Below are 57,671 nucleotides of genomic sequence, written 5' to 3'. Positions count from 1 at the left end.
CAAAAGGAATATCAGACAGGAACTGAATTATGTCATCATGGAACCCGTAGAGAAAACAGATCATACCTACGCTGCTTTTTGGGTAACACACTGTACGCTTGCCAATCATATGCGTCCGGGAACCGAACTCTCCAATCAGTTAAAGTCGCAAACCATCGTACTGCTTACAGAAACACTGGGCGGAGCGGAAGAGCAGAAAGGAACAGACAGCATTCAGGCTTATAAATATGCACTAACGACCAGAGATAAAATCATTTCCCTCGAAGATGTTAAAAACTACTGCCGAATGATTCTGAAAGATGAGGTGAGAGAAGTAAGAGTAAGAAGAGGAACAATGATCAGCAATAAACCCAAAGAAGGTTTTGTAAGAACAGTTGAAGTTGAAATTATCCCTCAAAATTATGCTTTCTATGGAAGGGCTTACTGGGAAAACATGTCCAACATTATCAGAAACCAGATCATCGCCAAAGCTATTGACGGTATAGAATACGTGGTAAGGATCAGTAATGAAGATGTAGATTTCCAGGATATGTAATTTTTTTTGAAAAAAATCAATATCAGTTTAAAATATGAATGCTGTCATTATTACGGCATTCATGAATAATATCAATAGGAACGGGCTTTAGCCCGTTTTTTTTATAAATAGCTCTCTTATTGGCTTTAGCCAAAATATAATTATCCGAAATCAAAATTCAACAATTTTCAATTAAAACCCTTAACAAAACCTAAGAATTTTTTATGAAACTTTTATCGCCTTTATATTCAGGAAAATTCTATAAAATTTCGTATTTTTGCACGTTGTGATTTTCAGGCAAAGTCACTCCGGATTATGAGTAAATCAACAGAATATATAGAAGTTTACGGAGCACGTGAACACAACCTTAAAAATATTAATGTTAAAATTCCGCGCAATGAATTGGTCGTTATTACCGGCCTTTCCGGAAGTGGAAAATCGTCCTTGGCTTTCGATACTATTTTTGCGGAGGGTCAGCGTCGTTATATCGAAACATTCTCTGCTTACGCCCGTCAGTTTCTGGGTGGGCTGGAGCGTCCTGATGTCGATAAAATTGAAGGACTTTCTCCGGTAATTGCCATCGAGCAGAAGACGACTAATAAAAACCCTCGTTCTACCGTAGGAACTGTTACAGAATTGTACGACTTCCTGCGTCTTTTGTATGCAAGAGTTTCAGATGCTTACTCTTTGTCTACAGGGCAGAAGCTGGTAAGCTATACCGAAGATCAGATTCTTGAAACCATCAAAGAAAACTACAAAAAAGAAAAGATCATGCTTTTGGCACCGGTGGTGCGCTCCAGAAAAGGACATTATCATGAGCTCTTTGTTCAGATGGCTAAAAAAGGTTACGGACAGGCAAGAATTGATGGCGAGCTTCAGGATATTGAATATGATTTAAAACTTGACCGTTATAAAACCCACGATATTGATATCGTTATCGACCGTTGGATCATCGGAGAAAATGCTTCTGAAGGCAGAATGGAAAAGTCCCTGCGTACCGCAATGGAAATGGGGGAAGGTATTATCGGAATTCAGAAACTGGGAAGCACCGATATCGAATACTTTTCCAAAAACCTGATGGATGCAGAAACAGGGCACTCTCTGGCACTGCCGGAACCTAATACGTTCTCATTCAACTCTCCTAAAGGAAGCTGCCCGAATTGCAAAGGGCTGGGAACCATTAAAAAGATCAACACCGATTACTTTATAGATAATCCAAAATTATCCATCAATCAGGGAGGATTATTACCGCTGGAAGATATCAAGTCCAACAAATGGATTCTCTCCCAGGTAAAAAATATTCTTGAGATTTTTGGATTGGGGTTAGCAACTCCTTTGCAGGATATTCCGGAAGAAGCGCTGGATTATATCTACAACGGATGTCACAAAGAATTCAATAAAGATCTGAAATACGCAGGAATTACCAAGAAAATAAAAATTGGTTTTGATGGCTTGATCGCTTTCATGGAAGAGATCATTGAAGAAAGAGAATCTTATGAAGCGATTTTGTTGGAAAGACATTTCACCACAGAAGAAACCTGTCCGGAATGTCACGGAACCCGTCTTCAGCCTTCAAGTTTGAGTTTTAAAATTGACGGAAAAAATATCGCGGAAGTTAATGGTTTAAGCTTAGCAGATTTAAAAGACTGGTTAGCTGACGTTAAAGATAAATTTTCAGAAAAAAATAAAATCATTGCTCATGAAATCTTAAAAGAAATTGAGACCAGACTCCAGTTTCTGCTGGATGTAGGACTTGATTATTTAAGCCTGAGCAGAAGTTCAAAAACCCTTTCAGGAGGAGAGTCACAGAGGATTCGTCTGGCAACGCAGATCGGGTCTCAGCTGGTGAACGTATTGTATATTCTGGATGAACCCAGCATAGGACTTCACCAGAGGGATAATGAAAGACTGATCCATTCCCTGAAAAATCTGAGGGACATCGGAAACTCTGTATTGGTGGTAGAACATGATAAAGACATGATTCTGGAAGCCGATGAGGTTTTGGATATTGGTCCAAGAGCCGGAAAATTTGGTGGAGAGATCCTTTGGCAGGGAAAACCGAAAGATTTATTGAAAGCTGATACCATCACGGCTCAGTATATCAATGGAAAAAGAAAAATAGAAATTCCTTCAGAAAGAAGAGTAGGAAGCGGTAAAAGCATAGTTTTAAAAGGAGCTACTGGAAACAATCTGAAAAATGTAACGCTGGATATTCCTCTAGGGAAGCTGGTAGTTGTAACCGGAATTTCAGGAAGCGGAAAATCTTCTCTGATTAACGGAACATTATACCCAATCCTTAACAAACATTTCTACAGAGCGGTTCAGGAGCCGTTACCATACAAAAAGATTGAAGGGTTAGATAATGTTGATAAAATTGTAGACGTAGATCAGACACCAATAGGAAGAACGCCACGTTCCAATCCTGCCACTTATACCGGAATGTTTACTGACATCCGAAACCTTTTTGCCGAACTGCCTGAAAGTAAAATCCGTGGATATAAGCCGGGAAGATTCTCTTTCAACGTAAAAGGCGGAAGATGCGAAACCTGTCAAGGCGGAGGACTGAAAGTCATTGAAATGAATTTCCTTCCTGATGTATATGTGCACTGCGAAACCTGCAATGGAAAACGTTTCAACAGAGAAACACTGGAAGTTCGTTACAAAGGAAAATCAATTTCTGATGTTCTCGATATGACGATTGATGAAGCAGTAGATTTCTTCCAGCCGATTCCTAAGATTTTTGCAAAAGTAAAAACTTTACAGGATGTAGGGTTAGGATATATTACCCTTGGACAGCAGTCGACAACCCTTTCAGGAGGTGAAGCGCAACGTATCAAGTTAGCAACCGAATTGGCAAAAAGACAAACAGGAAACACCCTTTATATCCTTGACGAACCCACCACAGGACTTCATTTTGAAGACGTAAAAATTCTGATGGATGCCATTAACCAATTGGTAGAACTCGGAAACTCATTCATCATCATCGAACATAATATGGACGTTATCAAATTAGCAGACCATATTATTGACGTAGGACCGGAAGGAGGAAAACATGGCGGGCAGATCGTAGCACAGGGAACTCCTGAAGAAATTGTGAAGTCTAAGAAGAGTTTGACAGGAAAATTCCTGAAGAGAGAGTTGCAGTAAAACAGCTTAAAAAATAAAATAATATGGGCTAAACCTTTACGGTTTAGCCCTTTTTTATACATGAAAATCGCCTCCAATATTAAATTTTCAATTATTTTTAAAATTTATTTCGCTGATTATCAATTAATTAAATTCTAATGTTAACTCAATGTTAACTGAATGTAAAATTAATATGAATTATTTTTAATAACTTTGGTTAAGAGATACAAAAATAAGTTAGTATAATATTTAAAACCAGTTAGTTATGAAAAATAGAATTCAAATATTGTTCGCGTCACTTTTCGTTTGCGGATTTGCTGCTGTGTTGAACACTGCTAAAGCTCAAACTACAGATCACAATACCATTCAGGAAATCCAGCTGAACAGAAGCGAAACATTTAATGATATCAGAAATAAATTAGAAGCCAACTTTGACCTTACCAACCCCGATTATAAACAGGGAACCGTAAACTCAGTGGTCAAGTTTGATATTGCGAAAAACGGGAAGATCGTCAATGTTCATTCCAGTGGAGACTGCAAAACCGTAAGCAAAGAAATAGAATCCGTTTTAAGTGATCTTGATTACAGAGTAGACCGCAAAAAGCTTACTGATAACATGGTGGCTTACACTTACGTAATGCCCGTGACAGTAGAAATCCACAGCAGATAGAATTCATGTCATATTATTCAATAATGTGTGAATAATGAAAACTTATCAGATGAAGTTGTAATAAAAAATAAACTTCAGAGTTTTAATTTTGGACTACCATAAAATTAAAACGATATGAAAAATCTAAAGAAACTGACCAAGTCAGATTTGAAATCAGTGTACGGAGGAGAACCAAAAAAATACTGTACGTTCTGCGAATGGGCAAATAAAGTAATTTGCAGTGATATTCCAATTGTTCAGTGTCCTTAAAAAATAAAGCCGCTTTTATGAGCGGCTTTCCTTATTTTATTTTGTATTTTGAACAAACTCTGTTAATCTTGATTTAAGGTCTTTAGAGTTTCCTATTGTATCAAAAGTAACATTATCTACGCTCCATCCTTTCTCCGTATTGGTAAGATGTACCGTATCCATCCATGTTACTTTAGGTTCAGCCATATTGTATTCAAAAGCCACCGATGCTTCAGCCGTATTATCCTGTACCTTAACAGACTTAATTGTATAACTTGTAAAACCTTCGTACAGACTGGAAAATAGAGCCCCTTCAAAAATTAAAGGCTTCTCATCAGGATGATCACTTTTTTTCACCTTCTCAATATCTGCTTTTGAAGCGTTTATTGCTTCCTCCAAAACCTTTTTTAAATCCTGTGAAAACAAACTGTCAGGGATCGGTTGGTTGTAAACCGCTTCATTAGATTTACCGTACTGCGTGTAAAGTTCATTTACTTTTTCCCTGATGGCTGCTTCTGAAGATAAAGAAGGTTTAGGCTCATTTTTTTTACAGGACGCAAAGAGTAGGACAATCCCTAAAAAAAGAAATAATTTTTTCATTTGATATTTTTTGTGATGTTTTTTACAAAATCCTAAGCTCAAAATGTATACCAAAAGCCTCAATAAAATATTTTTGACGAATCACAAAAATCAATACATTTGAGAAGATAAAAAAAACTGTGGATCCTATAATTAATGTCGCCGTCCGTTCCCTTTGTGTTTACCTTTTTATGGTAATTGCAATCCGTTTATTTGGTAAAAATCAGCTTTCCCAGCTTAATGCAGGAGATGTTGTGCTATTGCTTTTAATTTCAAATGCCGTGCAGAATGCGATGGTAGGACCTGACACTTCTCTTCAGGGCGGAATTATTGCGGCACTGGTTTTGTTTGTTGCTAATTTTATTTTGAAAAGGCTCATGTTTTCCAGCCGTTCCTTTCAGACTTTTATGGAAGACGAGCCGGTCATTCTCATCAGAGATGGAATTGCCGATCAGGCAGCACTGAACCGCGTAAAAATAACCGAAAGTGAATTGGAAGAAGCCATAAGAGAGCATGGGATTGAAAACATAAACAATGTAAAACTTTCCGTTCTGGAAGTAGATGGAAACATCAGTGTTGTTTCTCAGGATGAAAAAAGCAGGCAGACCCACTACTCAAGAATTAAAAGAAAGATGAAAAAAAAATACCATTAAAAAAACCTATCAATAAGATGAATTACGAATTAAGAGAAATGCTTCCCAGTGATGAAGCCAGAGTGCTGGAAATTTTCCGGCAGGGAATAGACAGTGGAATTGCCACGCTGGAAACAGAAGTTCCCACCGCTGAAGCTTGGAGTATGGAATATTTTAACGACTGCCGCTGGGTGCTCGAAAATGAAAACAATGAAGTCGTAGGCTGGTGCGCCCTTAAACCGATCAGTAAAAGAGAAAGTTTTAAAGGTGTGGCAGAAGTAAGCATTTATTTTGATAAAGAATACCAGGGCAAAGGATTGGGTTCCATATTGCTTAAAAAGATCATTCTGGACAGCGAAGACCACGGATTCTGGACATTACAGACCAATCTCTTCTCCGAAAATGAACAAGCCATAAAATCACATCAGAAAAATGGTTTCAGAATGGTAGGTGTCCGCAAAAAAATCGGAAAACTTAACGGAGAATGGAAAGACCTTGTACTGATGGAGAAAAGAAGCGAAACTGTTTAGAGAATCAGTTAAACGATCTGTAAACCTTAAACTTTTACCTTCACAATTTGGCACTGCCATTGTAATAATAAATGAAGAAAAAGTAGAAATAATGAAAAATTTAATTAAAATTACCAGTGCTCTGATGGTAGCCCTGATGCTTTCATCATGTGTGGTTCATGATAACGGAAACAGGGTTAAAAGACTTCCGCCGGGTCAGGCCAAAAAAATATATGGCGGTAGTGCGAAAGACTATGCACCCGGACAGGTGAAAAAAAGGAGTGGCTATTAGCTGTAATCGTAAACAGAGAATTAATAGTTAACTTTAACATACATTAGCGTAATTTCCATTCTTTTTGGCATTAACATTGTAATATTTCGCTATCGAAATTGAAAAAGTGAAAGTAATGAAAAGTATGTTGAAAATGGCAGGGGCAGGAATTGTCCTGTTCATGCTGTCCTCATGTGTAGTGCATGAACCTCATGGAAGAAGAATGCCTCCGGGACACGCAAAAAGGTATTATGGCGGTAGTGCAAGATATTATGCACCTGGCCATGTGAAGAAAGTGTATATTTATGAAGAACGTGGTCATCATCACAAAGGCCGCGGTCATGGACATCACAGATAAAAAAGAAAGCACTGATAATTTCAGTGCTTTTTTTTAGGGTCAGTTATAATCTTGATTTTTTAGGATTCAGAAAGGTATTAAAAATCATTACTTCCTGCCCGAACTTTTTCTCAATTCTTTCAGAAATATTCAGAAGCTCACTTTGTATGAAATCTTCCCGCGTTTCTTCATTATCGAAAACCAACAGCAGGTTGTAATTTTTACCTTCTTCTATATAATCACTGTGCACCTCAGAAAGTATATATTGGTTGACATCCATCAGGTTTTCAGTCATTAAAACCAATGTTTCATCAATATAATTTTCCCATTCTTCGAGGTTATCTTTTGTACAGTGGAAAGTTATACTCAGTATGCCCATATTTTTATGAATTTTTAAGATTTTTTTGGATAAATTCTACAGCAAAAATCGGCATTTTTTTCGTAAATTAGCCCGTTAATAAAAATTGGAAATAAATAATTTTCAGCCTTACAGCTAAAGGTTTGAATATCATTACAATAAAATTTGTTTATGCAAAAAGAAGGAGAAAGACTGATTCCTATCAACATTGTTGATGAAATGAAGTCGTCTTACATCGATTATTCGATGTCCGTTATCGTTTCAAGAGCGTTACCGGATGTAAGAGACGGCTTGAAACCCGTTCATAGAAGAGTACTGTATGGTATGTATGGACTAGGGGTGTTTTCTAATAGAAAATATTTAAAATCTGCGAGAATTGTTGGGGACGTTTTGGGTAAATATCACCCGCACGGAGATTCCTCTGTTTACGATGCTATGGTAAGAATGGCCCAGGACTGGAGCTTACGTTATCCTCAGGTAGACGGACAGGGTAACTTCGGATCAATGGATGGTGACCCGCCTGCAGCAATGCGTTATACCGAGGCAAGATTGAAAAAGATCTCTGATGAGGTTCTTTCAGACCTGGACAAAGAGACCGTAGATTTCCAGAATAACTTTGACGACAGCTTACAGGAACCAACGGTAATGCCTACAAAAGTTCCTAACCTTTTGGTGAATGGTACTTCAGGTATTGCAGTGGGGATGGCAACCAATATGGCGCCGCATAACCTGTCAGAATCTGTAGATGCTATCTGTGCCTATATTGATAATAAGGAAATCACTATTGATGAGCTGATGCAGCACATCATTGCTCCGGATTTCCCTACAGGAGGTATCATCTATGGTTACGATGGTGTAAGAGATGCTTTCCATACCGGAAGAGGTAGAGTAGTTTTAAGAGCTAAAGTAAACTTCGACGAAATCGGAAACAGAAACGCTATTATTGTTACTGAAATCCCTTATCAGGTGAACAAAGCTGAAATGATCGCCAGAACAGCAGAGCTCATTAAAGACGAAAAAATCCCTGGTATCCACGAGATCAGAGACGAATCGGATAGAAAGGGACTTCGTATTGTATATGAACTGAAAAATGATGCCATTCCGAATGTAGTACTTAACTTATTATATAAATATACAGCACTTCAGACTTCTTTCAGTGTCAATAATATTGCATTGGTACACGGAAGACCGGAACAGCTGAATCTTAAGGACATCATTCATCATTTTGTAGAGCACAGGCATGAAGTAATTGTAAGAAGAACCCAGTTTGAGCTTAAAAAAGCAAAAGAAAGAGCACATATTCTTGAAGGGTTCATGAAAGTGATAGGAACTCAGGATTCCCTGGACAGAGCCATCTCTATCATCCGCCACAGCGCAAACCCTCAGGCTGCAAAAGAAGGCTTAATTGAGGCTTTTGAACTGTCAGATATTCAGGCACAGGCGATTCTTGATCTAAGACTGGCCCGTCTTACAGGAATGGAGCTTGATAAGATCCGCGATGAGTACGATGCAATCATGAAAGAAATTGCAAATTTGGAAGATATCCTTGCCAACGAGCCAAGAAGATTCCAGATCATCAAAGATGAATTAATTGAAATTAAAGAAAAATACGGAGACGAAAGAAGAACAGAAATTGATTATTCAGGAGGAGAAATGTCTATTGAAGATATCATCCCGAATGAATCCGTAGTTCTTACCATCTCGCATGCAGGATATATCAAGAGAACTTCACTGTCCGAATATAAAATTCAAAGCAGAGGAGGTGTAGGAAATAAAGCTGCTACCACAAGAGATTCCGATTTCCTTGAATATATAGTTTCTGCGACCAACCACCAGTATATGTTATTCTTTACAGAAAAAGGAAGATGTTACTGGCTCAGAGTATTTGAAATTCCTGAAGGCTCCAAAACAGCAAAAGGAAGAGCAGTACAAAACCTGATCAACATTGAACCGGATGATAAGATCAAGGCCTATATAAGAACCAATAACCTGAAAGATTCCGAATATGTGAATCAAATGAGCGTTGTGATGGTTACCAAAAACGGTACGATCAAGAAAACATCATTAGAAGCCTATTCAAGACCAAGAGTAAACGGTGTAAATGCTATCGAAATCAGGGATAATGACCAGTTGTTAGGAGCTTATCTTACAAACGGAACATCTCAGATCATGATTGCAACCAAAAACGGTAAATGTATCCGTTTCCCTGAAGAAAAAGTAAGAGAAGTAGGAAGAGGGTCCATCGGGGTGAGAGGTATTGCCATGGAAGACGATGATGAGGCTATTGGTATGATTGTTGTGAATGATGTAGAGAACGAAACAGTACTTGTAGTATCGGAAAAAGGATACGGAAAGAGAACTGCAGTAGAAGACTACAGAATTACCAACAGAGGTGGAAAAGGTGTTATCACCCTGAACATTACTGAAAAAACAGGAAATCTTATCGCTATTCAGAACGTAACCGATGAGGATGGATTGATGATCATCAATAAATCCGGTGTTGCCATCAGAATGGGAATGGATGAAATGAGAGTAATGGGTAGAAATACGCAGGGAGTGAAGCTGATCAACCTTAAGAAAAATGACGAAATTGCAGCCATCGCAAAAGTAGAAATGGATAAAGATGTAGAAGAAGATTCTGAAGAACTTCTTGAAGAAACAGAAGAAGGAGTAGTAGGAACACTATTTGATAACCAGGAAAATGATGCACCTCAGGCTGAAAATGAAAACGAAGCAGAGGAAAACGGGAGTTCTGATTCTGAAGAATAAATTGTACAATATAAATATAAAATAGTTATTATGAAGAAACTAATTTTAGGAATGGCTATCGTAGCATCTGCTTTTGCTTTTGGGCAGAAAAAAGATGCCAATGCTTTGAATGCTCAGCTTCAGGAAGCGAACAAAGTTGCTATGGATGCATACAATGCAAAAAACTATGCAGCAGCAGCACCGAAGTTCATTGAAGTTTATGACTTATTAAAGTCTAGCGGTCAGGACAACAAAATATATATGTATTATGCCGGACTTAGCCACGCTTTAGCAAATAACAATGACCAGTCTATCAAAATATTTACAGATCTTGTTAATTCCGGATTTACAGGAGTAGAAACTACCTACACTGCTAAAGAAAAGAAAACAGGACAGGTGGTAAACCTTGATAAATCTACCTGGGAGCTTATGAAAAAGAATTCAGACTATTCTGACTTCAAAACTGAGCAGACAAAAAGCATAGAACCGGACTTATATGAAACGCTTGCTTCATTACTTCTTAACGCAAAAAGCCCGGAGGCTCTTCCGGTTATTGAAAAAGGATTAGCAAAATTCCCGAATAATGCTAAACTTAAAGAAGCTCAGACAACAGCATATCTTCAGTCTGGAAACACAGATAAATTTGTTTCAGGATTGAAAGAGCAGCTTGCTAAAAACCCAAGCGATCCTACAAACTGGTATAACCTTGGAGTAATGCAGGCGAAAAATCCAGCAACGGCTAACGATGCTATTGAATCATTCAAAAAAGCAGTTGAGCTTAAGCCGGATTTCTCAGATGCTTACCAAAACTTAGTATATACTACTATTGGTGATGATGCTAAAACTGTAGGCCAAATCAACGCTTTGAGAAAAGACAAGCCGGATGAAGCTTCTAAATTGATCGACGAAAGAAGAGAGAGATTTACAAAAGCTTTGCCATACGCTGAAGGATGGTATAAAGCAAATCCAAAAAGCATTGATGCCGTTTCTGCATTAAAAGAAATTTACATGGTAACTAAAAACATGGATAAAGTTAAAGAAATGAAAGCGAAAGAAGCCGAGCTAAGCGGAGCTGCCAAGTAATCATTGAATAACTCAGTAATAAAAAGCCGGAACAGAAATGTTCCGGCTTTTGTTTTTCATAAAATTAGTTACTCAAATTACTTCAAAAACAGCTCTTTTATTGCGTATCGACAGCCGGAAATCCGTCATTCAGAATTTATCGTATTTATAGCAATGATCTGCAAATTTCTCCTACAGAAATTCTCTGTAATTCCGTATCTTTGAGAAAAATTTTTATAAGATGATCGAGTGGAAAACCGCCAAGGAATACGAAGATATTACCTATAAAAAATCTAACGGAGTAGCAAGGATTGCTTTCAACAGACCAGAGGTACGTAACGCTTTCAGACCTAAAACAACCTCAGAATTATATGATGCTTTTTATGATGCCTATGAAGATCCTTCCATAGGGGTTGTATTGCTTTCAGGTGAAGGACCAAGTCCCAAAGACGGAGGATGGGCCTTTTGCAGTGGAGGTGATCAGAGAGCCAGAGGACATCAGGGATATGTAGGAGAAGACGGAAGACACCGTTTGAATATCCTGGAAGTTCAGCGTCTGATCCGTTTTATGCCTAAAGTGGTGATTGCAGTGGTTCCGGGATGGGCCGTTGGTGGTGGACACTCACTTCATGTAGTATGTGACCTTACTTTAGCAAGTGAAGAGCATGCTATTTTCAAACAGACAGATGCAGACGTTACAAGTTTTGACGGAGGATACGGTTCCGCTTACCTGGCCAAAATGGTAGGACAGAAAAAAGCCCGTGAAATTTTCTTTTTGGGAAGAAACTATTCCGCTCAGGAAGCTTTCGAAATGGGAATGGTAAACAAAGTAGTTCCACATGCAGAATTGGAAGATACCGCATACGAGTGGGCTCAGGAAATATTAGCCAAATCTCCAACTTCTATCAGAATGCTGAAATTTGCCATGAACCTTACAGATGACGGTATGGTAGGACAGCAGGTTTTCGCAGGAGAAGCAACCCGCCTGGCTTACATGACAGAAGAAGCTCAGGAAGGAAGAAACGCATTCCTTGAAAAAAGAAAGCCCAACTTCGGAGAAGACCAGTGGATATCATAACATTAGTGATGAATAATAAGTAATGAGCAATATTCTTCATTACTTATTACCCATTGCTTATTACTTATAAATAGTATGACAGATTGGATAAAAGCCGCAAGGCTAAGAACTTTACCGCTTTCCCTAAGCGGAATTATTATGGGGGCCTTCATTGCAAAATGGAGACTTTACGGAGAAGGCGGAACATGGGACTGGAAGATCCTTGCACTCGCTCTTTTGGTAACGCTTTTATACCAGATTTTATCAAATTATGCGAATGATTATGGTGACGGTATAAAAGGAACCGATGCCAAAAGAATCAATGAAGCAGAAGCAAGAGCGGTGGCATCAGGAAAAATTACTGCAAAACAGATGAAAAATGCAGTCATTCTTTTCGCAGCATTATCTTTTATTGCTACCATTGCTTTGCTGTATGTAGCTTTCATTCCAGATTATATGAATGAATTCTATATCTTCATAGGATTGGGCGTAGCAAGTATTCTGGCCGCAATTGGATATACAGTCGGTAAAAAACCTTACGGATACATGGGATTGGGAGACATCTTCGTGTTTATCTTTTTTGGATTGGTTTCTGTATGTGGAAGTTATTTCCTCTTTACAAAAACGTTCAGCTGGGATATATTGTTACCAGGGACAGCTGTGGGAATGATGAGCATGGCAGTTCTTAACCTGAATAACATGAGAGACATCGAAAGTGATAAATTATCCGGAAAAAACAGCTTTGCGTTGAGAATCGGATTCAAAAATGCCATGATCTATGAAATGGTGCTGTTACAGCTTCCATTATTGCTGATCCTTATGTTTTTAGGAATAAATGGTTTCATGCAGGGACAAAACTACTACGTTTTCATCGTCATGATTCTGTTATTCCCATTATCAAAACTGAGGAGAAAGATTCTTTCTGTAAAAGAACCGAAAGAATTAGATCAATATCTAAAGCAGGTAGGAATCATGACATTTGTAATGGCTATTCTTACAGCAGTCGGACTTAATTTATTTAAATAATTTAAAATAAACCACCTATGAATTCCAGTGTCTATGTTGAAGCTCAAATGCTGATCAGAAAACCCATTGAGGATGTTTTTGAAGCATTCATCAATCCGGAAGTAACCACTCATTTCTGGTTTACAAAATCTACCGGAAAGCTGGAAGAAGGTAAAACCATTACCTGGGAATGGGAAATGTACGGCGTGAAATCTGTTGTGAATGTTCACCAGATCATCCCGAACCAACTCATCAGAACGGAATGGGGAGATCCTTCAACAAAAGTAGACTATGAATTCAAAGCCATGGAAAAAGGAACTCTGGTTATCATTAAAAGCTACGGATTCAGCCAGACAGGCGAAGAGCTGTTAAAAGTAATTAATGATAATACAGGAGGTTTTACCACCGTTTTAGACGGCTGTAAAGCTTATCTGGAACATGGAATTAATCTAAGACTGATTGAAGATAAATTCCCACAGAAATAATAAATTAAAGAAAACACGAATGACGCGGATGCTTTCACAAATATCACTACTCTCATGGTGCTGTTTATGAAATTATTTGAGTCATTTGTGTTTAATAATAATTGAAATTAAATTTAAAATGAAAATACAATTCTTAGGGCAAAACTGTTTCCTGTTCACGTACAAGGACAAAACAATTTTGAGTGACCCTTTTTACAACTACAAAAAAGCAGAGTCAGGCTTTGATATTGCTGCTCAAAAAATCGACTACATTCTGCTGACTCATGCGCACGGTGACCATATTGCTGATGTAGCAGAAGTATTGCAGCATTATCCGGAAGCTACCATTATTGGAGTTCCGGAAGTATGCGGTTATTTCCAGCAGGCCAAAAACAAAGACGATGTAAACTTAGGAGGATCGGCTAAAATCGACGATCTTAAAATTTCCATGGTTCCGGCCCATCATACAAGTTCTTTTCCGGATGGCAGCTATGGAGGCTTTGCTGTAGGGTATATCTTCAGACTTCCTGAAGGTAAAAACATCTATCTGGCAGGTGATACAGGAGTAATGGCTGATATGGAGCTGTTCCCGAGACTATACGGAAATATTGATCTGTCTATTCTTCCCATTGGAAGCCACTACACCATGTGTCCAAGAAAAGCTTCTTTTGCAGCGGCAGAGCTGTTAAAAACACCGAAAGTAATCGGATGTCACTTTGATACTTTCCCTGCTATAGAAATCAACCATGAAAGTGCATTAAAGCATTTTGCCGATAAAAATGTAGAACTTGTTTTACCAAAATTAGGAGAAACTTTCGAATTTTAATCAATAACTGAACCGGAGGTAATCTGAAAATTAGAAAAATGAAAATGATGCGTAAAGTATTAAAAACAAAAAAAGATAATTATCAAATTACCTCTCTTCTTACTTTAAGACAAAAAAAAATGGCAAGCTACCTAAATCACACCGCTACGACCGATTACCTTTGCTGCGTTCCCACCCTGGAGGATTCTCAGGAGCTGGTTGTTTAGGACTTGCCGTTGCAAAGGTAGGAATATTTTATAAACTTCAAAACTTTATTACAGAAAATTAGTTGAAAAAATGCAGTGGTAAAGCTAAACGCCTGACATTTAGAGGGAAAATTTTTCAACTTTTTTCTAAAAAATTAAATATGACGAAAAGTCCATCAACACTAGGAATTATACTTTTTATCGCTACAATGATCGTTTTCTTTGTAGTATACACTTTTTTCTCAGGAATCAATTATTTTGATATCTCTTTGAAAGCCAATGCTTTTGTTTTGCCTCTTCTGTATGCCGGGGCAGCATTCTGGTCTGTAAAATCCTATTGGAACACCCATAGAGTAGTAAAATTCAAAGAGGCCTTCAAAAGAGCATTCGTCCCGATGTTTGTGGGAGGCATCCTTTCAATTTTCAGTATTTATGCCTTTTTAAATTTTGTAGACCCGGCTGCTAAAAAGCTGCTGAACTACCAGTATGTTCAGAGACAAAAATCTGAACTGGATACAGAATATACCTCTGCAAGAAAAATTCTGAAGCATCAGAAAGATATTGACGAGCTGGATCAGAAATACAAAGAAAGATTGCAAAGCTTCACTCCTGAGGCAGTTAAAGGAAAAGATATGCTTACAGCAAGTCATTTTTCAGGATATTTTGCAGCAATTCTTATATTTTACGTAGTTTTGTCGGTGTTTTTTGGAGCGTTTTTCAGAACAAGAACATTACATCAGCCCGAAGAAACCAATCAAGCCTAATTTTTATTAAAATTAAATGAATTTATCTATAGTTATTCCGTTACTGAACGAAGAAGACTCTCTGGAAGAGCTTTTCTCAAGAATTGATAAAGTATGCACAACCAGCAATTTATCTTATGAGATCTGGTTTGTAGACGATGGAAGTACGGATTTGTCGTGGAGTATTATTGAGAATATGAAAGTTCAGCATCCTCAGATCCACGCGATTAAATTTTCCAGAAATTATGGAAAATCCCAGGCGCTGCATGCCGCTTTTGCAAGAACAAACGGAGATGTGGTAATTACAATGGATGCCGATTTACAGGATTTCCCTGAAGAAATTCCGGAACTGTATAATATGGTGATCAATGATAATTATGATATTGTTTCAGGCTGGAAAAAGAAGCGTTTTGATAATGTAATGACGAAAAATATTCCGTCAAAACTATTCAATGCAGCGGCAAGAAAAGTTTCAGGGGTTTATCTTCACGATTTCAATTGCGGTCTGAAGGCCTATAAAAGACAGGTCGTAAAATCAGTGGATGTCTACGGAGATATGCACCGTTATATTCCTGTATTGGCTGCCAATGCAGGTTTCAGAAGAATTACCGAAAAAGAAGTACAGCACCAGGCAAGGCCGTACGGAACTTCAAAATTCGGAACCGAAAGATTTATCAGAGGGTTTCTGGATCTGATAACCCTTTGGTTTGTAAGCCGTTTCGGAGGAAGGCCTATGCATTTCTTCGGAGCTGTGGGTACTTTAATGTTTATTGTCGGTTTTCTTTCAGCACTCTGGTTAGGAATTTCCAAACTGATTGATGTGGCTAGAGGAATCTACGGACATTTGATTACCAATAATCCATGGTTCTATATTGCATTAACGATGATGATTATGGGAAGCCTTCTCTTCGTAGCAGGATTTTTAGGAGAAATGATCATCAGAACGAACCGCGAACATAAGAATTATAATATTGACGAAGTGATATAATGGAAGAAAATCTGCCAAAAATTTATTCTAAAAAAGCCATTTTAGGATTTTCTATTTGTTTTTCAACGCTTTTCGGAGGGGTTTTGCTATACCAAAATTTAATTGAGGTTAACAAAAAGAAAGAAGCATATACCGTATTGGCAATTTCTATTCTACTGACGATTATCACAGGAGTTATTGTAAACATTCCGGAAGAGCCTAAAAGTTCATTGGCTTATTTATGTGGTCTTGGTGGGGGATGCTTACTCTCTTATTACTTTATGCCAAAATATTTTCCGGATGAAGAAAAGTATTCAAAAAAAGCGATATGGAAACCTTTGATTATTGGGGTTGTTATTGTTGCAATGCTTTTAGCTTTAATCATTTATGGTGCTTCTTTGGAAAATAGCTAGAACAAAAAACTATACCTTTTATCAGTTATTATAGGCTAATAATGAAAGTATAATAAAAAGCACTCTGCAAAGACAGAGTGCTTTTTTGTATTTTGAACTTATCAGATAAAAAGCAAAAGAAAAGCATACAAAGAAATAGTCTTTTCCTGAAAAGCAGAAAATTAAAATTATAAGGCATTTTATTGTCAAAAGACAAAGATTTTTAGAAATTTTAATCCTATTTTTGTTCAAAAGTAATATTGAAAGTCCTTTGATAGACATGAAAAATGCTTTCAGAGATTTTCAGTAAAATCGTTACGATGATAATAGAGAATATTTAAAATTAAATATGAAAAAAGTTGTATACACACTAATGCTGATGGCAGTTGTTTCCTGCGGAAAAGTTTCTCCAAAAGGAAATATTGAAAAGAAAGATGTGGATGTTTCAGAGTTCGTGAATCTTGATCTGGAAGGAAAATTCCGTGTATTTTATGCCAGAGGGCCAAAGAATTTTGTAGAAATAGAGACCTATCCTAATGTAGCCAATAATCTGGACGTAGATGTAAAAGACAAGACGCTTTTCATCAAAGAAAAAAGGGGTACAAAAGGGGTTGATTTTTATAATGTGACGATTTATTCAAAATATAATCTGGAAAAAGTTGACGTTTCCGATTCTGTTGAAGTCAATATTTCAAGTGAAATCAAAACAGATAATTTCAGGCTTACTATGAAAAATAATGCCAGCTTCATGGGATCTGTGAACACGAGAAGAGCAGAATTGGAAATGCACAACAGAAGCCGTGCTAATTTCCTGGGATTGTCAAAAAACGCTGTCATCAAGATTTCAGATACAGCAAGTTTAATTGCACCTTACTGGAAAATTACCAACCTGAATATTGATTCTAAAAACGGAAATTATGCAGAAGTAAATGTAAAAGATTCTTTAAAAGGACACATTCAGAACACGGCAAAATTTGTTTATTACAATGACCCTATCAGAGCGTTCAAAATTGATAAAACAACGAAAGTGGAAAATAAAAAACTGGACTAAAACAGTATTATATAAACTAGCAACTAGCAACTAGAAATTTTACATACTATAAAAGAACAACATACAAATATGAATACATTAGAAAAAGCGAAACTTTGGTTAAGTGATACCTTCGATAAAGAAACAAGGGATGCTGTACAATTATTAATCGACAGCAATTCCCCGGATCTGGAAGACTCTTTTTACAGAGAACTTGAATTCGGAACAGGAGGGATGCGTGGGATAATGGGCGTAGGAACCAACCGCTTGAATAAATATACGTTGGGGCAGGCTACTCAGGGATTGGCCAATTATATGCTGCAGCAGTTCAAAGGAGAAGAAATTAAAGTAGCCATTGCTTATGATGTTCGTCATAACTCAAAAGAATTCGGAAAGCTGGTAGCAGATGTTTTGACAGCCAACGGAATTAAAGTATTACTTTTTAAAGATCACAGACCTACTCCGGAACTGTCTTTTACCGTACGTGACAAGAAATGCAACGGAGGTATTGTATTAACGGCTTCTCATAACCCGCCGGAATATAACGGATATAAAGTATACTGGAATGACGGTGCACAGATTGTTCCTCCTAATGACGAAGCGATTATCAATGAAGTATATTCTGTACAATTTGAAGAAATTAAATTCAACGGAAATGATGATCTGATCGAGTGGATCGGAGAGGAGCAGGATGATGTTTACATTGATGCCTGTATTGAAAATTCTACCTATCAGAACGTTGGAAAAGAAAATTTAAATATCGTTTTCACATCTATCCACGGGACAACCTATACAACGGTTCCCAAAGCTCTTGAAAAAGCCGGATTTAAAAAGGTAGATCTTGTAAGAGAACAGATGATTCCAAGCGGAAATTTCCCTACGGTAGACTCTCCCAATCCGGAAGAGCCTGCAGCATTGGAAATGGCATTGGATCTTGCAAGAATTACCAATGCAGATATTGTAATCGGAACAGATCCGGACGGGGACAGATTAGGAATCGCTGTAAGAAATCTTGACGGCGAAATGCAATTGCTGAACGGTAACCAAACCAATACCATCCTTACTTACTATATCCTGAATGAATGGAGAAAACAGGAAAGAATTACAGGAAAAGAATTTATTGGTTCTACGATTGTAACTTCAGATATCTTCTTTGATATTGCTCAAAAATTCGGAGTAGAATGCAAAGTGGGTCTTACGGGATTTAAGTGGATCGGAAAAATGATCCGTGAAGCAGAAGGTACACAGAAATTTGTGTGTGGCGGTGAAGAGAGCTTCGGATTCATGACGGGAGACTTTGTACGTGATAAAGACTCCTGTGGAAGTATCATTTTAGCTTGTGAAATTGCTGCATGGTGCAAAGCCAACGGTAGAACTATGTATCAGTACATGATCGAGATCTATCAAGACCTTGGAATGTATTACGAAGGATTAATTAATATCGTCAGAAAAGGAAAAGAAGGTGCTGAAGAAATTCAGAATATGATGAAAAACTTCCGCGAAAATCCACCAAAAGAACTGGCAGGGTCACCGGTAGAAGAAGTGAAGGACTTCAAAGAGCAGACAAGCCTTACCATATCCACAAACGAAAAGAAAGTAATGAACGATATTCCGAAGTCTAACGTTTTGATCTATTACACACAGGATGGAACAAAAGTGTGCGTTAGACCTTCAGGAACAGAACCGAAAATCAAGTTCTATGTTTCAGTGAAAGATTCCATTACCTCAGAGGCCGATTTCAAAGACAAATTAAAATCATTGGAAGCTAAAATAGGAGCCGTTAAAACAGATTTAAAACTGGATTAATTCTCCGAAAAAAGCAGATGATTAAAAAAATAACAGCAGTTTGCCTATTGTCTGCAGCTGTAGTTTCCTGTAAAAAGGAAGCTGCAGTTTCAGATACAAAACCGGTAAACGATTCGGCAGCTACAACGGAAAGCAAAGGAGATCATTACAAGCCGCTGGACACAGCCTGTTCATGCACCAACAAAACGGAGGATTATATTGCATCACTTCAATGGTACCGTACCAGAATCGAAAAAGAGATGGCTGGAAACAGTCCGGAACAGAACGATAAAGCGTACGAAGATTATGTAAAAATAAGAGGAAAGTATACAGAATGTCTGATGAACCTGCATACAGATGTCTTAGATAAATATGTGAATTATTATAATGGTGATAAAGATCAGTACATTTTTCCGGATAACGTTAAGAAAATAGCTTCAGAACTGAAAAAAGCTGGTCTTGAATTCAGGGAAGTAGGAGAAGGGATGACCGAAATATGGACTACTCCGGGATATTATTCTTCTCTTTTTAAGAGTAAAGTAACGCCGGATTATAAAGCTTATATTTCGCAGACTGATAAAGAAAGTGAAACCAATTATGCAGCAGATGCAGGATTGATGATCAGCTGGGAGCAATTGGGAGACAGACTGATGTTCTGGGAAAATTTTATGAATACATATCCTCAGAGCAAGCTGATAAAGACCGTACAACAAGACTATAACTACTACCTGTCCGATTATCTTCTGGGAATGGATAATACACCTACCTACGAAAGAGAGCCAGACAAGGGAACCGGAAAACTAAACGATGAAAACAGAATGGAATTCAACAGGATTATCAAAAAATATCCGAATTCCAATACGGCAAAAAAAGCAAAAGAAATAATGATTCTTTTTGATGCGCAAACGCCTGTAGATCAAATATACGAGAGGATCAATGGAGAACGATAATATTAGTAAATTTTAAATAAGAAAAAAAGTGAAAGTTTCAAAATTAGCAGCGAACCTGATCGGTTCAGAAATTGTAAAAATTGGTAACGAAGTAAATGAACTAAAAGCGAAGGGAGCGGAAATTGCCAATCTTACTATTGGTGATCTGAATTCTAATATCTATCCTATTCCGGCATTGCTGAAGGAAGAGATTCAGAAAGCATATCAGAATAATCTGACCAACTATCCTCCTGCCAACGGACTTTTATCTTTAAGAAAAGAAGTTTCCAAAGACCTTAAAAAAAGATGGAACCTGGATTACTCTCCGGAAGATATCCTGATCACAGCAGGATCAAGACCTTTGATCTATGCCGTGTACAAAACCATCGTAGATGAAGGCGATAAAGTAGTTTATCCTACACCATCCTGGAACAACAATCATTATGCTTACCTTACTTCAGCCAACGCGGTAGAAGTAAAAACAAAACCGGAAACCAACTTCCTTCCAACAGCAGATGATTTAAGACCTCATTTGGATGGAGCCGTATTACTGGCATTATGTTCACCGCTGAATCCTACCGGAACCATGTTTACAAAAGAGCAGCTTTCAGAAATCTGCGAACTGGTCATTGCTGAAAACAAAAAAAGAGGAGCAGATGAAAAACCGTTGTACTTAATGTATGACCAGATCTATTCTTGCCTTACTTTCGGTGCTGAGCACGTAGATCCGGTTTCTCTTTTCCCTGAAATGAAAGATTACACCATCTATATCGACGGTATTTCAAAATGCCTTGCAGCAACAGGAGTACGTGTGGGATGGGGATTCGGGCCTGCGCACATCCTTGATAAAATGAAAGCGCTTCTTACCCACGTTGGAGCATGGGCACCGAAACCGGAACAGGAAGCAACCGCTAAATTCTATGAAAATCACGAAAATGTAGATACTTTCGTTAATGATTTTAAAACTAAACTGGAAGAAAGCCTGAAAGTTCTTCATAACGGAGTTCAGGATTTAAAAGGAAAAGGACTTGCTGTAGACAGTATTGAACCAATGGGAGCTCTTTATCTTACAATTAAATTAAATTACATCGGAAAAACAAAACCGGACGGATCCCTAATTGGAAACTCTTCAGATCTTGTATTTTACCTAATTAATGAGGCAGGAGTGGCGTTAGTACCATTCTCAGCTTTCGGAGAAGAAAAATCAGAACCTTGGTTCCGTGCTTCTGTAGGAGGTTTGGCTGTAGATGAAATCAAAGTGATGCTTCCAAAACTGGAAAGTGCTTTGAACAAATTAAAGTAATTTTAAAATACAATATAAGCTTCGACTCTGCCCGGCATGACATTGTTTGATCTCAAAAGAGCATTCGCTATGTCACGCTGAGCGGAGTCGAAGCGTTTTTATATTCTATAAAACCATGAAAGCTCCACGGAAATCCTTTCTTGAAACAAAATATGTGTTTTTTTCAACGCTGGCGATCATCACGATAGTAATACTAAGTGTATGGCTTTCAGGGAAAGCAGATCATCGTTCCCTGTTTCAGAATTCAATCCTGTCAACATCCGTTTTGGCCGGGGCATTTTTCCTGTTCATCAGTGTAGGGCTTTATTCCGGCTTAAAATTAAAAGACAATGTAGGAAATATTTTAAACAAAGAAAGAATACAAAGGTATGCAGATAAAACACCAAAATTTAATGGTTTCGAGATTGATATTCCTGATGCCGGTGATGGTATAGGAGGCGCTATTCTTTCCATTCTTGCATGGATTATAATTTCTATTCTGCTCATTTTTCTTTCTTATTTTTTCGGACTTTTCTTTTGGTCAGCCGTATTCTTGCTGTTTGCAGCTTTGTACTGGGTCTTTTTTAGAGCGCTTAGACTGGTTTTTAAAAACTCCGGAAAGTGTAAAGGAGATTTGCTAAAAAGCTTTGCATTCGGACTTTTTTACTCTTTTCTCTATATTTCCTGGATGTACGGAATTATTTTTTTGATTAAATATTTAAACTGAAGCTGCGTTTATTTATAAAAAATTAAATAAATATTAAAAATCAAACAAGTTCTTTGTACTAAGCTCAACTAGGGATTACCTTTGGGCTTTTACACACTTAAATATAATAAAGTCGAAAATTACACGATGAAAAAACTGAGATTTCTACTCTTACCAGTTTCCATATTGGTATGCTCACAAGAGGTTGATACATTGAAGGTAAAAGAGCTTCCAAAAGAACTGGAAATGCCAAAAGTACAAACCTACACCCTAAAAGACGGATCTGTCCGGACCTATCCAAAGCCGAAATTACTGGATTTTGTAACCAAATTACCCAGAAACTTTATCAACACCAATAAAGATTTCGTAGCCCAGGATCATGCCTATTATCTGGGAGGAGCTGTTGCTGCCACACTAATCCTTTTGCCATTTGATCAGAAACTGATCGACAACTCCAGAGAACTGGCAGAACGATGGGGAATGGATAAAGATAATAATTACTCCAAAGTAGGCGGTGTCTTTAAGATTCCGAAAGATATCGGATCTACATTGTACCTGATAGGAAATGGTTCCACATTGGTACTATTAGGAATTGGTTTCGGGACGTACGGATTGATCAAAAATGATTACAGAGCTCAGGCTACAGCCAGTGGACTGATGGAAAGTTTAATCCTTTCCGGTGTTTTTACCCAAACTCTTAAAAGAATTACCGGAAGAGAAAGTCCGTTTATTGCGGAAGAATACGGACATAAAGGAGGTGCGTGGAATCCGTTTCCAAGTTTTTCAGCATTTGGAAAAAACACCTCGAACTATGATGCAATGCCATCCGGGCATTTAACTACTTTTATGGCAGGTCTCACGGTGATTGCAGACAATTATCCTGATGCAAAATGGATCAAGCCTGTAGGATATACACTGGCAGGTGCATTATGCTTTCAGATGATGCAGAGTAAGGTGCACTGGGCTTCAGACTACCCTTTAGCTTTATTAATGGGATATTTTATAGGGAAAACCATCTCAAAAAGCAGATATACATCTTCAGAAGGAACAATCGGTAAAACAAAATATAATCTCAACTTTACCGCATCCCGCCAATGGGAATACAATATGGTAGGAGTAAAACTCTCTTTTTAAACTTTTGAAATCTATGTTTTGTTAAGCAGATAAGATACTTTTCACTACATTTGGTCTCAGGATAAAGGTATTATTCCGGCTTTTATAAGTCCAGGAATAAAACGTATTGATTTAAAAGGAATTACTTAATATTGTATTGAATGAAAATTATCGCTGTCATCCCTGCCCGTTACGAAGCAAGCCGCTTTCCGGGGAAACTTATGCAGATTTTAGGAGAAAAAACCGTAATCACGACTACCTATCAGAACGTAGTGGAAACCGGTCTTTTTGATGAAGTATTTGTCGCCACAGATTCCGAAATTATTCTTGATGAAATCGTTAAAAACGGTGGAAAAGCTGTCATGACAGGACAGCACGAGACCGGAAGCGACCGTATTGCTGAAGCTGTACAGAACATAGACTGTGATATCGTGATCAATGTTCAGGGAGATGAACCTTTCCTGAAACTGGAGCCATTACGTCAGCTGATCGAAGTTTTTAAAAATGATGACCAGCAGGAAATCTCTTTAGCATCTTTGAAAATTCAACTGCACGAAAAAGAAGAAATTGAAAATCCAAACAATGTAAAAGTAATTACTGATAATAATGGCTTCGCGCTGTATTTCAGCCGTTCCGTTATTCCTTTTCACAGGGAAATTTCTTATGAGGTAAGCTATTTTAAACACATTGGAGTTTATGCCTTCAGAAAAGAAGCCTTGCTGCAGTTTTCAACACTGGCTATGAAGCCATTGGAAATATCCGAAAAGATTGAATGCATCCGTTACCTGGAATACGGAATGAAAATCAAAATGATAGAAACCAATTTTGTGGGCGTAGGAATAGATACGCCGGAAGATCTTGAAAAAGCCAGAAAGTTACTCTAAAATTGATGTCGAAGTAAATAGGCAGAATCCTTTCGCTTTTCCTGTCTTTTTGCAATTTCACATAAATCCCCCTATATTTGAATTTATAAAAAAAATTAATGAAGAAGTTATTATTAGTATTTGGACTGGTATTTTCGCATGTAATATTCGGACAGACCGCTAAGGAGATTATTGACAAAAACATTGAATTATCCGGAGGGTTAACCAATTGGAAACTGTTAAATTCCGTATTGCTTCAGGGAAAAGTAGTATTGGGAATCAAAGATGAATACCCGATACGAATTTTTCAGCAGCGTCCAAATCTTACTAAAACATTAATTACAACCGGAGGAAAAGAAACCGCCATTGAAGGTTTTGACGGATCCAAAGGATACGCAATGAACTATGCGGCAAACAAACTTCAGGAATATCCCGAGTATGTGCCGGAAAGTTTTGATAATGATTTCATTGATTGGGAAAACAAAGGTTTTGATGCCAAATACCTGGGAAAAGAAAAAGTGGGAGAGATCTACTGTCATAAAGTGGAGCTTACCAAGAATGTTAATAAGAACATGTATTATTTTGATACAAAAACTTATATGCTGATTAAAGAAGTGAAAAAAGATGAAACGCTTGTCTATTCTGACTTTAGAAAAGTAGGAAACCTTACAATGCCTTTCAGAATAGAGTCTTCCAGCACCAAAAAAGACGGAGATTATGTGATGTTATTAAACAGAATAGACATCAACAAAGTGTTTCCGGCTAATATTTTCAAGTTTTAATTCAACTGCAGTTCACTGTATAACATGATAAAAAATGAAAAAAATATTTTTAATGCTGCTTTCCTTCGTTGCATTCCTGCAAAGCTGCACCCATCAAAAAAGTGAAATTTCAAAAGCAAAAACCAACGAACTTATGGGAAAAACAATATATGACTTCAAAGTAGAAGGTCTTGACGGTAAAGAAATCAATTTTGCCGATTTCAAAGGAAAGAAAATTCTCATCGTCAATACCGCTTCAGAATGTGGATTTACCCCTCAGTATGCAGATCTTGAGAAGATCTATGAACAGTATAAAGACAAATTGGTAGTGGTAGGTTTTCCTGCCAATAATTTTGGAGCACAGGAGCCGGGAAGCAACACAGAAATCGGAGCCTTCTGCCAGAAAAACTATGGGGTAACATTCCCAATGGCCGCTAAAGTTTCTGTAAAAGGGGATGATACGGCACCCATTTTTAAATTTTTAACGGAGAAGGATTTGAATGGAGTAAAAAATACGAGCATCCTGTGGAACTTTACCAAATTTCTGGTAGACGAAAACGGAAAACTGATAGACACTTTTGTAAGTACTACAAATCCTAACGGTGAGGCGATTACAAAATATCTGAAATAATAAATTACTATATGGATTTTCCGGATCGGTTTGAAGCTTGCATTGTTAGTGGAGCAATTGGAGATGCGTGGGGAAGCAGCTATGAAAATGAAGTTGAAACCGATGATTCACAGATTTATTATTTAGGAAAAAAGAATATAAAGCAAAGAGTTTGGAGTATTACTGATGATACACAAATGACTTTGGCAACTTGTGAAATTTTGTCTGAAGGTAATTTTACTCCTGAAAATCTTATCAATAAATTTGTAGAATATTACGGAAGCCGTAAATTAACAGGAATTGGCGCTTCTACACTTAAGGCAATTTTAGATACAGAAGCCGGTATTCATTGGAGTCAGGCTGGCAGAATTGGAGAGTTTGCCGCAGGAAACGGAGGAGCGATGAGAATTGCTCCTTTTGCTTTTTTCTCAGATATTACAAGGCAAGACATTCACGATGCTTGTAAGGTAACACACAGAAATGATGAAGCCTTTTCTGGAGCTTTGGCTGTTTTCCTTTCTATAAAAGCAATCCTCAATTCTGATTGGAATGGAAAAAATAATCTTTTTGATATTATTATTCCAGAAATTCCTGATACCAATGTAAGAGATAGATTAATTGAAATTAATTCAACAGGAAATAATTTTTCAATTTCAGAAATATCAAAATTGGGCAATAATGGCTATGTTGTTAATTCAGTTCCTTTCGCTATTTACTGTTCAACCAAAATTATTGATTTAGGTCTGGAAGAAATGTTTAAACAAATTATAAGTTCAGGTGGAGATACAGATACCAATGCTTCAATTGCCGGGCAAATTGCGGGAACATTGATCGGAACTGAAAATATTCCCCATGAATTAATTTTGAAACTTAAAAAACTACCGGATTATAAATGGATCAAGCCAATTATTGATGCAACAAAACAGAAAATTAGTTGAAGCATTATTCATTACTTTTTCTCGGCAAAACAAAAGATATTTCCAAGTTTGATGCTGGAGTAGCCGTTGCTTTTTATTTTTGAAGAATTAATCATTGCCTTTGCCAGAATATCGGTTGGCAGAGGCTTTTGACTTTCCAGCAATCCCAATTTATTCGCGAATTTGATAATCCTGCTGCCTAAAACTTCGCCGGTCCTTTCAGAATCTTTTCTTTCCAGCATTCCAGGCTTGAAAATTGTGATCTTATTAAAATGTAACTGTTTTACAGCTTCTTCCAGCTCTCCCTTCATTTTAGAATAGAAAATTTTAGATTGTGGATTTGCACCATAAGCTGAAACCAGAATATAATCTTCTACTTCATTTTCTTTTGCTGCCTTTGCAAATTCATACTGATAATCAAAGTCTACTTTCTTTTGGGCCTCTTTGCTTCCTGCATCTTTTAAAGTAGTTCCAAGACATGAAAATGCCACATCTCCTTTCACCTTATCTTTCCATTCGTCTGGCTTTTCAAAATTCACAACATGAACTTTAAGCTTTTCATTTTGAATATCAACAGGCTTTCTGACAAAAATATCCACTTCGTCAAACTCTTTGTCATTCAGTAACTGATTGACGAGATCTTTTCCTGTGGCACCCGTAGCACCTATTACCAGAGCTTTCATAATAATTGTGATTTTGTAAGATTATTTCTTTCTTAAATTTACTAAATTTGATCCAAAGATTAAAGAATTATATTATTTAATCAGGATTAATATTGATCACTTATTACTGATAATTGCATGGATGCCAATGATATTTTAGACTACTGTCTGGCCAAAAAAGGAGTTACAGAAAGTTTTCCTTTTGATAATGAAACGCTTGTACTTAAGGTAGATGCCAAAATGTTTTTACTGATGGGGCTTGAAAGGCAGCCGTTAGCCATCAATATAAAAACAGACCCCGAATGGAGTGCAGAGCTTCGTGAGCAATATCCCCAGATCACAGGTGCTTATCACATGAATAAAACCCACTGGAACTCTGTTTTGCTGGACGGTTTAAAAAGAGATTTGATCTTTAAACTTATAGACCACTCTTATGATCTTGTCTTTAAATCCCTGACAAAGAAGGTACAGAATGATATAAATGCTCTGTAAAGGAGGAAATTATTGAGGTATGAAATTTGTTATCTATTAATGGTGAAATATATTTAACGTTAATAAAATAAAGAACAAATGAGAAACTACCTTTTACTAATCGCGGCAGCAGGTGTATTAATGCTGTCCAGCTGTACCAGTCCGGTAAAGAAAAATACTGCAGAAACCCAAACTCCTGAATCCTCCACATCTGGAGCACCGTCTGAAAATCTGAAGCTTGAATTTTCAGGAGCAGAAAATTTTACCATTAAAAATGCTAAACTGAAAGTAAGCCTGTACGGAGTAGATGAAAAACTTGCAGATGTTCCTGCATCATTGATCACAGAGCAGGAATATGAAAGAAAATCTATTCCCTTTACTATTGATCTTCCAATACCAAAAGATGCTGAAAGCAAGATTAATCCTAAACCTGCCGGCCCTGCAAAATATTATGTAACCATCAGCTGGGATTCCGATGGAAACGGAAAAGCAGACGAAAAAGGGGATATATTTATTGATTATGACAAACAGTTTCCTAATGTGAAGCTTACAGGAGAACCCCAGAAAATCTATTTAAAAGTATTGAAATAAATAAAAAGGCTATTCAGTGATGAATAGCCTTTTATCTGTTAAAAATCAAAGTGTTCTGTTATATTTTTATCCTCATCAAGTCTTTCAATCAGTTTCTCAAGGCCCTCAAATTTGATTTCATCATGAAGGAAATCTCTGAACCTGACGGTTATTTTTTCATCATATATATCATCATCAAAATCCAGAATATAAACTTCAACAGTTAATTGATCTCCGTTTACGGTAGGGTTGGTTCCTACGCTCAGCATTCCTTTATACAGACTGCCTTTTACGGATACTTCTACAATATAAGCTCCTTTTTTGGGTAAAAGCTTAATAGATTCTGTATCAATATTAGCCGTAGGATAACCAATTGTTCTTCCGATCTTTTTGCCGTGAACCACTGTGCCGGATACTGAGTAGGGATACCCCAGCATCGCATTAGCCTCTTCGATGTTTCCGGTTAAAAGAGCATTACGAACCTTTGTTGAACTGATATTATTTTCGTGGATGTTGATCGCTTCCATTTGTTCTACTTCAAAATCGAGCTCTTTAGATAATTTTTGAAGAAGCTCGAAGTTTCCGCTTTTATTTTTTCCGAAAGAATGGTCATATCCTATAATAAGGTATTTTACATTGAGCTTATCCACTAAAATCTGACGCACAAACTCTTCTCCTGTTAAATTTCTGAATTCTTCGTCAAATTCTTTCAGAAACAGGTTATCTATGCCATATTTTTCAATCAGCTGCTTTTTTTCTTCAAGTGTATTCAGAAGTTTCAAATCTTCATTGGGATTAAAAACAAACCTTGGATGCGGCCAGAACGTAAGGATAGCAGTTTCCAGATTGTTCTCTGTACCTACTTTAGTAAGCTCATCTATGATACTCTTGTGCCCGAGATGTACTCCGTCAAACATGCCTAAAGACAGTGCTAAAGGCTTCTGGGAGGAATAATCTGTAAAATTCTTGAAAACTTTCAAAACGGAAAAATTTGATTGCAAATATAGAAATAATGTACCAATGTATCAATATAACATGGAGTAATACCTGTAACCCTGGCATTGCTATCCGGATACAGGCCTATATCGGGTTCCTGATAAAATAATCCATTCTCAAAAAGCATGATAAAAATCTTTTTTTTACCAATTGCGGGTTTATGAAGAATCACTATATTTGCACCAAGAAAAAATTTAGCAATGGCAAACCAAATTAAAGGTAAAATTTCTCAAATTATTGGTCCGGTAATCGACGTTGTCTTCACAGATGTGGAAGCTGTTCCAGCAATCTATGACGCGTTAGAAATTACAAAAGAAAACGGTGAAAAAGTAATCTTAGAAGTAGAACAACATATTGGCGAAGATACAGTAAGATGTATTGCAATGGACGCTACTGACGGTCTTAAAAGAGGGCAGGAAGTAATTGGATACGGAAATCCTATTATGATGCCAATCGGTGAGGCTGTAAACGGAAGACTATTCAACGTTGTTGGTGATGCTATCGACGGACTTCAAAATATTTCTAATGAAGGTGGTCTTCCAATTCACAGACCAGCTCCAAACTTTGATCAGCTTTCAACTTCGGCAGAAGTTTTATTTACAGGTATTAAAGTAATCGACTTAGTGGAACCTTACGCAAAAGGAGGTAAAATTGGTTTGTTCGGAGGTGCCGGTGTAGGTAAAACAGTATTGATTCAGGAGTTGATTAACAATATTGCAAAAGGGCACGGAGGTCTTTCTGTATTCGCCGGAGTAGGTGAAAGAACGAGAGAAGGAAATGACCTTTTGAGAGAGATGTTGGAATCAGGTATTATCAAGTATGGTGATGATTTCATGCACTCTATGGAAAACGGAGGCTGGGATCTTTCTAAAGTAGACTTAGAGGCTATGAAAGATTCTAAAGCAGCATTCGTTTTCGGACAGATGAACGAGCCGCCAGGTGCAAGAGCAAGAGTAGCACTTTCTGGTCTTACATTGGCTGAGTACTATAGAGATGGTGGTGAAAGCGGACAAGGTAGAGATGTACTTTTCTTCGTAGACAACATCTTCCGTTTTACACAGGCTGGTTCTGAGGTATCTGCACTACTTGGTCGTATGCCATCAGCGGTAGGTTACCAACCAACACTTGCTTCTGAAATGGGTGCGATGCAGGAAAGAATTACTTCCACTAAAAACGGTTCAATTACTTCAGTACAGGCAGTATATGTACCTGCGGATGACTTAACTGACCCGGCTCCTGCAACTACGTTTGCTCACTTGGATGCAACTACTGTACTTGACAGAAAGATTGCTTCATTAGGTATCTATCCGGCGGTAGATCCACTGGCTTCTACTTCAAGAATCCTTGCTCCGGAAGTTATCGGTCACGATCACTACAACTGTGCTCAAAGAGTAAAAGAAATTCTTCAAAGATATAAAGCACTTCAGGATATCATTGCAATCCTTGGTATGGAAGAACTTTCTGAAGAAGATAAATCTGTTGTTTACCGTGCAAGAAAAGTTCAGAGATTCTTATCTCAGCCTTTCCACGTAGCAGAACAGTTTACAGGTATCCCAGGATCATTGGTAGACATCAAAGATACAATCAAAGGGTTCAACATGATTATGGATGGTGAATTAGATCACTTACCGGAAGCTGCTTTCAACTTGAAAGGAACCATTGAAGAAGCTATCGAAGCTGGACAAAAAATGTTAGCTGATAACGCATAAATTATTAACAATTTGAGATTTGAAATTTGAAGTTCTATGAGTAATTTCAAATTTCAAACATCAAATTTCAAATTTGTTTCTATGAATATAAAAATTTTAACACCAGAATACGTAGTTTTTGAAGGAGAAGTAGACTCAGTATTACTGCCTGGAAAAAATGGTGAATTTCACATCATGAAAAACCACGCAGGAATTGTTTCTTCTTTAATCGGAGGTGAGGTAAAACTTTTTGCTAATTCTATTGATGAAGCTTTTGCTAAAAACTTTACCAAAGAATCCGGAAAAGACTCTGTTTTTGCGTATGCTATCAAAAGCGGTATTGTAGAATTTAATCATAATAAAGGAATTATCCTTTGTGAATAATTAAATGAAAAGCTAAATATATTTTCAAGAAAGTGTAACTTTGTGTTACACTTTTTTTATTGATGTAAAAGTCTGATGGTATGAAGAAAGGCATAATCATATTCTTTACAATTTTGGGTGTTTTCCTCCATGCCCAGAATATCAAAACCAAGAGAGGAATTATTAATCTTGACGGCATTCCGGTAGCTAAGCTCTCCAGTAAATCCAGCGAATATACGTTTATGGATCTAAAAGAGACCCCGATTTATACCATAAAATTTATAGATAAAAGTATCGTTGATTCAGTTCGTGACAGCTATATCATTGTGAACAGGGTATACAACAGGGATAAAACCATAGAAATTGATTACTCTTCACCTTCCGCTTTCTCCGGCGAGGAAAAATCTGCAGTCTTTACTTCGGTAAAAGATCTTAAAATTATTGATAATAAAGGGATCAACGTGAAAAATCTTGATGAGCTTTTTTCCAATGTTCCTAAAAGAAAACTTGATACTAAAACCAAAGACGCTTATACGATCAGAAAGAAAATAGATAAGATGAACATCGAGGTTAATAAAGTAGGAGAGATTCTTAGTAATGGTGTTCCGGTGGGATATTTTACCAATTTACCCGTAAGTTTTGGCTCAGATGATACAATAATGGACAAAACACCAATAGATATAGAGATTTATGATGCTAAGAGTAAACTTATCGGACGGTATATTACTACTACAAAACAATTAAAAACCGCAGGCGGAAAGTCCTTTACCATCTACAGGGAAATGTCTGGGAGAGCTTCGATCTTAAAATTTCCAACTTACAAAGCACTTGCAGAACGTATGGCTATTATGGATCCGAATTTTATTAAAGTCCAGGAAAAGGTTTCCGTAGGAACGGTATCAAAGGAAACTCCTAACTGATTTATTGATCAATAGAAATGGTTTATAGTCCTGAGCTTAGACGAAGGAAGCCCGTTTATTAAAATATAAAATTTCGATTGGCTTCAGCCAAACTTATATGTCTTACTTTTTAAACCACCCTATCAAAAATTCTTTGAATTTTCGCCACCCCTCCAAAGGATGGGAATATTTAGCCTTTTCATTATGTAGTAGTCAGAAATTTGAATTTGATCCTTCGATATGAAATAGAGAAAATTTTATTCTCTTAAGTAAAATAAAAATCTGTGTAAATCCGCGTAATATGTGGGAGATTATAATTCTATAGAAACAGATGCTATCCGTTCAGAAAAAGAAAAATTTCACAATCCCAGAAATCCCTGAGAAAAAAACGATAAGTTTTATAAACTTAAAATAACCCCATTTTCCTTCAATTGCTGCATCGGTTTTGAGAACCAGAACAACTCAAAATCTTCAAAATTTTCTTCAAATTGATTCTTAAGTTGTTGAACTGTAGCTTTTTTAGCGTTTTCAATGGTATTTTCTCTTAATACATTCATTAGCCATTCCGCCTTTTCCTGTTCCAGCTCAACTTTCACAATATTGGTTTTTAAATGGAATGTAAGAAGCGTATACGTGCCCGAGTATTTCTTTTTATTTTTTATGCGATTCTCAGCGATTACGTTTTTGGTTAAAAAGACAACTTTTGAATTTCCTTTCAGGCTAAACTGTCCGTCATCCAAAAGACAGTCATGAATGTAATCCGGATGAATTGTTGTTCTTGGAATTTTAAAATCGAACCATTCCTGAAGTGGCATTTCAAAATTCACTCCATGCATATAGTTGAATAACGATTTTTTGAGTCCGAAACTAAATTTGTTATGATCAATTCCGGTTGTATCTTTAAAATCGATGTCGTTATTGGCAAACAGAATTTCCTGCTTTACCGGAATTACTCCGTACTCTTCGGGGCTTATTCCCACGGGCGAATGGGCAGTCATCGCAAACTGATGCCAGAAACCACTTTGAAGAATTCCCATTTCAAACATCTGTCTTACCATTTCCAGAGAATCCACCGTTTCCTGAATGGTTTGGGTAGGATAGCCATACATCAGATAAGCATGAACCATAATTCCGGCTTCTGTAAAATTTCTTGTTACGTTGGCAACCTGTTCTACAGAAACCCCTTTATCAATTAATTTCAACAGCCGGTCACTGGCTACTTCAAGCCCTCCGGAAACCGCAACGCATCCCGACAGCTTCAGAAGGTAGCATAAATCCCGGGTGAAACTTTTTTCAAAACGGATATTGGTCCACCATGTCACTACAAGATTCCTGCGGAGAATTTCGAGAGCTACTTCTCTCATTAAAGCAGGAGGTGCCGCCTCATCTACAAAATGAAATCCGGTTTCGCCTGTTGTACGGATCAGTTCCTCAATGCGGTCTACCAGAATCTTAGCAGAAATAGGCTCGTAGATTTTGATATAATCTAAAGAGATATCGCAGAACGTACATTTTCCCCAGTAGCAGCCGTGGGCCATCGTAAGTTTATTCCATCGTCCGTCGCTCCATAAGCTGTGCATAGGGTTGGCGATTTCGATGACGGAAATATATTGATCCAGTTTTAAATCTGTATAATCAGGAGTTCCGATTTCAGACTGTTTATAATCATGCCTTTTAGAATTATTCCTGTACACAACTTCATTATTTTCGAGCAGGAAAGTTCTTTTAAATTCACCTTGTTCTGTGGAGACTTCTAAATTCTGGTAAAGAAGTTCCAGCGGAAGCTCGCCATCATCAAGGGTAATAAAATCAAAAAATTCAAATACTCTCTGATCTTTTACTTCTCTTAATTCTGTATTGGGAAATCCTCCTCCCATTGCTGTTTTAATGTGCGGAAAATACTTTTTGATCCATTGTGCACATTTGAATCCGGAATAAAGATTACCCGGGAACGGAATTGAAAAGCATACCAGCCTGGGTTGGACAGCTTCTATTTTTTCCTGTAAAATCTGTAAAGTAAAATCATCTATAAATGTCTGTTCACCAGAAAGTTTTGTGTACAATTCATCAAAAGAATTAGCACTTTTTCCAAGCCTTTCTGCATATCTGCTGAAGCCAAAATCAGAATCAATATTTTCTACAATATAATCTGAAATATCTTCCAGGTAAAGTGTTGCCAGATGCTTGGCTTTATCCTGAAGACCCATATTTCCAAAAGCAAATTCCATATCATCCAATTGGTTGAAACGGGAAGCTTCCGGAAGAAAATTCATACTGCAGATCTGTCTCGCCAGGGTAGGTGTTTTACCCTGCAGAAAAGGGATTACCTGATCAATCGTTTTTACATATTCTTCTTTTAGGGCATAAATTCTCTGAGAATTCTCTGAGGCATTTTGCAGATCAATTTCTTTACTGAAAACCTTCTGGATTCCGTTTCTGGAAAATAATTCCAGAATCACATCAATTCCCAGATCTACCTGGTACGCCGAAATATTTTTGGTATTTAGAAATCCTTTAATATAAGCCGTTGCAGGATAAGGAGTATTAAGCTGGGTAAAAGGCGGAGTAATAAGAAGCAGGTCTTTCAACAGAAATTTTTTGCAAAGTTATTCTAAAGTTTTTTCAGAAAAAAATTTTTCCTCCTGATTATAAACAGTGAAGAAACTCTTTACCATTTCTGTTGCTGCAATTTTCGTTAATTTAAAATAAATCAGCCGGTTTATTAAACAGAGCGTCCGGAGAATGGGTTTCAATGAAGGCCAGAAAAGCTTCTTCATTGAAATATCCGTCTTCATCAAGGATTTCAGCTTTCATCAAGCTAATTTCGCCAGGTCTTTCAATGCTGATATTCTCAATAAATTTTCCTGTTTTTCCGATGATTTCGTTATGAAAACTGATGAGATATCTTGAATAGATATTGCCTTCCGCTACGGTATAATGGCCATTTTCTGAAATAAGAGATGTCATAATACTTCCACCGATGTAGGTTTCATTATCATTGCCTGATGCCCCGAATAAAACTTTGGAAGTAATATTTCCTGAACAATACAGTGAACCGTTGATGATGATATTTTCCGCCTGGATGTTTCCGGTAACAATAAGGACAATATAATCTTCCACAAAAAGTTTTTCAGATAAATGAAGGTCACCTTCCAGAAGAACAATCTTATACCCTTCATCTTCCGCAGTAACCAGTTGCAGGGAAGTATTTCTTTCATTTTGTATAAGAACAATTTCCGGGGCATCATCTTCATTATTGATTTGCATTGATGCGTCCCTTATTTTTTCAGCTGTTTCATCGTCCAGCATTTCGAGAAATTCCGTAAGACTTTCTTCGTCTACATAGCTTTCATTGAAGAAATTGTTTTCAAGGGCTTCATGAGCGGTTCTATAGAGATTTTCTGATTTTTCTTTAAGCTTTTTGTATAATTGGTCTTTGGTAAGTTTTTGCAATTCTTTCATCGGCTTTTAAAAGTATATACATTATCCATTCAGTGGGGGAAACACCTATTAATAGACAGATGCAATATAGTCAGATAAATTTTGTTATGCCAGAAAGTAAAGTATTTATTTTTTCAAAAAATTTTCATATAGATCATTTTTTAAGTTTAAATATTACTTTTTTGAAGATTGTCTCCTGTTGAACTTTCATTTTGTGCTCTGATTATTTCAGATATAAAAAAGAACAGCTTTACATGAGCTGCATGATGCTGTTTTATATCGTCTGTTTATCTGATTTAACTGATTTACAGAGAGCCTATTTTCTTCCGATCACCAATTACATTCAAGGTAACCCCAACAAGAATTAAAGTAATCCCGATCAGCAGATTTGGGGTGAATTTTTCATGAAACATCAGAACACTGATCAAAACAGCTACCACAGGTTCCAGAGCTCCTAGAATCGCAACCGGAGTAGAACCGATATATTGGATGGCAAATACCAGGCATAAGCTGGAAATAACAGTGGTAAGAAATGCAAAAATAAGGAAGTTAATAAAAATTGATGCTGAAGGGATAACAAATGATTCATGGCCCGCTACAGCTTTAGTCATGAAGAACATAGATGTGAATAGCATCGAATAAAACGTAAGCTTGAATCCTGAAACTTTGATATTCGATTTATTAACAATGACCATATATAAGGCGTAGAACAGTGAACTGAGCATTACTATTCCCAATCCTGCAAAATTAATTTCGAACCCATTTCCTTTTAAACATAAAACAATTACTCCCGCGAATGCCAGAAGTAAAGAGGCTCCGGATAACCTGGTGAGCTTCTCTTTGTAAAAGAACAGCATAATCAATGCTACAATGATTGGATAAACAAATAAAACGGTAGAGGCAATTCCTGGGGTAAGAAAATCATATCCTAAAAACAGAAACTCTGAAGATAGGGCATAGCAGATTCCTAGAATGGCCAAAATTAAAGCTTCTTTTTTATTGACTTTAAAACTTTCTTTAGAATACAGCAGATATCCTCCCACCATTAAAGCTGAAAAGAAGAATCTGTAAAACAGCGTGATGTCCATTGAAAAATGTGCCTGCTTCACAGGGAGAATAAAAATAGGAATCAGGCCATACGAAACGGCCGACAGAATTCCCAGGGTGTAACCTCTAAGTTTCATTGCTTTATTGATATTACATAAAAAAGCCACTGAATCAGTCATCAGTGGCTTTTCTTTATTTTTTAAGATTAAATTGGTTTAAAACTTAATCCTTGTTCCTGCAGTAATTTTTGTTCCTGCTCTTTGTAGTAGCCACCTACTAATTTATCATGAATTGCTTCAAATGCGGCCAGAGTTTCATTGATCTCTGCGTCTGTATGAGAAGCGGTAGGAATCAGTCTTAAAAGAATCATTCCTTTTGGAATAACCGGATACACCACCACGGAGGTGAATATTCCGTAATTCTCTCTTAAATCTTTCACCAAGAGAGTTGCTTCTACCGGAGTTCCCTGCATCATTACCGGCGTTACACAGGTATTGGTATCTCCAATATTGAATCCTCTTTCTTTAAGTCCGTTCTGTAGTTTGTAAACATTTTCCCAAAGTTTAGCCTTGATCTCAGGTCTTGATCTCAACAGCTCCAGTCTTTTTAATCCTCCGATTACCATTGGCATCGTAAGAGATTTTGCGAAGATCTGTGATCTCAGGTTGAATTTCAGATATCTGATGATTTCTTTGTCACCCGCAAGGAATGCTCCGAAACCTGCCATTGATTTAGCAAAAGTTGAAAAGTAAACATCAATCTGGTCGTTACAATCCTGTTCTTCACCTACACCAGCACCTGTTTTACCAAGCGTTCCGAAACCATGAGCATCATCTACCAGTAGTCTGAACTGGTATTTTGATTTCAGATCACAGATTTCTTTAATTTTTCCCTGCTGGCCTCTCATTCCGAAAACCCCTTCTGTAATGACAAGAATACCTCCTCCTGTTTCTTCAGCTACTTTAGTTGCTCTCTGAAGATTTTTCTCAAGACTTGCCATATCATTGTGCTTATAGGTAAATCTCTTACCGGAATGAAGTCTTACCCCATCTACAATGCAGGCATGAGAATCCATATCATAAACAATCACATCATTTCTGCTTACCAAAGCATCAATAGTAGAAACCATTCCCTGGTAACCGAAATTCAACAGGTATGCTGATTCTTTTTTGACGAAGTCCGCCAGTTCTCTTTCCAGCTGAAGATGCTGATCCGTTTCTCCGGACATTGCTCTTGCTCCCATTGGATAGAACATTCCATATTCTGCAGCCGCTTTTGCATCTGCTTCTATTACTTCAGGATGATTACACAATCCTAAATAATCATTGGCACTCCAGAAAATTACTTCTCTACCCTGAAATTGCATTCTAGGGCCGATAGGTCCCTCTAATCTTGGGAAAATAAAATAGCCTTCACCATAATCTGCAAATTGTCCCAGTGGTCCTGGATTTTCTTTTATTCTTTCAAAAATATCCAACATTGTATCGTAATTTTTAAGTAAAAAAGCCTTTTTTGTCAGAATACGCAAAAGGCTTTATTTGTATCGTGATTTTATTTGTTCTTATTTGATAAACTCCGTTTTGAAAACTTCGTCATAGTTGTGAACGCAATTGTTTACAAATCCCTGCTCAGCCATCCATTTATCACTGTATACTTTAGTGATGTATCTGGAACCGTGGTCAGGATATATCAAAACAATCAGGTCATTTTCTGTAAGCTCATGAGACTGGGCATACTGCATTAATCCCTGCGTTACCGCTCCGGTAGTATAACCTCCCATGATCGCTTCCTTCAAAGCAATTTCGCGGGTTCTGTAGGCAGACATTTCATCATTTACCCTTACAAACTCATCTACCTTGTCGAAAAGCAGGGCAGAAGGGATCAGGTTTTTACCCATTCCTTCAATCTGGTAAGGATGCACATCTTCTTTATGGATTTCTCCTGTCTCGTGATAGCTCTTCAGGATAGAACCGTCTGCATCCACACCAATGATTTTGATATTTGGATTTTTTTCCTTCAGAAACTTGGCAGAACCGGACAGCGTGCCTCCCGTTCCCGTACAGGCAAAAAGATGAGTGATCTTACCTTCCGTCTGTTCCCAGATCTCCGGACCTGTCGTCTGATAGTGCGCATCAATATTAAGCTCGTTGAAATACTGATTGATGTAAATAGAATTTGGGGTTTCCTGAGCGATTCTTTTAGCAACCTCATAGTATGACCGCGGATCATCTGCAGGTACATTCGCCGGGCATATATATACCGTAGCGCCCAATGCTTTCAAATAAGCAATCTTTTCGGGTTTAGTTTTATCACTTACTGCAAGAATACATTTATATCCCTTAATGATACATACCATCGCAATAGAAAACCCGGTATTACCGGAAGTAGTTTCTACAACTACAGAATCTTCTTTTAAAAGGCCTTTTTTCTCTGCGTTCTCTATAATATGAAGTGCGATTCGGTCTTTGGTGGAATGTCCAGGATTATATGATTCTAACTTGGCATAAATGGTTGCTGGAATATCTTTTGTAACAGTATTTAGCTTCACCATTGGAGTGTTTCCTATCAGGCCAAGGATATTATCGTAAACATTACTCATTATTTGTTATTTTCAATAAAAATCTGACTGCAAAAATACAAAAAAATAAATAATTACTAAACTTTTGTTTGATTTCTAGGGCATAGTTTTGTAAAAAGTTATTTTCGTATTTACACTTTTGACACGTCTATAATCGCAAATACTACGCCAAAATTTTTAAATTTTGTTAAAACCCGCATAAAATAAGATAAAAGCCTTATTTTCGCATAATTGATTTAATACTATGAAAAATTGGACTTTTAGGCAATGGAACACCGTTTCAGGATGGGTGATTTTCGTCATTGCTTTTTTCACGTACTTGTCCACCATAGAACCCAATTTCAGTTTCTGGGATTGTGGCGAGTACATTTCTTCTGCAGTAAAACTTGAAGTAACGCACGCTCCCGGAGCTGCTTTATTCCAGATAGTGGGTGCCGTGGCAGCCATTTTTGCATTAGGGAAAGGCGAAAACTATTCTATCGTGATCAACGCGATGTCTGCATTGTTCAGTGCGCTGACTATTTTATTTTTGTTCTGGACGATCACTCATTTTGTGAGACGACTTTTAAACAAAGATTTCGAAGAAATTACAAAACATCAGGAAATCTCAATTTTATTTGCCGGAGCGGTAGGAGCACTTTGCTTTACGTTCTCAGATACATTCTGGTTCTCGGCAGTAGAAGGTGAGGTTTACTCTATGGCTTCTATGTTTATCGCGCTTTTGGTCTGGTTAATCACCAAATGGGAGAATGAGTATAAAGCGGGAGACAGTGAGCGATGGATTATTCTTATTTTCTTTGTTTTAGGGCTTTCTGTGGGAGTGCATATGATGTGTATGCTGGCAATTCCTGCAGTATGTCTGGTATACTATGCAAGAAACTACAAGTTTACCTGGAAAAACTTTATCTGGGCAAACCTTATTACATTGGGGATTTTGATTATTGTTTTCAAAATTATCTTCCCTTTAATTATGACCATGTTCGGAAGACTGGAGATTTTCTTCGTGAATGGTTTGGGACTTCCTTTCCACTCAGGAACGATTGCAGCATTTATTTTAATGGTAGCCATCTGCTATTTCTTAATCAAATATGCAAGAAAAGCAAAAAGAAATATCTATCAGACGGCTGCATTATCTGTAGTTTTCATGATGATCGGGTTTTCATGCTGGATGGTTATTCCTATCAGAGCGAATGCCAATCCGCCGATGAACCTTAATGATCCGGATACGGCAATTGGTATGCTGGATTATTATAACAGAGAGCAGTATGGTGACTGGCCTACAATCTACGGACAAAACTACACGGCTTTCCTTGATGCTAACGGAATTGAGAAAAACGAAGACGGAAGCTTTAAAACACAAAAAACCGGGGAAATCTACGAAAAAGATGAAAAAACCGGTACTTACAGAAAAACGGGAGACCGTTTCAACTATGTATTCAATAAATCTCAGGTAAGCTTAATGCCGAGAATGTTTAATGAGGATAAAGATGTAATGGCCAACTATATTTCTATGTATGGCGCTCCTGATTTTACATTCAACTACAGTAATGAAGATGTGGCAGACAATCCACAGGCCAAGCAGATCTTTGATGAACTGAGAGCGAAATATGAAGACAAATCTATTACCGCTGCAGATTATCTTAAGGTAAAACCTTATAATCTGATCAATGTTCAGAAGCCTTCATTCCTTCAGAATATGGATTATTTTATCTCTTTCCAGAACGGATATTACTTTGTAAGATACCTGATGTGGAACTTTGTAGGAAGACAGAACGACCTTGAAGGAAACATGGAAAGCACAAAAGGAAACTGGATTTCCGGCATTCCTTTCATTGATAATGCTGTTGTTGGGAATCAGGATAAAATGCCTGCTAAATTCAAGAATGAAAGTACGGTGAAATTCTTCTTCCTTCCCTTAATTTTAGGTTTGATCGGATTCTTTTTCCAACTTAACAGAGATTTCGGAAGATTCTATGCATTGTTATCTTTATTCATTTTAACAAGTGTGGGTATTATTTTCTATACGGGGGTAAAACCTTTTGAGCCCAGAGAAAGAGATTATGCGATGGTAGGCTCATTCTATGCCTTTGCCATCTGGATCGGGTTGGGTGCCGGAGCCATCTTATGGTTCCTGCAGTCTAAAGTAAAATCAAACGGAGCCAACATTGGTTTAGGAGTGGTTTTATTAGGAGTACCTTTTATGATGGGCTTCCAGAACTATAATGTTCATGACAGAAGTAACAGATATACAGCTTACGATTATGCGTACTCTGTATTAAAATCTTTACCGAAAAATGATATTCTTTTCGTTTACGGAGATAACGATACGTACCCGGTTTGGGCAATTCAGGAAACAGAGCAATTCAGGGATGATGTGAAGGTGGTAAACTTTACCCTTGCTTCAACTCCATGGAACCTTGACCAGATCAAAAGAAGAACCTATAATGCTATGGGAATTCCTAGCCAGTTGACACACGATGATTACAGGGATGGGGTAAATGACCAGATCTATATGATGAAGAAGGAAGATTGGGAAGGTGTTTTCTCTATGCTGAAAGAGCAGGGAGCCCCGGATACAGAATTCCAGTCTTTCAGAAAATACCTTACACAGGATTCTTTAACCCTGAAACAGGCTATTGAATTCATTAAGTTCAAATCTCCTGAAAAGGATGAATTGCTGAAAATGTATTTCGGAGAAGAGAAATACGAGAAATATAATATTCTTCCTGTAAACAAATTCATCCTTCCTGTCAATAAAGAAAATGCTTTGAAAGCAGGAATTATTAACAAAGAAGATCTTCCGAATGTAGCGAATCAGATTATGATTACCTACAAAGGAAATACATTGTATAAAAACAACCTTATTCTGATGGATCTTTTAGCAAACTTCGACTGGAAGCGCCCTATCAACTTCTCATCAGGAGGTATTTATGACAGTGAGAACATTTTCTATCTGAACGATTATCTTCAGTTTGACGGATTCAGTTACAGATTAATTCCTATTCAAACACCTCCAACGGCCGATGGAGATATGGGAAGAGTAGATGCCAATTCACTTTATAATGTGGTGAAGAACTTCAGATGGGGGAACTTCAAGAACCTGAATGCTCACTTTGACGAAACCGCTACTTCTAATATCATCAGCTATAGAATGTCAGCAAGCAGAGCGGCCGCAGCACTTGCATTAAGCGGACAAAAAGCGAAGGCACTGGAAGTTCTCGATCTTGCAGCCAAAGAAATTCCTGCCGAGAAATATAATGACCCACGTTCATTAAGCTCAATTGTTTCAGGATACATTATTGCAGGACAGGAGCAGAAAGGTCTTCAGATTGCGGAGGTTCTTAAAAAAGGAATTTTTGAAGAGTACGATTATTATTTAAGCCTGTCGAAAGCAGATCAAAGTTATCTGAGAAGGCAGATGAGAACAAAACCTATGGAATATTCTCTTGTAGTTTCTGCTGTAACGGACGCTTATAACAGGATCGGACAGAAAGAAAAAGCATACGCTTATCTGGTTAAATCCATAGAGCCGATCGACAAGAAGTTCAATGTATTCATCAAAGATCTTCAGGAAATGGGCAGAGAAAAGGCAATGAAAGAGTCTGAGAACGTTCAGCAGATCACGCCATTCTACCAATATTTATTTGATGTGATGGAACCTTATGATTCTACTTATTCAAAAGAAAAGGAAAGTCAGATTACCAACGCCATTATCAAAGCAACAAAATAGCATACATAAAACGGAACTTCGGTTCCGTTTTTTTTATTTATTGGGAATCCTGAATATTAAGATTATATTTGCACAATTAAAAATACATAATGGCTGAAACAAAAAATAGCAGGTTCCCGATCTATGCTGTAATAGCTACTGTTGCTTTTAAGCTTCTTTTTTTACTGACGCACTATATTCAGGAAGATGCGTTTATTACATGGAGAGTCGCCCAGAATCTTCTGGATTATGGGGTAATTGGTTTCAATGGAGATGCCAAAATCTCTGCGTCTACCACTCATTTATATGTTTTTGTATCTTATCTTTTCAATCTTGTTTTGGGAAAAGAATACTTTATTGAACCTCTTTTGATTTTCAATTCTCTTTTATTTACAGTAGGAACTTTACTGCTTTCTCATCTGGTTCTTAAAAACCCTTGGCATAAAGCTGTTTTTATATTTCTGATCGGTATTTTGCCGCCATCCATTAAAATTTCAATTCTCGGAATGGAGTACGGACTTCTGTTTTTCCTTGAAATGGCATTGCTGTACTATGGCTTTTATAAAGGAAAAAAATGGGTGCTGATACTTCTTCCCATCCTTATCATGTTTACAAGAATTGATACGGTAATCTTCCTGGGGATTGTATTCCTCGTAGATGTTTTCTGGAACAAAAAAGTACGATGGAATTATATATTGGGAGGCATTCTGGGTGTTTTGTCTACGGTTGCTTTCAACTGGTTCTATTTTGGAGAATTGGTAAATAATACCATTACGGCTAAAAAACTTCTTTACAACAAAAACTTTACGATCCCACAGGAGATGAGCCATTTCTTTAAAAGTTTTGGAAACTTCTGGGGCATGCTTAAAGTTCCGGGAGATTTTAATCCAATGACGATTGTTATCCTGGTTTTCGAGCTTGCTTGCTTTATCTACCTGATACGGCAAAAAGAGAAGAGAAACTATTTTCTATGGATGATCTTTATCTTCGGATGGGTAAAACAAATTGTATTTATTTCTCAGAAAAGCCTGTTCGACTGGTATTACTGGGTACCGCAGCTTTTGCTTTTCGTTCCCGTTCTTATTTTTGTCCTGGAGCAGAAAGAGAGGAGGAACCTATGGCTTTCATTGCTGATGATATTCTATATTTTTCCGATGCTTGTTTTCCAGACGGTTCACAGTATTGCAACTGGAAACGGCGAGTGGAACTACCGCAGAACGATTGGAACATTTTTAAATCATTATGAAAAAGATAAAAACCAGTGGATTTTACTGGAACCTGCGGGTTATGTGCCTTATTTCTCAGGACTAAAAACCATTGATGAGGTGGGATTGGTAGATAAACAGATTCAGGAAGAAATTAAAAAAGATAAGGCAAATTACTGGATCAATACCGTAAAGACAAGAAAACCAAAATACCTTCTTTCTTATGAAAATCTATATGAAGAAAAGAATCCGAACGCAGCGTATTATAAAACTCATTATAAGCTTTTGAAAGAATTCCGGGTAAAAGATCATCTGAAAAGTGAGAATAAGATTTTAGAAAAAATTTATAATCTCAAACCTTCCGGAACAGACTATAATTTGTACATTAGGGTCGATTAAAATATTGAAAGATTGACGTGAAACATTTTAAAATAACGCTTTCACTTTAATACGCTCAAACCCAATATAATCCCTGAAAAAAAATGAAATACTGTGCTTTTCTCCGTGGCGTCAACGTAAAAGGAACCAATATGAAAATGGCTGATGTGTGCCAGGTTTTTAAAGATGCCGGAATGAAAGAAGTGAACTCAGTACTCGCGTCCGGAAATATAGTTTTTTCATCAGATAAAAATGCTGACGAACTGAAAACGATCCTGGAAAAAGCAATGTCGGAATATTTTTCTTACGAAGCCTTTTTATTTGTGAAATCTCAGGAAGAAACCGGGAAATTCTGGAACAGCATTCCTTTTGAAAAGCGTGATGAACTTCATATCTATGGCTTTGTAGGGATTCCGGGGGTAGAAAAAGTGTTAATGGAAGAGTTTAAAAAAGCAGGTCTGGTAGAAAATGAAAGGGCAGAAATTATTAATGACATATTTTACTGGCAGGTTCCGAAGGGAAATACTTTAGAGTCTGCTTTTGGAAAAGTATTGGGTAAGAAAGGTCTTAAAGATCAGTTTACCAGCAGAAATGTAAATACGTTTGAGAAGATTCTGAAGAAATTCTAAATAAATACCGCAATACTTAATTTGCTATAGTATTGATCACTTTAATAATCAGAAATTTAAAAATCTTTTGAAGATTGTCCTGATTATCCTATTTTTCACTTTAAAATAACAGTTAGCAGTGGCTTGGTCATGCTAAGCTTGTCGAAGCATCTTTCAATTTAATAACTGTACATTCAAGGACCCAAAAGACTCAAAGGTTATTGCAGCCATCGCCTATTAAAGCAATCAAATAATTTCCATTTGTGAAACTTTCTCAGTATTTTTACTGAACTTTTTAATTATAACAAAAATGATTCAGTATTTAGATAATATTTCGCACAAAGATTCCAAAAACTTTTTCCTTATTGCCGGACCTTGTATTATTGAAGGGGAAGATATGGCATTAAGAATCGCAGAAAAAGTGATCAGTATCACAGATAAATATCATATTCCGTATATTTTCAAAGGAAGTTTCAAAAAGGCAAACAGAAGCCGTGTAGATTCTTTCACAACGATTGGTGAAGAAAAATCTCTTGAAATTCTTAAAAAAGTGGGAGAGACTTTCAATATTCCCACCACAACAGATATTCATGAAAATGAGCATGCAGCATTGGCTGCACAATATGTAGACGTGTTACAGATTCCTGCATTCCTCGTACGCCAGACTGATCTTTTAGTGGCTGCAGCCCAGACAGGAAAATGCGTGACTTTAAAGAAAGGACAGTTCCTTTCTCCTGAAGCAATGAAATTTGCCGTTCAGAAAATTACAGATTCCAATAACGAAAAAGTAGCCATCATTGAAAGAGGAAACTCTTTTGGATATACAGATCTGATTGTAGATTACAGAGGAATTCCTACCATGAGAGAATATGCTCCTGTTATTCTGGATGTTACCCACTCATTACAGCAGCCTAACCAGAGTTCGGGAGTTACAGGAGGAAGACCGGATCTTATCGAAACCGTTGCCAAAGCAGGAATTGCTGTAGGAGCTGACGGAATTTTTATAGAAACACATCCTACACCGGAAACCGCATTGTCTGATGGCGCCAACATGCTAAGATTAGATTTATTAGAAGATTTGTTACAAAAATTAACAAGAATTAGAGAATCAATTTTGTAATTGTTAAAAAAACATTAATTTTAGAAATTCTAAAACATTTCTTTTGAAAAAACTAGTTTTACCGCTAAGCCTTATGGTCCCTGTCCTGATTTTCTCCCAACAAAGAAAAAAAGATACAGCGACCACTAGAGTGACCGATATAGAGGAAGTTGTCTTCCAGAAAAAAGCAACAGGAAGAACCAATGATCTTACCAATGTAAGAATTTCAGCAAAAGAAGCGAAAGCAGTGGCTTCTATCAATGGCGGAATTGAAGGATTGCTTAAAACATTACCTTCCGTAAACTCCAATACCGAGCTGTCTTCCCAATATATGGTTCGTGGTGGAAACTATGACGAAAACCTGATCTACATTAATGATATTGAGATCTACAGACCTTTCCTGATCAGAAACTCCCAACAGGAGGGGATGAGTATCATCAACCCGGATATGGTATCTGCAGTGAATTTCTCTGCAGGTGGGTTTGAAGCCAAATATGGTGATAAAATGTCATCCGCTTTAAATATCTATTACCGTGAGCCAGAAAAATTTGAAGTTTCCGGAGAAGCAAGTTTGATAGGAGGAAGACTTACTACGGGTCTGGCTTCAAAAAACAAAAAATTTACCGCTCTGTTTTCGGGAAGGTACAGAAATACCAATCTCGTTCTTAATACTTTAAAAGAAGATACGGATTTCAACCCTACCTATTGGGATTTTCAATCTTATCTCAACTACCATGTGAGCGATAAGTTTACCATGTCATTTATCGGATATTATTCTAAGAATGATTATCAGATGATCCCTAAAGCAAAAAGTGTTACATTCGGAAGCCTTCAGCAGCCTATTACTGTGAATATTGGTTACGGAGGTCAGGAAAATGATCAGTATAAAAATATGATGGGTACATTTTCCATGAATTATAAGCCGGCGGACAAATGGAAACTTACCTTGGATGCCTTTGCCTATCAGAACCGAGAAAGAGAATATTATACGATACAGTCAGCCTACGAGCTTCAGACATTTGATCCTGTGACTCAGCAGCCTGTGACCTCTTTTGATGTGGGTGGACAAATAGAACACGCAAGAAATGATTTATTTGTTAGAACCTACGGAACCCAGTTCAGAGCTAAATTTTCTCCTAACGTTAATACCGATTTTGAAGTTGGATTCAAATATGAGAAAGAAAATCTGAAAGATCTTACCAATGAATGGAAACTGGTAGATTCGGCAGGGTACAGCCTTCCAAGACCGGAAGTGATTGATCCCAGAACCGGAACTACAGGTGATCTTAAACTGGCTTATTATATTGCCGGGCAAAACAATATTGAACCTACAAGGCTTTCCGCATATGCACAGTATTCACAAAAATTCTACTGGGGAGCCAGCAAAGTATTCGTGAATGCCGGAGTACGTGTAGCCAACTGGAGTTTTAACAAAGAAACAATTTTCTCTCCAAGAGCCCAGTTTGCCATAAAACCAGATTGGGAAAGTGATATGTTATTTAAAATTTCCGGAGGAATTTATTATCAGTCTCCTTTCTATAAAGAGATCAAAGATCTTGACGGTAATTTTAACTCTAATATCAAGTCACAGCGTTCCATCCAGGTCATTCTTGCCAATGATTATGAGTTCCAGATGTATGACAGACCATTTAAGCTGACTACAGAGCTTTATTATAAGAAGATGGATAACCTTATTCCTTATTATATGGATAATGTGAGGATCCGTTACTCTGGGCAGAATAATTCCAAAGGATATGCGTATGGTATTGATACGAGATTATTCGGGGAATTTGTACCGGGTGTAGATTCCTGGCTATCTGCGAGCTATGCGAGAGTATATGAAAATATTGATGGAAAAGGAGATATTCCCAGACCAACAGATCAGAGGCTGAGGTTTGCCATGTTCTATCAGGATTATATGCCGAGCTTCCCATCTATGCGTGTAAATCTTACTTTGGTATATGCCATGGGACTGCCTACAGGAGCTCCTGTTATGTTCAACAGTAACGGACAGCCTGATTTCAATGCAGCGTATAACTACCAGCAGACGCTTCCTTCTTATAAACGAGTAGATTTAGGGCTTACAAAAGTATTTATTGATCCTAAGGAAAAAAATAAAAGATCCGGTTTCTGGGGTAATTTTGAGGAACTGACATTAGGTGTTCAGGTTTTCAATGCATTTAATATCAACAATACGGTAGCGAACCAATGGATTACCGATTATAACAGCAATTATATGTATCCTGTTCCTGTGCGTCTTACAGGACGTTTCTTTAATGTAAAACTGGAATTCAGACTATAAAAAAAGCTGAAATGAAAGCATAAATTAAAAGCTTCCTGATTTTTCCGGAAGCTTTTATCATTTACCAGAATTTTATAACAAGATTACCAAATTCTATAACAATGGTCTCATAGATATTTTTAACTTTGTCTTACCAATGAAAAAGATTCTGGCCATAGTGTTTTCTATTTTCTACTTCGGGTTCTCTTCCGGAGCAGCTTTTAGCATTCATTATTGCATGAAAGAATTGGTTTCAGTGAGTCAGAAAGTAACTGATATCTGTGGAAAATGCGGCGTTAAAGACAAAAAAGGGTGCTGCAAAACAGAGATCAAAATCGTAAAAGTAGACGATTCGCAAAAATCCGATTATCTTAACGTTGATTTCTTAAGTGCCGTTTCAGAGGTTCCGGTGAAACATCATTTTACTGTTATAGACAAGTCTTTTTCTGCAACCAAATTTACCCAGATTCAAATCAATGCACCGCCAGAATACAGGCCGGTACCCATTTACATCAATCATTGTAATTTTAGAATTTAGAATCCGCCAGTCGCTTCCCGTAGCATTAAATATACTGTTACAGGCGACATGTCCTGACGTGTTTACTGACGCGTTATCCATTATTCTTTATTAAAATTAATTCTAAAATTTAAAACAATGAAAAAATATATCATTACAGCAGCATTATCATTATTCTCAATCGTTGCATTATCAGCGCAGTCTAAAAAAGATGCGCAGGTTTCCAAACTCTATCAGAACTACATTGCGATCAAATCTGCTTTGGCATCAGATGATGCTGACAAAACTTCAAAAGCGGCAACAGAATTCATTAAAACAGCCTCTACAATAGATTATAAAGTAGTCTCTGAAGGAAATCTTAATATTCTTAGAAAAGACGCTTCTGCAATTTCTGATGCACGAAATGTTGCTGCCCAGAGAGAAACTTTCCTAAACCTTTCAGACAATATGATTGCTTTGACCAAGCAGTTCAAACTTTCTGATCAGCCGGTCTATGTTCAGTATTGCCCAATGGCAGACGGGAGCTGGCTAAGCAATGAAAAACAGATCGTTAACCCGTACTACGGGAAGTCTATGCTTTCTTGCGGAAGTGTAAAGTCGGAGATTAAATAATTACCGTACTATTTTATAAAACAATAAGTTGCGTAGCTTGAGTTATAATTGACTTTAAGCTATGCAGCTTCTAAAAGTTCGAAATATTATGAAAAAGCTGATAATGTTTCTGGTACTTTTGTTCTCTGTATTTACTTTTGCGCAAACTGCTAAAATATACTATACCTGTCCGATGCATCCGGAAGTAGTGTCTTCTAAACCCGGAGACTGTCCGAAATGCGGAATGACGCTGGTAAAAAAGACGGTAGCTGTAAAACCTAAAGTTGCAGCCAAGCCTGAAGCAAAGCCAATATCTAAAACAGAAACGAAGACGAAACCCTCAGAAACAAAAAAAAATAAGGGTATCATTGAAAAGAAAGAAGCTGTTAAAAAAATTAGTAAGATAAAGCAAACTGATCAGAGAAAACCGCTCAAACCTACTGCTGAGCCCAATAAAAAGGCAGAAGCATCCGTTAAACACCAGGTAAAGCCATCCGATTTTAAACTGCAGATACAGACTGCATCCATCTATACCTGCCCGATGCACCCTGAAGTAATTTCAGATAAGCCGGGAAAATGTCCTAAATGTGGGATGGATCTGGTAGAACAAGAAAATCATACTTCGATAAATACTGATGATTCAAAAGAAGAAAAGTCTGTATTAAAAAGAAATTCTGAAAACGGAAAAATTACTTTTGGCGGAAAAAGGGTTCGTTATGATCTTTATGTAAAAGATACCCTTGTTAATTTCACAGGAAAAAACAGAAGAGCCATTGCGATCAACGGAAAACTTCAGGCTCCAACCATGTATTTTACAGAAGGAGATACTGCTGAAATTTATCTTCACAATAGGCTTAAAGAAAACACCGGGCTGCACTGGCACGGTGTGATCCTTCCCAACGAGCAGGATGGTGTTCCTTATCTTACAACAAAACCTGTAAAACCCGGCGAAACCCATTTATATAAATTCAGGGTTTCTCAAAACGGAACCTATTGGTATCACTCTCATGAAGCGCTTCAGGAGCAGATAGGAATGAACGGTATTTTGGTTTTCAAAAAGAGAGAAGGCGAACCCCAAACACAGTATAATGCTGAAATTCCGGTATTGCTTGGTGACTGGAGTGATGACGACCCTATGCAGATTGCAAGAAGGCTTCATATGGCCAATACAGATTGGTATGCAGTAAAGAAAAATGCTGTACAGAGCTATTGGGAAGCTATCAAATCCGGAAATCTGGGGACAAAAGTCTTGAATGAATGGAAAAGAATGGAAGCCATGGATGTAAGTGATGTTTATTACGATAAATTCCTGATCAATGGTGTTCCAAGCTCAGATTATTCTACTCTGAAAGCAGGTGATAAAGTACGGTTAAGAGTTGCTAACGGAGGTTCTTCTACTTATTTCTGGCTGAATTATGGTGGCGGGAAAATCAAAGTTATAGGAAATGACGGTAATGATGTGGTACCGGTAGAGGTCGACCGCCTGATTGTAGGAGTTTCTGAAACCTACGATATTGAAGTTACCATTCCGGAAAATAAGAGCTTTGAATTCAGAGCGACTTCTGAAGACAGGATAGGACATGCTTCGCTTTGGCTGGGATCAGGAGAAAAGATAGAAGCACCCAATCTTCCAAGATTAATGCTTTTTGAAGGAATGAAAATGATGAACGGCATGATGGAAATGAGCGGAAATATGAAGCCGATGAATATGACAATGGGAAATCAGATGATGGATATGAATGAGGTGATGTACCCTGAGCTATCTGAAACCCAAAGAAAAACCACCATGAAGCATATCAATGAGATGATGGGAATTAAAACTAAAGAAGATCAAAAGGAGGACCATTCTATGCACAGCGGAATGGATATGAAAGAAGAAAAAACGATCAAAAGACTGTCTTACAATATTTTAAAATCTCCTGAGAAAACAATTCTTCCTGCAGACAGCATTCGTGAAATGAAATTTACCCTGGAAGGAAATATGAACCATTATCTTTGGACACTGGATAACAAAACGGTTACAGAGACGGATAAGATTCTGATCAGGAAAGGAGAAGTACTTAGAATTAAAATGTATAATAATTCGATGATGCGCCACCCGATGCACCTTCACGGTCATGATTTCAGACTGATCAATTCAAAAGGGGAGTATTCTCCATTGAAAAATGTAGTGGATATCATGCCTATGGAAACTGTTACGATAGAATTTGCCGCCAATCAGGATGGAGACTGGTTTTTCCACTGTCATATCTTATATCATATGATGGCGGGCATGGGAAGAATCTTCAGTTATGAAAATTCAAAACCCAATCCGCAGCTGCCAAACAGGAAACTGGCGTGGAAAAACTTTATTCAGGATAATAAAATGACCAGTTCTATGGCGATGCTGGACGTTGCAAGCAACAAAATTCATGCTGAAACGATGACCATGTTCGGGCCGAGATGGGCTAACCTGAATGAGTTTCATTCTAACTGGAATTTTGATCATTTTGAAGGAAGTGCAAAAGTAGGACGCTTCTTAGGAAAATTCCAGTGGGCGCTACCGTATGCCGGATTCAGGGTTCAGAACAATCATGAAATCATGGAAAGACAGATGGCAGAAGATAGGGGAATGGATTTTCATGGAAAAAAGACCTGGTTCGGACAGCAGAAAGCTTCAAAAAATAAATTTGCATTTATGGTGGGTATGCAGTATGTATTGCCAATGCTCATTACAGCCGATGCCAGTGTGGATCAAAACGGGAAAGTGCTATTAGAACTAAGCCGTGAGGATATTCCGCTTTCCAGAAGACTGAGAGGAAACTTCAGCGTCAATTCGGACGGAGAATTTTCTACAGGAGTGAGATACATTGTTCAAAAATGGTTATCTCTTTCCGGAAATTATGACAATGAAATAGGCTGGGGTGCGGGTGTCACTTTAACGTATTAATTAAAACTATATCATACAAAAAAAATCTGCTTCATTGAGGCAGGTTTTTTTTGATCATATAAATTATAGCCATAAAGGAACTTTTACATTTCCAGTTCTATAATTTTTTCTGCCATTTTTTGATTCACGCTTTCCGGAATCAGCCCTATAAGAAAATTACGGAGTGAATTTCCATTTTCCCATTGTGAAAACTTTCCGATACTTCTGCTTGTATTTACAATATAATCTACTTTTTTCCTTCTGATGGTTTGAAATTTTTCAAAAACCGTATTGAAATTCTGATGGTTTTCCAGCAATTTTCCAATGATATAAGCATCTTCAATGGCCTGGCAGGCACCTTGTCCCATATTGGGTGTGGTAGCATGGGCAGCATCACCTATCAGACAAAGATTTTCAGAGTACCAGCGTGGAATAGGAGCGAGGTCAGAAATTATATTGCAGATTATATTTTCATCAGCAGTTGATTCTATAAGCTGCAAAGCCAAGGCATCAAAATCCCGAAATATTTCTGCAATTTTTAAATCTGTTCCGAAGCTTTTCTCATTGATGCAGGCATACCAGTACACTTTCTTGTCAGAAATTTTTACAAATCCGAACCGCTTTCCTTTTCCCCACATTTCAACAGCTTGCTGATGGTATTTTTCCGGCAGGTCAATATCTAACAGTCCGCGCCAGCATTTTTGTCCTGAGTTTCGGATCGTTCCTGTTTGTAAGATCTGATTTCGGATAGGCGATTTGATGCCGTCTGCTCCAAAAACAACGGTACTTTCAATCTGCTTTCCATTTTCAAAATTCAGCAGATAATTTTCCTCTTTTCGTATTCTCTGTAAAGAATGGCCCAGCTTTATTGAATCTGAATTTAAATTTTCTGATAAAATCTTCTGCAGCTCAGCCCGGTGAATGGCTACATTACAGGAATTGTACCGGATTTCCAGGTTCTTAATTTCGGTTGTGGAAATGGTTTTTAAAGACTCGTTCGTAATACTGATTCTGTGAACTTTATTACCCGCATTTTCAATTTTTTCTTTTAAGCCTAAACGGTCAAAAACCTGCATCGCGTTTACAGCCATCATAATTCCGGCTCCCACAGGCTTTATTTCGTCAGCAGATTCATAAATTGAAAAATTATACTGATGCTGTTTCAGTACATTTCCTAAGGTAAGACCTCCGATTCCGGCTCCTATAATTGAAATAGCATTCATATCTGATGAATTTTAGTTTTCGCAAAATGCCAGCGCTTTCTTATAATCTATAACGATAAAATATAGCTCTCCGATACCTTTTTAAAGCCATATTTGCTGAAGAAATTGTGGGCACCATGATTGTTGACACCGCTTTCCAGCAAAATAAAGCTGATGTTCCAGTTTTTAGATTCCTGAATTGCTTTGTCCAAAAGCATACTTCCAAGAGATTGACCTCTTACCGACTGATCCAGAAGCATATCCTCTAAAATCGCATACTTTTTAAACGGACTGCTGATAATGTTAAAAACCATCATTCCGACAATTTCTCCGTTTTCATTTTCTGCAATGAGAATATTCAGTCTGGAGTTTCCGTCTGAATTAAAATCTGAAATTAATTGTTCTGTAAGAATCAATTCAAGGTCAGGATTCCAGTGATGCGAATCTATAGCCCTGCCAGACATCATTTCTCCATGAGAAATATAAGCATCTGTTTTGTGGGTAATAAAAAAGTCTACCAGTTCTTTAACACGGCTTTTATCCGTAAGCCATTTCGTACTATATTTCATGAGGTGTAATGGGATTTATTGAATTTTTTTAAGCTCTGCCAGTAAATCATTCTGCTTTTTGATACATTGATTGAGTTGGTCTGTTTTTAAAGGGTGGGCATTTTGGTATTTTTCAATTTCAGGAAGTGTTTTCTTAATTTTAAATACCATTTGCTGCTCATAGAGGGCTATCTTGTTTGCTTTTATTTTTTTGATGAGGTCTCTTGTAGTTTGGGTTTTCAGATGATATTTTTCAGAACTTAATTTTAATGCATTTTCAATCTCTTTTTTAGCAGCAGAATCCGTTAACGAATTTGTGAGTGCCTTTGCATCATTATAATAGGTCTCTGATTTGTCTATCACATTCATATATTCTGACAGTACATCTTCGGTTTCTTTGAACGTATTTTCTATTCTTACTTCCAGATCCTGTAAAGCCTTGTCATTTTTTATGAGCTCGTGGTAAATTTCATGAACAAGATTTCCGCCGTCTGAATATCTTGTATTTTTTTTAATAGAGTTTGACACTGAATATGCTGCATTGTCAACGGCATTTTCAACAGCGGGAGCCTGCCTTGGTTTATTTTCTTTGCAGGATAGTGCGCATAATGCCAGCGCTGAAGCGAAAAGTATTTTTTTCATAATATGTTTTTGGTAATTGTTATATCAGGCAATAAAATTAATCATTCCATTTATCACCGGAATGATGTGATATGATTTTAATTAGTGGTGTGAATCTTAAAAAATGTTACAGCGGCTTATAAAAGAGGGTAAATCTAAGCCTAAATTTTAATATTTTTTCCAGATATTTCACTTCGGAGTTATATAATTCTGTTCTTTTATCTAAAATTAGTTATTGATTTTCAGTGGCTTTACATCAATGTCATACCTGTGTAATAGTCACTTTCTTTGATCTGACATGGTTGATTTGTACTATTGTGCTCTCTTAATTAAAACAGAGAGAAACTAAACTTTAAACACATTTAAAAAAATGAAAAAAAGAATTATTCTGATATGCTCTTTGGCTTCGTCATTGGCATATTCTCAGGTGGGAATCAAAACACCAAATCCAACCAACACTTTAGACGTTAACGGAACTGCAAGAATCAGACAAGTAGATTCCGGGTTAGAAGAAAAAGCTCTGACTCCTCTTTATACTGATGCTAATAACGTTGTGGTGAAAATACCCAGCACAGGAAATCATACTGTAACGACCAACTTTGTAATCATTGCAGCAGGCGGTACCGGACAACTTATTTCAAATTTAGCTCCTGGCGCTTATAAAGTTACTGTTGTAGTAGGTAATGGATGTGTCAACACTTCTACTACAGATTTTATTGTTCACAGCTATTTTAATAATAAAGCTCCTTCTACAAATTACTTTGGACTTAACGCACAAGGTGGTTTTGTTACGAGGTCTACAACTTCTAATTATAAACCAACTTTAACTCAGGTGGCTCAAAATAATGTGAGTGTAGCATGGTCAGGAATTGAAGCATGTGAAGATGGAGGTAATTCTACAGCCCTTAATTATAATCTGGTCATAAACGGATCTGCAATATCTATAGTAAATAATGGAAATGTTGCAAAGGCTTATAGAATTAACGCTACAAGACTAGATTAAATAAAGTAGTATTTTTTTGTGTATCGTCATGGATATTTGATGATTATTATAAAGTGTTTGGTTAGTCCGGAGAAATATTTTTCCGGACTTTTGATGTATTGTCATAAAAAAACGGAGCCTGAAACAGACTCCGCCTATAAAGTTTTTTACGCTAAAATTATTTACCCAGGTAAGATTTAAGGATCTTGCTTCTGGTATTGTGTTTTAGTCTCTTAATTGCTTTTTCTTTGATCTGACGAACTCTCTCTCTTGTAAGATCGAAAGTCTCACCAATTTCCTCTAAAGTCATTGGGTGTTTTCCGTTCAGTCCGAAATACAGTCTTACCAGGTCAGCCTCTCTAGGAGTTAAAGTATTCAATGCTCTTTCAATCTCAATTTGTAGAGATTCCAGCATCAGATCTTTATCAGGACTTGGTGATTCTCCTGAACGTAATACATCATAAAGATTAGAATCTTCACCTTCTACCAAAGGTGCATCCATAGACAGGTGTCTTCCGGAGTTTTTCATAGATTCTTTAATATCTTCCTCGCTCATGTCAAGAACTTCAGCCAATTCTTCCGGAGAAGGTGGTCTTTCATTTTCCTGCTCAAGGTGAGCGTATGCTTTATTGATTTTATTGATAGATCCAATTTTGTTCAATGGTAGTCTTACAATTCTTGACTGCTCAGCCAACGCCTGTAAAATAGACTGACGGATCCACCATACTGCATAAGAGATAAATTTGAAACCTCTAGTTTCATCGTACCTTTTTGCCGCTTTCATTAATCCTAAGTTACCTTCATTAATCAAATCGGGTAAAGAAAGACCTTGATTTTGGTATTGCTTAGATACAGATACTACGAAACGAAGGTTGGCTTTGATTAATTTCTCCAGTGCGGCTCTGTCGCCGGCACGTATTCTTTGCGCCAATTCTACTTCTTCGTCCGCAGTGATCAGTTCCACTTTACCAATTTCCTGCAAATACTTGTCTAATGAAGCAGTTTCCCTGTTGGTAACCTGCTTAGTGATTTTTAATTGTCTCATTTATTTTATCCTCAAAAAAGAGTTACTATAATATATACGTATGAAAAGGTAAAAAGGTTACACAAGGTTTACTATTTTTTGTACCATTTATAACGCAAAATAGATGAATGTATTTTAAACCGAGTTTAATTAATTGATAATGAGTGTTATATGTTTTATTTTTGCGGGATAGATAAATGATAAATTAGAAGAATTAAAAAATCAGGATTTCAAATAAATCCTGATTTTTCAAACTTAACACAAAAAAAAACGAAACCGAAGTTCCGTTTTATCTGTAAGAGTGGTATTGTAAAGTGTCTTTGATTAAAAGAGCGGTAACCCGGAACTCGTATCCGTCTTTAAAAAAGCTCATTTAAAACTTTCGCCAGTCTTAATCCTCCATACAATAACTGTCTTTCCATAGTATCATTGAATTTATACTGATAGTCAAAAGATAATTTAGAATCGTTAGGAGTCTGTGCGTAGATTTTGTTGGCGATTTTATGAGAATCATACAGCCAGTCTTCCAGTGTTCCGGACTGAATCTGTGCTACTTCTTCTTTAGATTTGATATCCAAAAGCGTAGCATATTCTGTGTAGCTGTACTTTTGAGA

The 57,671-nt window shown here is 37.2% G+C and carries 55 protein-coding genes and 1 other RNA gene (2 of these 56 running past the window's edge); 41 read left to right on the top strand and 15 right to left on the bottom strand.

Annotated features, from left to right (window positions below):
* From BLW74_RS09990 to BLW74_RS09975, 4 genes are all read left to right on the top strand, one after another.
* A protein-coding gene (locus BLW74_RS09990; RefSeq protein ID WP_089692269.1) for a type VI secretion system baseplate subunit TssF crosses the window boundary here: on the top strand, positions 1–535 show its 3' portion. 1,349 nt of this gene lie to the left of the window's left edge; 535 of the gene's 1,884 nt are visible here — the last part of the coding sequence; its start codon lies beyond the left edge, outside the window; its stop codon occupies positions 533–535.
* 294 nt (positions 536–829) lie between these two features.
* Positions 830–3,661, top strand: coding sequence for an excinuclease ABC subunit UvrA (uvrA, locus tag BLW74_RS09985; protein WP_089692268.1), 2,832 nt, complete (start codon positions 830–832; stop codon positions 3,659–3,661).
* 244 nt (positions 3,662–3,905) lie between these two features.
* Positions 3,906–4,310 (top strand): hypothetical protein, encoded by a 405-nt coding sequence (locus BLW74_RS09980; RefSeq protein WP_089692267.1) that lies wholly within the window; start codon positions 3,906–3,908, stop codon positions 4,308–4,310.
* 114 nt (positions 4,311–4,424) lie between these two features.
* Complete coding sequence (locus BLW74_RS09975) at positions 4,425–4,559, top strand: bacteriocin-like protein (protein WP_089692266.1); 135 nt, start codon at positions 4,425–4,427, stop codon at positions 4,557–4,559.
* Positions 4,560–4,595: 36 nt separating this feature from the next.
* Here the strand turns inward: BLW74_RS09975 and BLW74_RS09970 are convergent, their stop codons facing one another.
* Positions 4,596–5,138, bottom strand: coding sequence for a hypothetical protein (locus tag BLW74_RS09970; RefSeq protein WP_089692265.1), 543 nt, complete (start codon positions 5,136–5,138; stop codon positions 4,596–4,598).
* Positions 5,139–5,257: 119 nt separating this feature from the next.
* Between BLW74_RS09970 and BLW74_RS09965 the strand changes: the two genes are divergently transcribed.
* From BLW74_RS09965 to BLW74_RS09950, 4 genes are all read left to right on the top strand, one after another.
* Complete coding sequence (locus tag BLW74_RS09965) at positions 5,258–5,770, top strand: DUF421 domain-containing protein (protein WP_089692264.1); 513 nt, start codon at positions 5,258–5,260, stop codon at positions 5,768–5,770.
* A gap of 17 nt (positions 5,771–5,787) precedes the next feature.
* The gene (locus BLW74_RS09960; RefSeq protein ID WP_089692263.1) at positions 5,788–6,279 is read left to right on the top strand and encodes a GNAT family N-acetyltransferase; all 492 of its coding nucleotides are present in this window, start codon (positions 5,788–5,790) and stop codon (positions 6,277–6,279) included.
* A 91-nt stretch (positions 6,280–6,370) separates the two neighbouring features.
* Positions 6,371–6,550 (top strand): quinol oxidase subunit 4, encoded by a 180-nt coding sequence (locus BLW74_RS09955; RefSeq protein ID WP_089692262.1) that lies wholly within the window; start codon positions 6,371–6,373, stop codon positions 6,548–6,550.
* Positions 6,551–6,665: 115 nt separating this feature from the next.
* Positions 6,666–6,887, top strand: coding sequence for a hypothetical protein (locus BLW74_RS09950; RefSeq protein ID WP_089692261.1), 222 nt, complete (start codon positions 6,666–6,668; stop codon positions 6,885–6,887).
* 43 nt (positions 6,888–6,930) lie between these two features.
* Here the strand turns inward: BLW74_RS09950 and BLW74_RS09945 are convergent, their stop codons facing one another.
* Positions 6,931–7,245: a DUF4286 family protein gene (locus tag BLW74_RS09945; protein WP_089692260.1), complete on the bottom strand. Its 315-nt coding sequence runs from the start codon at positions 7,243–7,245 to the stop codon at positions 6,931–6,933.
* A gap of 150 nt (positions 7,246–7,395) precedes the next feature.
* Between BLW74_RS09945 and gyrA the strand changes: the two genes are divergently transcribed.
* The 6 genes from gyrA to BLW74_RS09915 all read left to right on the top strand — a co-directional run bounded on the left by gyrA (position 7,396) and on the right by BLW74_RS09915 (position 14,386).
* Positions 7,396–9,993 (top strand): DNA gyrase subunit A, encoded by a 2,598-nt coding sequence (gene gyrA, locus BLW74_RS09940; protein WP_089692259.1) that lies wholly within the window; start codon positions 7,396–7,398, stop codon positions 9,991–9,993.
* A 30-nt stretch (positions 9,994–10,023) separates the two neighbouring features.
* Positions 10,024–11,055: a tetratricopeptide repeat protein gene (locus tag BLW74_RS09935; protein ID WP_089692258.1), complete on the top strand. Its 1,032-nt coding sequence runs from the start codon at positions 10,024–10,026 to the stop codon at positions 11,053–11,055.
* Between the two features lie 220 nt (positions 11,056–11,275).
* A complete protein-coding gene (locus BLW74_RS09930) occupies positions 11,276–12,112 on the top strand; it encodes a 1,4-dihydroxy-2-naphthoyl-CoA synthase (protein WP_089692257.1) in 837 nt (278 codons plus the stop codon).
* Between the two features lie 75 nt (positions 12,113–12,187).
* Positions 12,188–13,117 carry a 1,4-dihydroxy-2-naphthoate octaprenyltransferase gene (gene menA / locus BLW74_RS09925; protein ID WP_089692256.1) on the top strand — a complete coding sequence of 310 codons (930 nt, stop codon included), beginning with the start codon at positions 12,188–12,190 and terminating at the stop codon, positions 13,115–13,117.
* 17 nt (positions 13,118–13,134) lie between these two features.
* Complete coding sequence (locus BLW74_RS09920) at positions 13,135–13,581, top strand: SRPBCC family protein (protein WP_089692255.1); 447 nt, start codon at positions 13,135–13,137, stop codon at positions 13,579–13,581.
* A gap of 118 nt (positions 13,582–13,699) precedes the next feature.
* On the top strand, positions 13,700–14,386 hold the full coding sequence (locus BLW74_RS09915) for a metal-dependent hydrolase (RefSeq protein WP_089692254.1): 687 nt from the start codon (positions 13,700–13,702) through the stop codon (positions 14,384–14,386).
* 117 nt (positions 14,387–14,503) lie between these two features.
* On the opposite strand, the gene ffs is transcribed toward BLW74_RS09915, so the two are convergent.
* Positions 14,504–14,601: signal recognition particle sRNA small type (gene ffs / locus BLW74_RS09910), an RNA gene on the bottom strand.
* Between the two features lie 131 nt (positions 14,602–14,732).
* Between ffs and BLW74_RS09905 the strand changes: the two genes are divergently transcribed.
* The 13 genes from BLW74_RS09905 to BLW74_RS09845 all read left to right on the top strand — a co-directional run bounded on the left by BLW74_RS09905 (position 14,733) and on the right by BLW74_RS09845 (position 26,690).
* On the top strand, positions 14,733–15,335 hold the full coding sequence (locus BLW74_RS09905; protein ID WP_089692253.1) for a DUF4199 domain-containing protein: 603 nt from the start codon (positions 14,733–14,735) through the stop codon (positions 15,333–15,335).
* A 16-nt stretch (positions 15,336–15,351) separates the two neighbouring features.
* Positions 15,352–16,302, top strand: coding sequence for a glycosyltransferase family 2 protein (locus BLW74_RS09900; RefSeq protein ID WP_089692252.1), 951 nt, complete (start codon positions 15,352–15,354; stop codon positions 16,300–16,302).
* Entirely contained in the window at positions 16,302–16,694 is a 393-nt protein-coding gene (locus BLW74_RS09895) for a hypothetical protein (protein ID WP_089692251.1), read from the top strand. The genes BLW74_RS09900 and BLW74_RS09895 overlap by 1 nt, the downstream gene beginning before the upstream one ends.
* 328 nt (positions 16,695–17,022) lie before the next feature.
* Positions 17,023–17,724 carry a GIN domain-containing protein gene (locus BLW74_RS09890; protein WP_089692250.1) on the top strand — a complete coding sequence of 234 codons (702 nt, stop codon included), beginning with the start codon at positions 17,023–17,025 and terminating at the stop codon, positions 17,722–17,724.
* 69 nt (positions 17,725–17,793) lie between these two features.
* A complete protein-coding gene (locus BLW74_RS09885; protein WP_089692249.1) occupies positions 17,794–19,509 on the top strand; it encodes a phospho-sugar mutase in 1,716 nt (571 codons plus the stop codon).
* 17 nt (positions 19,510–19,526) lie between these two features.
* On the top strand, positions 19,527–20,438 hold the full coding sequence (locus tag BLW74_RS09880) for an outer membrane protein assembly factor BamD (RefSeq protein ID WP_139265722.1): 912 nt from the start codon (positions 19,527–19,529) through the stop codon (positions 20,436–20,438).
* A gap of 28 nt (positions 20,439–20,466) precedes the next feature.
* The gene (locus BLW74_RS09875) at positions 20,467–21,720 is read left to right on the top strand and encodes a pyridoxal phosphate-dependent aminotransferase (protein ID WP_089692247.1); all 1,254 of its coding nucleotides are present in this window, start codon (positions 20,467–20,469) and stop codon (positions 21,718–21,720) included.
* A 115-nt stretch (positions 21,721–21,835) separates the two neighbouring features.
* Positions 21,836–22,426: a hypothetical protein gene (locus BLW74_RS09870; RefSeq protein WP_089692246.1), complete on the top strand. Its 591-nt coding sequence runs from the start codon at positions 21,836–21,838 to the stop codon at positions 22,424–22,426.
* 126 nt (positions 22,427–22,552) lie between these two features.
* Positions 22,553–23,539 (top strand): phosphatase PAP2 family protein, encoded by a 987-nt coding sequence (locus BLW74_RS09865; protein WP_089692245.1) that lies wholly within the window; start codon positions 22,553–22,555, stop codon positions 23,537–23,539.
* A gap of 140 nt (positions 23,540–23,679) precedes the next feature.
* On the top strand, positions 23,680–24,402 hold the full coding sequence (gene kdsB / locus BLW74_RS09860; RefSeq protein ID WP_089692244.1) for a 3-deoxy-manno-octulosonate cytidylyltransferase: 723 nt from the start codon (positions 23,680–23,682) through the stop codon (positions 24,400–24,402).
* 98 nt (positions 24,403–24,500) lie between these two features.
* Entirely contained in the window at positions 24,501–25,163 is a 663-nt protein-coding gene (locus tag BLW74_RS09855; RefSeq protein WP_089692243.1) for a histidine kinase, read from the top strand.
* 34 nt (positions 25,164–25,197) lie between these two features.
* Entirely contained in the window at positions 25,198–25,773 is a 576-nt protein-coding gene (locus BLW74_RS09850; protein ID WP_089692242.1) for a glutathione peroxidase, read from the top strand.
* Positions 25,774–25,784: 11 nt separating this feature from the next.
* Complete coding sequence (locus tag BLW74_RS09845) at positions 25,785–26,690, top strand: ADP-ribosylglycohydrolase family protein (protein ID WP_089692241.1); 906 nt, start codon at positions 25,785–25,787, stop codon at positions 26,688–26,690.
* A gap of 11 nt (positions 26,691–26,701) precedes the next feature.
* Here the strand turns inward: BLW74_RS09845 and BLW74_RS09840 are convergent, their stop codons facing one another.
* Positions 26,702–27,352 carry an NAD(P)H-binding protein gene (locus BLW74_RS09840; RefSeq protein ID WP_089692240.1) on the bottom strand — a complete coding sequence of 217 codons (651 nt, stop codon included), beginning with the start codon at positions 27,350–27,352 and terminating at the stop codon, positions 26,702–26,704.
* A gap of 117 nt (positions 27,353–27,469) precedes the next feature.
* Here BLW74_RS09840 and BLW74_RS09835 point away from each other — a divergent pair, with 117 nt between their 5' ends.
* On the top strand, positions 27,470–27,823 hold the full coding sequence (locus tag BLW74_RS09835) for an MmcQ/YjbR family DNA-binding protein (RefSeq protein ID WP_089692239.1): 354 nt from the start codon (positions 27,470–27,472) through the stop codon (positions 27,821–27,823).
* A 78-nt stretch (positions 27,824–27,901) separates the two neighbouring features.
* Positions 27,902–28,393 carry a hypothetical protein gene (locus BLW74_RS09830; RefSeq protein WP_167358407.1) on the top strand — a complete coding sequence of 164 codons (492 nt, stop codon included), beginning with the start codon at positions 27,902–27,904 and terminating at the stop codon, positions 28,391–28,393.
* A gap of 38 nt (positions 28,394–28,431) precedes the next feature.
* Here the strand turns inward: BLW74_RS09830 and BLW74_RS09825 are convergent, their stop codons facing one another.
* On the bottom strand, positions 28,432–29,352 hold the full coding sequence (locus BLW74_RS09825; protein WP_089692238.1) for a bifunctional riboflavin kinase/FAD synthetase: 921 nt from the start codon (positions 29,350–29,352) through the stop codon (positions 28,432–28,434).
* Between the two features lie 216 nt (positions 29,353–29,568).
* On the opposite strand from BLW74_RS09825, the gene atpD reads away from it, so the two are divergent.
* The 3 genes from atpD (at position 29,569) to BLW74_RS09805 (ending at position 32,339) form a co-directional block, all read left to right on the top strand.
* Positions 29,569–31,077 carry a F0F1 ATP synthase subunit beta gene (gene atpD, locus BLW74_RS09815; protein WP_089692236.1) on the top strand — a complete coding sequence of 503 codons (1,509 nt, stop codon included), beginning with the start codon at positions 29,569–29,571 and terminating at the stop codon, positions 31,075–31,077.
* A gap of 81 nt (positions 31,078–31,158) precedes the next feature.
* A complete protein-coding gene (locus tag BLW74_RS09810; RefSeq protein ID WP_089692607.1) occupies positions 31,159–31,440 on the top strand; it encodes a FoF1 ATP synthase subunit delta/epsilon in 282 nt (93 codons plus the stop codon).
* Between the two features lie 80 nt (positions 31,441–31,520).
* Positions 31,521–32,339, top strand: a complete 819-nt coding sequence (locus tag BLW74_RS09805) for a hypothetical protein (protein ID WP_089692235.1) — start codon at positions 31,521–31,523, stop codon at positions 32,337–32,339.
* A gap of 377 nt (positions 32,340–32,716) precedes the next feature.
* On the opposite strand, the gene BLW74_RS09800 is transcribed toward BLW74_RS09805, so the two are convergent.
* The 5 genes from BLW74_RS09800 to BLW74_RS09780 all read right to left on the bottom strand — a co-directional run bounded on the left by BLW74_RS09800 (position 32,717) and on the right by BLW74_RS09780 (position 39,405).
* The gene (locus BLW74_RS09800; protein ID WP_089692234.1) at positions 32,717–34,906 is read right to left on the bottom strand and encodes a B12-binding domain-containing radical SAM protein; all 2,190 of its coding nucleotides are present in this window, start codon (positions 34,904–34,906) and stop codon (positions 32,717–32,719) included.
* A gap of 112 nt (positions 34,907–35,018) precedes the next feature.
* Positions 35,019–35,780, bottom strand: a complete 762-nt coding sequence (locus tag BLW74_RS09795; RefSeq protein ID WP_089692233.1) for a hypothetical protein — start codon at positions 35,778–35,780, stop codon at positions 35,019–35,021.
* A 284-nt stretch (positions 35,781–36,064) separates the two neighbouring features.
* Entirely contained in the window at positions 36,065–36,943 is an 879-nt protein-coding gene (locus BLW74_RS09790) for a DMT family transporter (RefSeq protein ID WP_089692606.1), read from the bottom strand.
* A 68-nt stretch (positions 36,944–37,011) separates the two neighbouring features.
* On the bottom strand, positions 37,012–38,283 hold the full coding sequence (locus BLW74_RS09785) for an aminotransferase class I/II-fold pyridoxal phosphate-dependent enzyme (protein WP_172617008.1): 1,272 nt from the start codon (positions 38,281–38,283) through the stop codon (positions 37,012–37,014).
* An 84-nt stretch (positions 38,284–38,367) separates the two neighbouring features.
* On the bottom strand, positions 38,368–39,405 hold the full coding sequence (locus tag BLW74_RS09780) for a PLP-dependent cysteine synthase family protein (RefSeq protein ID WP_089692232.1): 1,038 nt from the start codon (positions 39,403–39,405) through the stop codon (positions 38,368–38,370).
* Between the two features lie 223 nt (positions 39,406–39,628).
* Between BLW74_RS09780 and BLW74_RS09775 the strand changes: the two genes are divergently transcribed.
* From BLW74_RS09775 to BLW74_RS09740, 8 genes are all read left to right on the top strand, one after another.
* Positions 39,629–43,114, top strand: coding sequence for a glycosyltransferase family 117 protein (locus BLW74_RS09775; protein ID WP_089692231.1), 3,486 nt, complete (start codon positions 39,629–39,631; stop codon positions 43,112–43,114).
* Positions 43,115–43,203: 89 nt separating this feature from the next.
* Positions 43,204–44,697, top strand: coding sequence for an LTA synthase family protein (locus BLW74_RS09770; RefSeq protein ID WP_089692230.1), 1,494 nt, complete (start codon positions 43,204–43,206; stop codon positions 44,695–44,697).
* Positions 44,698–44,780: 83 nt separating this feature from the next.
* Positions 44,781–45,305 (top strand): DUF1697 domain-containing protein, encoded by a 525-nt coding sequence (locus BLW74_RS09765; RefSeq protein WP_089692229.1) that lies wholly within the window; start codon positions 44,781–44,783, stop codon positions 45,303–45,305.
* A 289-nt stretch (positions 45,306–45,594) separates the two neighbouring features.
* Positions 45,595–46,404, top strand: coding sequence for a 3-deoxy-8-phosphooctulonate synthase (gene kdsA, locus BLW74_RS09760; protein ID WP_089692228.1), 810 nt, complete (start codon positions 45,595–45,597; stop codon positions 46,402–46,404).
* 43 nt (positions 46,405–46,447) lie between these two features.
* Complete coding sequence (locus BLW74_RS09755; RefSeq protein WP_089692227.1) at positions 46,448–48,685, top strand: TonB-dependent receptor plug domain-containing protein; 2,238 nt, start codon at positions 46,448–46,450, stop codon at positions 48,683–48,685.
* A gap of 136 nt (positions 48,686–48,821) precedes the next feature.
* Positions 48,822–49,202 (top strand): HYC_CC_PP family protein, encoded by a 381-nt coding sequence (locus BLW74_RS09750; RefSeq protein ID WP_228424852.1) that lies wholly within the window; start codon positions 48,822–48,824, stop codon positions 49,200–49,202.
* A gap of 117 nt (positions 49,203–49,319) precedes the next feature.
* Entirely contained in the window at positions 49,320–49,793 is a 474-nt protein-coding gene (locus BLW74_RS09745) for a DUF3347 domain-containing protein (protein ID WP_089692226.1), read from the top strand.
* Positions 49,794–49,896: 103 nt separating this feature from the next.
* Complete coding sequence (locus BLW74_RS09740; RefSeq protein ID WP_394331230.1) at positions 49,897–52,701, top strand: multicopper oxidase domain-containing protein; 2,805 nt, start codon at positions 49,897–49,899, stop codon at positions 52,699–52,701.
* An 83-nt stretch (positions 52,702–52,784) separates the two neighbouring features.
* On the opposite strand, the gene BLW74_RS09735 is transcribed toward BLW74_RS09740, so the two are convergent.
* The 3 genes from BLW74_RS09735 to BLW74_RS09725 are packed head-to-tail and all read right to left on the bottom strand — an operon-like array spanning position 52,785 to position 55,072.
* On the bottom strand, positions 52,785–53,903 hold the full coding sequence (locus BLW74_RS09735; RefSeq protein ID WP_089692224.1) for an FAD-dependent monooxygenase: 1,119 nt from the start codon (positions 53,901–53,903) through the stop codon (positions 52,785–52,787).
* Positions 53,904–53,950: 47 nt separating this feature from the next.
* A complete protein-coding gene (locus BLW74_RS09730; RefSeq protein ID WP_089692223.1) occupies positions 53,951–54,451 on the bottom strand; it encodes a GNAT family N-acetyltransferase in 501 nt (166 codons plus the stop codon).
* Positions 54,452–54,466: 15 nt separating this feature from the next.
* Entirely contained in the window at positions 54,467–55,072 is a 606-nt protein-coding gene (locus tag BLW74_RS09725; RefSeq protein ID WP_089692222.1) for a hypothetical protein, read from the bottom strand.
* A gap of 349 nt (positions 55,073–55,421) precedes the next feature.
* Here BLW74_RS09725 and BLW74_RS09720 point away from each other — a divergent pair, with 349 nt between their 5' ends.
* Positions 55,422–56,054, top strand: coding sequence for a hypothetical protein (locus BLW74_RS09720; RefSeq protein ID WP_089692221.1), 633 nt, complete (start codon positions 55,422–55,424; stop codon positions 56,052–56,054).
* Between the two features lie 157 nt (positions 56,055–56,211).
* On the opposite strand, the gene BLW74_RS09715 is transcribed toward BLW74_RS09720, so the two are convergent.
* A complete protein-coding gene (locus BLW74_RS09715; protein WP_002979276.1) occupies positions 56,212–57,078 on the bottom strand; it encodes a sigma-70 family RNA polymerase sigma factor in 867 nt (288 codons plus the stop codon).
* A gap of 338 nt (positions 57,079–57,416) precedes the next feature.
* Positions 57,417–57,671 carry the 3' end of a S1/P1 nuclease gene (locus BLW74_RS09710; protein WP_089692604.1) on the bottom strand. The gene runs 537 nt beyond the window's last position, so the window shows 255 of its 792 coding nt (coding positions 538–792); the start codon falls outside the window, past its right edge; its stop codon occupies positions 57,417–57,419.

This window comes from Chryseobacterium culicis, from assembly GCF_900108365.1.
Lineage (GTDB): Bacteria > Bacteroidota > Bacteroidia > Flavobacteriales > Weeksellaceae > Chryseobacterium > Chryseobacterium culicis.
The sequence above is the reverse complement of the archived record's forward strand: the minus strand, read 5'-3'. Positions and strand labels throughout refer to the sequence as shown.

Bases quoted from the DNA above. Each gene is read 5' to 3' on its own strand.
- BLW74_RS09795 (WP_089692233.1), bottom strand. From the start codon at position 35,780: ATGAAAGAATTGCAAAAACTTACCAAAGACCAATTATACAAAAAGCTT.
- BLW74_RS09770 (WP_089692230.1), top strand. From the start codon at position 43,204: ATGGCTGAAACAAAAAATAGCAGGTTCCCGATCTATGCTGTAATAGCT.
- BLW74_RS09890 (WP_089692250.1), top strand. From the start codon at position 17,023: ATGAAAAAAGTTGTATACACACTAATGCTGATGGCAGTTGTTTCCTGC.
- BLW74_RS09945 (WP_089692260.1), bottom strand. From the start codon at position 7,245: ATGGGCATACTGAGTATAACTTTCCACTGTACAAAAGATAACCTCGAA.
- BLW74_RS09885 (WP_089692249.1), top strand. From the start codon at position 17,794: ATGAATACATTAGAAAAAGCGAAACTTTGGTTAAGTGATACCTTCGAT.
- BLW74_RS09805 (WP_089692235.1), top strand. From the start codon at position 31,521: ATGAAGAAAGGCATAATCATATTCTTTACAATTTTGGGTGTTTTCCTC.
- gyrA (WP_089692259.1), top strand. From the start codon at position 7,396: ATGCAAAAAGAAGGAGAAAGACTGATTCCTATCAACATTGTTGATGAA.
- BLW74_RS09865 (WP_089692245.1), top strand. From the start codon at position 22,553: ATGAAAAAACTGAGATTTCTACTCTTACCAGTTTCCATATTGGTATGC.
- BLW74_RS09715 (WP_002979276.1), bottom strand. From the start codon at position 57,078: ATGAGACAATTAAAAATCACTAAGCAGGTTACCAACAGGGAAACTGCT.
- BLW74_RS09750 (WP_228424852.1), top strand. From the start codon at position 48,822: ATGAAAAAGATTCTGGCCATAGTGTTTTCTATTTTCTACTTCGGGTTC.
- BLW74_RS09720 (WP_089692221.1), top strand. From the start codon at position 55,422: ATGAAAAAAAGAATTATTCTGATATGCTCTTTGGCTTCGTCATTGGCA.
- BLW74_RS09880 (WP_139265722.1), top strand. From the start codon at position 19,527: ATGATTAAAAAAATAACAGCAGTTTGCCTATTGTCTGCAGCTGTAGTT.
- BLW74_RS09855 (WP_089692243.1), top strand. From the start codon at position 24,501: ATGAAGAAGTTATTATTAGTATTTGGACTGGTATTTTCGCATGTAATA.
- BLW74_RS09900 (WP_089692252.1), top strand. From the start codon at position 15,352: ATGAATTTATCTATAGTTATTCCGTTACTGAACGAAGAAGACTCTCTG.
- kdsA (WP_089692228.1), top strand. From the start codon at position 45,595: ATGATTCAGTATTTAGATAATATTTCGCACAAAGATTCCAAAAACTTT.
- atpD (WP_089692236.1), top strand. From the start codon at position 29,569: ATGGCAAACCAAATTAAAGGTAAAATTTCTCAAATTATTGGTCCGGTA.
- BLW74_RS09780 (WP_089692232.1), bottom strand. From the start codon at position 39,405: ATGAGTAATGTTTACGATAATATCCTTGGCCTGATAGGAAACACTCCA.
- BLW74_RS09765 (WP_089692229.1), top strand. From the start codon at position 44,781: ATGAAATACTGTGCTTTTCTCCGTGGCGTCAACGTAAAAGGAACCAAT.
- BLW74_RS09790 (WP_089692606.1), bottom strand. From the start codon at position 36,943: ATGAAACTTAGAGGTTACACCCTGGGAATTCTGTCGGCCGTTTCGTAT.
- BLW74_RS09930 (WP_089692257.1), top strand. From the start codon at position 11,276: ATGATCGAGTGGAAAACCGCCAAGGAATACGAAGATATTACCTATAAA.
- BLW74_RS09920 (WP_089692255.1), top strand. From the start codon at position 13,135: ATGAATTCCAGTGTCTATGTTGAAGCTCAAATGCTGATCAGAAAACCC.
- BLW74_RS09845 (WP_089692241.1), top strand. From the start codon at position 25,785: ATGGATTTTCCGGATCGGTTTGAAGCTTGCATTGTTAGTGGAGCAATT.
- BLW74_RS09725 (WP_089692222.1), bottom strand. From the start codon at position 55,072: ATGAAAAAAATACTTTTCGCTTCAGCGCTGGCATTATGCGCACTATCC.
- BLW74_RS09975 (WP_089692266.1), top strand. From the start codon at position 4,425: ATGAAAAATCTAAAGAAACTGACCAAGTCAGATTTGAAATCAGTGTAC.
- menA (WP_089692256.1), top strand. From the start codon at position 12,188: ATGACAGATTGGATAAAAGCCGCAAGGCTAAGAACTTTACCGCTTTCC.
- BLW74_RS09870 (WP_089692246.1), top strand. From the start codon at position 21,836: ATGAAAGCTCCACGGAAATCCTTTCTTGAAACAAAATATGTGTTTTTT.
- BLW74_RS09950 (WP_089692261.1), top strand. From the start codon at position 6,666: ATGAAAAGTATGTTGAAAATGGCAGGGGCAGGAATTGTCCTGTTCATG.
- BLW74_RS09960 (WP_089692263.1), top strand. From the start codon at position 5,788: ATGAATTACGAATTAAGAGAAATGCTTCCCAGTGATGAAGCCAGAGTG.
- BLW74_RS09850 (WP_089692242.1), top strand. From the start codon at position 25,198: ATGAAAAAAATATTTTTAATGCTGCTTTCCTTCGTTGCATTCCTGCAA.
- kdsB (WP_089692244.1), top strand. From the start codon at position 23,680: ATGAAAATTATCGCTGTCATCCCTGCCCGTTACGAAGCAAGCCGCTTT.
- BLW74_RS09810 (WP_089692607.1), top strand. From the start codon at position 31,159: ATGAATATAAAAATTTTAACACCAGAATACGTAGTTTTTGAAGGAGAA.
- BLW74_RS09915 (WP_089692254.1), top strand. From the start codon at position 13,700: ATGAAAATACAATTCTTAGGGCAAAACTGTTTCCTGTTCACGTACAAG.
- BLW74_RS09735 (WP_089692224.1), bottom strand. From the start codon at position 53,903: ATGAATGCTATTTCAATTATAGGAGCCGGAATCGGAGGTCTTACCTTA.
- BLW74_RS09935 (WP_089692258.1), top strand. From the start codon at position 10,024: ATGAAGAAACTAATTTTAGGAATGGCTATCGTAGCATCTGCTTTTGCT.
- BLW74_RS09775 (WP_089692231.1), top strand. From the start codon at position 39,629: ATGAAAAATTGGACTTTTAGGCAATGGAACACCGTTTCAGGATGGGTG.
- BLW74_RS09980 (WP_089692267.1), top strand. From the start codon at position 3,906: ATGAAAAATAGAATTCAAATATTGTTCGCGTCACTTTTCGTTTGCGGA.
- BLW74_RS09840 (WP_089692240.1), bottom strand. From the start codon at position 27,352: ATGAAAGCTCTGGTAATAGGTGCTACGGGTGCCACAGGAAAAGATCTC.
- BLW74_RS09740 (WP_394331230.1), top strand. From the start codon at position 49,897: ATGTTTCTGGTACTTTTGTTCTCTGTATTTACTTTTGCGCAAACTGCT.
- BLW74_RS09730 (WP_089692223.1), bottom strand. From the start codon at position 54,451: ATGAAATATAGTACGAAATGGCTTACGGATAAAAGCCGTGTTAAAGAA.
- BLW74_RS09970 (WP_089692265.1), bottom strand. From the start codon at position 5,138: ATGAAAAAATTATTTCTTTTTTTAGGGATTGTCCTACTCTTTGCGTCC.
- uvrA (WP_089692268.1), top strand. From the start codon at position 830: ATGAGTAAATCAACAGAATATATAGAAGTTTACGGAGCACGTGAACAC.
- BLW74_RS09955 (WP_089692262.1), top strand. From the start codon at position 6,371: ATGAAAAATTTAATTAAAATTACCAGTGCTCTGATGGTAGCCCTGATG.
- BLW74_RS09830 (WP_167358407.1), top strand. From the start codon at position 27,902: ATGAGAAACTACCTTTTACTAATCGCGGCAGCAGGTGTATTAATGCTG.
- BLW74_RS09835 (WP_089692239.1), top strand. From the start codon at position 27,470: ATGGATGCCAATGATATTTTAGACTACTGTCTGGCCAAAAAAGGAGTT.
- BLW74_RS09745 (WP_089692226.1), top strand. From the start codon at position 49,320: ATGAAAAAATATATCATTACAGCAGCATTATCATTATTCTCAATCGTT.
- BLW74_RS09895 (WP_089692251.1), top strand. From the start codon at position 16,302: ATGGAAGAAAATCTGCCAAAAATTTATTCTAAAAAAGCCATTTTAGGA.
- BLW74_RS09905 (WP_089692253.1), top strand. From the start codon at position 14,733: ATGACGAAAAGTCCATCAACACTAGGAATTATACTTTTTATCGCTACA.